The following is a 57671-nucleotide window of genomic DNA, read 5'->3' on the forward strand; positions in this document are numbered from 1 at the left end:
ACACAGGCGTGAGGACGTGGCCGGAAGCCCCTCGGACTCCCCTGGTGGCCCGAAAACGCAAGGAGAAAGGGGAGCCCCAGGGCCGCCGGGATGGCCGGTGGCCCTGGGGGAGTCGGGATGCCTATGCCTGCTTGACGACCTGCGAAAGGTCGCGGGAGGCGCCCGTGGAGGCGGAGGTGGTGAAGGCGGCGTAGACCTGGAGGGCGGCGCTGACCGGGCGGTGGCGGTCGCGGGGGCGGTAGCCGCCGAGGTCGGCGAGGAGGCGCTCGCGGCGGGCGGCCAGCTCGGCCTCGGGCACGCGGAGCTCCATGCTGCGGCCGGGGATGTCGATCTCGATGAGGTCGCCGTCCTCCACGAGGGCGATGACGCCGCCTTCGGCGGCCTCGGGGGAGGCGTGGCCGATGGACAGGCCGGAGGTGCCGCCGGAGAAGCGGCCGTCGGTGATCAGGGCGCAGGCCTTGCCGAGCCCCTTGCCCTTGAGGAAGCTGGTCGGGTAGAGCATCTCCTGCATGCCGGGCCCGCCCTTCGGGCCCTCGTAGCGCACGATCACGACGTCGCCCGCCTTGACGCGGCCGTTGAGGATGCCGTCCACGGCGTCGTCCTGCGACTCGAAGACCACCGCGGGACCGGAGAAACGCCAGATCGACTCGTCGACGCCGGCGGTCTTGACCACGGCGCCGTCGAGGGAGAGGTTGCCGTAAAGGACGGCGAGCCCCCCGTCGCGGGTGTAGGCGTGCTCAAGGTCGCGCACGCAGCCTTCCTCGCGGTCGAGGTCGAGTGTCTCCCACTGCGCGTTCTGCGAATATGCCTTCACGGTGCGCACGTTGCCGGGCGCGGCATGCCACAGGGCCATGGCCTCCTCGGTCACCTCGGGCGACTTCGGGTCCCACTTCGCGATGTAGTCCGCGAGCGTGGCGGAGTGGATGGTCGGCACGTCGCGGTGGAGCAGCCCGGCGCGGTCGAGCTCGCCGAGGATGGCGGGGATTCCGCCGGCGCGGTGCACGTCCTCGACGTGATATTTCGCGGTGGCGGGGGCGACCTTGCAGAGGCAGGGCACCCGCAGCGAGATCTCGTTGATCTCCTTGAGGCCGAAGTCGACCCGCGCCTCGCGGGCGGCCGCGAGCAGGTGGAGGATCGTGTTGGTGGAGCCGCCCATGGCCACGTCGAGGGCCATGGCGTTCTCGAACGCCTCGCGGGTGGCGATGGAAAGCGGCAACACCGAGGTGTCGTCCTGCTCGTAGTAGCGCTTGGCGATCTCGACCACGGCGTGTCCGGCCCGCTCGAAGAGCGCCTTGCGGGCCTGGTGGGTGGCGAGGGTGGTGCCGTTGCCGGGCAGGCCGAGGCCGATGGCCTCGACGAGGCAGTTCATCGAGTTGGCGGTGAACATGCCGGAGCAGGAGCCGCAGGTGGGGCAGGCGCTCTCCTCCATCTCCAGCAGCTCGGCGTCGGACACCGAGTCGTCGGCCGCGGCGATCATGGGATCGATGAGGTCGAGCTTGCCCCCGGCGGTCTTGCCGGCCTCCATGGGGCCGCCGGACACGAACACGGTGGGGATGTTGAGCCGCATCGCGGCCAGCAGCATGCCCGGTGTGATCTTGTCGCAGTTGGACACGCAGATGAGCGCGTCGGCGCAGTGTGCCTGCACCATGTATTCGACCGCGTCGGCGATCAGCTCGCGAGAGGGCAGCGAGTAGAGCATGCCGCTGTGACCCATCGCGATGCCGTCGTCGACGGCGATGGTGTTGAACTCGCGGGGGATCGCGCCCGCTTCGCGGACGGCGGCGGCCACCACGTCGCCGACCTCGCGCAGATGCACGTGGCCGGGCACGAACTGCGTGAAGCTGTTGGCCACGGCGACGATCGGCTTGCCGAAGTCGCTTCCGGCTACGCCCGTCGCCCGGAGCAGGGCCCGGGCACCGGCCATGTTCCTGCCGTGAGTGACCGTTCGAGACCTGAGGGCGGGCATGGACGTCTCCCATCCGGATGACCGAGCTTGTCCCAGCCCGCCCCGCGGCCCATCGGTAGGCCGCGGCAGCCGATGGTCGGCCTGGCCGGCGGCGAGGAGTCGGCCGGGCTGGCAATCGCTCGTGCGCGTCTGCAAATGGTACGGCTATCGCCCGCTGAATGAGACGTCCGCCCACGGATCGGGACTGGGCGTGGCGCCGGGGCCGAGCGCGTGGTTCCACCGTACCTTCCCGGACCGGCGACGCTTCCGGAGAGCGGAGAACGCGGTTGCCCGCCCGGCGGGGCAGATGCCGGGCGGGCAGGCTGCGAGATGCGGAAGGTGACCTTCCGCATGGGTTCGGCCCTGAGGGCACGATTACGGACAGCCAGCGGACCCCCTTTTGGGGCCTGGCTGTCAGGGGCCGAACTGGATCACGACACGGTTCGATAGCGGCCCGGGTTCGATCGCGGCTCACTCAAGCCGCGATCCGCGGCCGCGAAGGGACCGGTCGCGAAGGGACCGGCCGCGACCTGGGATCAGCCTTCGCCGTAGCGGGGCGGCAGCACCTGACCTGCCGTCTCGTAGATCGCGTCGATCTCGGCGTCGGTCAGCGAGCGCTCCCGCTTGGTGATCCACTTGCGCACGCGGCTGCCGTCGAAGACGTCGACCTCGCGCACGTTGAGGACCTTCCACGGGATGGCAGGACCGTAAATCGCGAGCGAGGGCACCACGACCACCTCGCGGCCGAGCGACTTGCTGATCAGCTCGCTGGCCTGCGCGGCCTCCCAGCGGGCCTCGTCGAGACGGGGCTTCTGGTTGAACGGCCCGTGGAACAGCTTGCGGTGCGACTGAACCCGCACCGGCAGGCGCTTGTCCCAGTTTTCCGAGTCGACGGCGTAGATGCCCGTGGGGCCGACCACCAGGTGGTCGATCTGGGCCTCGCTGCCGGGGATCGCGCGGGCGTGGATGGTGTGGTAGCCGCTGCGCTCCAGCTTCTTGAGCTGTGCCTCGGTTCGCCGTTCCGCCATCGACGCGCGTCTCCACGCGGGCACGGAGGAGATCGAGCGCGCTCGATAGGAGGCGTCGGCGATGGCGGCGATGACCGCGCCGGTGACGCCGAATCTCCAGTCGGCGAGCAGAATGCCCACCACGATCCCTGCGAGGACGGAGATGAGAGCACGCCGCCGCAGATGGCGATAGCGCGGCTCTTGGATCAGGGCCGCGAGAGATGCGCGTTCGACGGGTGCATACGCCGACGCTTGCGCTTCAGGTCGGTTCGCCGGCCGATCGTCGTCAGGCCGATCGCTGACCCAAATTGGTGACGTAGTGTTACCGTCGTCAGGCTCTTGACCGGAATCCACGTGACTCACCGTAGCCGACGCCCCTACGTGTGCCTAGTGTTGGATAGTTCATACTTTTGTGGCCGTGTTGACCCGCATCGTCTTGCCGTTGACTGGGTATGCATGTAGGTCCCTAGATTATGTCCCGGTCATGCTCCTACTGTGCCCCGCATGGCATCAATACATGATCTCACCGCTCTTGACCAGGCTCTTGCCGTACGCGGGGGTGATCTCCCGTTGAGATCACCCAGCACTACCTTGAGCGCATCGATCGCCTGAACGAAGACGTGGGTGCCTATGTAACCGTCGTCGCTCGATCAGGTGCGTACGGCGGAAGCCGCAATCTTGGCCGCCCGCCGGGGCAGTTCGCCACCCGCCTGGCGCTGCTCGTCGCCGACGAGTTCGACGCGGTGCCCACCCCCACCCTCACCCAGCCGCCGCGGCCGGTCGGGTGGTTCGTCGACAGTGGCGGCCCCGAGGAGACGTTCGAGCGGATGAAGCGCTTCGCCGCCTTCCCCGCCGTCTACAACGTCGGCGGCCAGCCCTCCGTCAACCTGCCACTGCACTGGACCGAGGAGGGGCTGCCCCTCGGAGTCATGCCAGCCGGGCGGTTCGGCGGCGAGGGCACGCTGATCTCGCTCTCGGCCCAGATCGAGGCAGCCGTCGGCGGCTTCTGGGGCGACCGCCGCCCGGCCATGTGATGATCGGGCGGGCGGCCGCGAGCTCTTGATCCTCGCCGGGTCGATCAGGCGGGCATCCGGAAGTTCTTCACCTTCGTCTCCGCAAGCGCCGGGGTGATCAGGCCGATCAGATGGGCGCTCACGTCGGCCAGGAGGGTCGAGGGTTCGACCCTCACCCCGGCCACGGCGGAGATCAGGCTGGGCAGCCCCGGCAGAGGAAAGCCGTCCTCGGCCGCGGCGGCGGCGCCCACGGGGTTCTTGTTGAGCGTGCTGCGGCTGCGGGTCCAGGCGTCCAGCACCTCCTCGGCGGAGGGCACGCCGAACCCGTGGCCCACCGGCGCGGCGTGGCGCAGCCGCACCAGCGGCGTGTCGGCGAAGGTGAGGGCGGTGCGGGCGCGGACGGAGAGGTCTTCGCGCTCGGCGGGAGCGATCCAATCCATGGCCGCGCACGGCTTGCGGCAGGCGGCGACACACGTGGCGAGGGCGCCGGCGACCTGGCTGTGCTGCCGGTCGAAGTAGGCCCGCCACCCCTCCGGCGGCTCGGCCGAGACGCGGAGCGTGCGGTTCGTCGCCGACTGCTCGGCCTTGGTGTGATCGCACTCACGCTCGCCGATGACCCCGAAGCGGCTGCCCTCGGCGCTCAACCCCGCAGGCCACCGCGCCGGGTCGCCCGCGTGCCCGAAGGAGGGCTCGAAGGCGAGCAGCGGCAGGTATTCGCTTGCGATGTGCACGGCGGCGATCATCGGGCTCAAGTCGCGGCGGTGCCACCTGACGGCGATGACCTCAAGCAGCAGCGAGTAGGCCGGCCGCAGCGAGGCCAGTGCGCCCCTCGGCTGCTCACGCGGCGTCTGCGGCATATGGCACGCGCGGGCTCTGCGCTTGAGCGGCACGGGCACCGACCGTGCCTCGGCGGCGAAGTCCTCGGCGTCCAGTGATAGTAACCGCTGCCCGAACTCGCACACGTCGGCAATCTGCTCCGCGTCGGGCAGCACCCGCGGTGCCAAAGCTCCAAGATCCGCAAACGCATAACGCCTGGCAAGTTCGATGAGCAATTGTGCAGCCGAGTCCATTTGACCACGATCTCACGGTGCCCTACCGGGCCGACTCCCCCAAACGGACGAACACACGCTAGACGAGGGGAGGAGAGAGCCGGGGAAACGGCCGGTCCAAGGTACGGCCAAGCCGGGGCGGCAGGCTCCGCTTAAGGGTCGGCCAAGGCCCGGCAACGCCGGCGCGTGGCATCCGGTCAGGCGGGCTGCGCCGTACCTAACCTCGTGCGATGAGACTCGCCGCACCCATCGTCCTCGCCGCCGCTCTGGGCGGCGCTCCGCTGTCCGCCGGCCCTGTGTCCGCCCTCACCGGCGACACCTCGGTGAGCGTCGAACTGCGCCCCTCCCACGACGGCTACATCCTCCAGGGCGCCCGGCGCGACCAGTCCCGCGCGCAGCACCTCAAGGTGGGGTTCAACGGCGACCGCGTGGCGAGGTCCTTCCTGACATGGGAGACCGGCGCCCTCGCCGGCAAGAGGATCCTGTCGGCCACGCTCAAGTTGTGGAGCCAGCACTCGTGGTCGTGCACGCCACGGGCCTGGGAGGTCTGGTCCGCCGAACCGATGACCGCGACCCCCGCGATCGTCACCGCCGCCGCCCGATGGCCGGGTCCCGCGCCGCTCAAGCAGGCGGCCGTCTCCACCGAGACCAGGGGGTGGTCCGACAGGTGCGCCGACGGGTGGGTCTCGGTTGATCTGCGAGATCTCGTGCAGTCGTGGGCCGACCAGCGGAAGACCAAGGGCGCCGTTGTGCTCAAGGCCACCGACGAGACCGACAGACTCGCCTGGAAGCGCTTCGCCTCCGCCGAGGCCACCACCAACCGCCCCATCCTGACCGTCATATTCACCGAGAGCCCCGGCCGTCCCGCCGTCCCCATAGGCACCGCCAGGAAGTGACCGCCGGCCGGTTAGTGCTCCAGAGGCCAGGCCCCAGCATGTCTCCCGGACCGGCCTGGAGGGCCGCGCACATCCATTGCGGTGAACACGGTGAAGGACGTGTTCCGTGCCGGTATATGCCGCATGGGGAGGCAGCGCGGCAACAATGAGAATCCGGACGACGCCCGAAATCAGCGCACGACACCCCCCGGCTGTGCAGTGCCGCTCACCAGGAGACCGTGCGGCGCAGCCATGATCGCGCGGTTCCGCCGCGGTCTATCGCACCCGCCGTTCAACGAGCGTTTCGGGCCACGGTCCCGCAAACATGGGTCGCCCGCCCCGGTGAACGGGGTGGGGCGGGCGACGTCTCTCTAGCGGGCTAGGCGCTCGCGTCGCGGGCCTGGGCGCGCAGGGCGCGGCTGATGCCGTCCGAGCCTTCGAGGAGCAGGCGGCGCAGGCCGTGGGGCGGCTGCTGGGCCACGAGGTAGCGCTCGGTGCGGTCGACGACCTCCTGCTCGATGAGCAGGCCGGGGAAGCATGCCACGGCGAAGGTCTGGGCCGTGTCGGGCGTCCACGTCTTCCAGACCCGGCCGATCTCCGCGAAGAACCTCTCCTGGTAGGGCCGGAGCAGGTCCACGTGGTGCGGGTCGGCGAAGCCGGCGACGGTCGACCGCAGCACCGCGCCGCTCAGCTCGCCACCGATGATCTTCTCCCAGGCGGCGGCCTTGGCCTCGGCGGTGGGGACGGCGGCCCGGCAGCGGGCGGCCGACCTTTCGCCGGTGGCGGTGGCGTCGCGGGCCAGCTCGGCGTCGATCTCGGCCTGGCCGTAGATGCCGCCGGTCACCAGGGCGTGCGTGAGGGTCCAGCGCAGGTCGGCGTCCACGACGAGGCCGGCGGGCACGGCGGAGCCGTCGAGAACGCCCTTGACGTAGGCCAGGTCGCCGGCGGAGACGGCGACACCGGCCAGCGCATTGACGTAGGCGAGCTGGTGGTCGGAGCCGGGCTCGGCGCCGGCGATCAGCCTGTGCAGCGCCGCGGCCAGCTCGGCCTGGCCTTCCGCCTGGTAGGAGGGGGCGGCGAACTGCTGGGCGGTCAGCTTGACCTGCCGCAGCACGGTCTGCACCACCGAGATGTCGGCGACCGAGTGGATGTTCGCGATCACCAGCTTGATGTAGTCGCGGGCGGCCATCTCGGCGTCGCGGGTCATGTCCCACGCGGCGGCCCAGCACAGGGCACGCGGCAGCGACTCGCCGAACTTCGCGATGCCGCCGTTGACGAGGGTCGCCAGGGAGCGCTCGTCCAGGCGGATCTTGGCGTAGGTCAGGTCGTCGTCGTTGATGAGCACGAGGTCCGGCTGGGCCTCGCCGACCAGGTCGGCGACAGCCGTACGCGCGCCGGAGATGTCGAGCTCGACGCGGCGGGTGCGGGTGAGCACGCCGTCCACCACGGAGTAGAGGCCGACGGCCAGGCGGTGGGTGCGAAGCGTCGGGTAGTCGGCCGGGGCCTCCTGAAGCACCTCGAACCTCGTGAACCTGCCCTCGCCGTCGAGGTCGAAGGACGGGCGGAGGGTGTTGACCCAGGAGGTCTCCAGCCACTCCTTGGACCACGAGGACAGGTCGCGGCCGGAGGTGCGCTCAAGGGCGGACAGCAGGTCGGCCAGCGTGGTGTTGCCCCACGCGTGCTCCTTGAAGTAGTCGCGCACGCCGGCGAGGAAGTTGTCGAGGCCGACATAGGCCACGAGCTGCTTGAGGACCGAGGCGCCCTTGGCGTAGGTGATGCCGTCGAAGTTGACCGCCACGGCCTCCATGTCGACCATGTCGGCGGCGATCGGGTGGGTGGAGGGGAGCTGGTCCTGGCGGTAGGCCCAGGCCTTCTCCGAGTTGGCGAACGTGGTCCACGAGCCCTGGCCCCACCGGGTGGCCTCGGCGAGCGCGAGCACCGAGGTGTAGGTCGCGAACGACTCGTTCAGCCACAGGTCGTCCCACCAGCGCATGGTCACGAGGTCGCCGAACCACATGTGCGCCATCTCGTGCAGGATCGTCTCGGCGCGGCGCTCCACCGCGGCGTCGGTGACGCGGGAGCGGAAGATGTAGTCCTCGACGAAGGTCACGCACCCGGCGTTCTCCATCGCGCCCGCGTTGAACTCGGGCACGAAGAGCTGGTCGTATTTCCCGAACGGGTAGCGGAAGTCGAACACCCGGTGGAAGAAGTCGAAGCCCTGCCGGGTGACCTCGAAGATGTTGTCCGCGTCGAGGTGCTCGGCCAGGGAGGCCCGGCAGTAGATGCCGAGCGGGATGCCGTCGTGTTCGGAGGTCACCTTGTGGTACGGCCCGGCCACGAGAGCCGTGATGTAGGTCGACATGACCTTGGTCGTGGGGAAGTGCCAGCGGCGGGCGGCCTGCAGCGTGCCGTGCCTGCCGCGGTGCTCGTCCAGCAGCTCGTTCTCGTCCGCCGCGGAGTTTGACACGACCTCCCAGTCCGCGGGGGCGAGCACGCTGAACTCGAAGGTCGCCTTGAGGTCGGGCTGGTCGAAGCAGGCGAACATCCGGTGGGCGTCGGCCGTCTCGAACTGCGTGTGGAGGTAGACCTTCTGGTCGACCGGGTCGACAAACCGGTGGAGGCCCTCACCTGTGCGCATGTAGGTGCAGTCGGCGTCGACGCGCAGCACGTTGTCCTCGGCCAGGCCGGGCACGGGGAGCCTGCCTCGCTCAAGGTCGTAGTCGTCGATGTCGAGCGCGACCCCGTTGAGGGTGGCACGCCTGACATGGGCGCCCGCGAGGTCGATGAACGTCGAAGCCCCCGCCTGGGCGCTGGTGAAACGTACGGTGGTGATGCTTTCGAACCGCTCCTCACCCTCTGTCAGGTCCAGCTCGACCACATAAGAATCGACCTTCAGCAGCCGGGCCCGCTCGCGGGCCTCGTCGCGGGTCAGATTGCCTGCCACATGTGCTCCTCATGAAACGTGCGTCCCCCGCTCCGTCGCCGAGGGGATTCTTGAATCCTGCCACGCCGCACAGGTGATGCGTGCCTTGGAATAGGCCCATCTCTCGGGATGGTTGTTTACGTCTGCAATGTTGCTGACGACGCCAGGGAGCTGGTAATGAGCGAGACTACGCAGGTCGACTTCTGGTTCGACCCCGCGTGTCCGTGGGCGTGGCAGACCTCGCGGTGGGTGCGTGAGGTGCAGAAGGTCCGGCCCATCTCGGTGCGCTGGCACCTCATGAGCCTCACTGTGCTCAATGAGGATAAGGACATTCCGGACGAGTATCGCGAGGGGATCAAGTCCACGATCCGCTCCGTCCGGGTGTTCGCCGCGGCGGCGGACAAGTACGGCGAGCAGATCCTGGACCCCCTTTACGTGGCACTGGGCACCAGACTGCATCCGCAGCAGCCGCCGGAGAAGTGGGACGAGTGGCGTGAGCGGCTCGACGACATGATCGTCGACTCCCTCGCGTCCCTGGACCTCGATCCCGACCTGGCGAAAGCACAGTGGTCGGAGGAGTTCGACCAGGCCGTCCGCGTCTCCCACAACAAGGGCATCGGTCTGGTCGGACAGGAGGTCGGCACCCCGATCATCTCGGTCGGCGGCACCGCGTTCTTCGGTCCGGTCATCTCCTCCAGCCTGAAGGGTGAGGACGCCGGACGCCTCTGGGACGGGGTGCTGCTCGTGGCGGGCACAGAAGGGTTTTACGAATTGAAGCGTTCCCGCACTATCTCACGGCCGATATTCGATTACTGATCCATCCGAATTGGCGCATGCCATAACGACTCGCTGATGAATCCGGTGGGTCGAACACTCACCGGAGTCCCTGCCCGTAGGCTCAGGCCCGAAGAGGACGTGCGGGCGACATTCGAACCTTTGCCGTCCACCGGCCGCCCCACGAGCGGCCGGTGGGATGGTGGAGAAGGGTTCGTTCAGGAATTCACCGGAGATTGAGCTACGGCATGTGATGTGCGTCTCGCCCGACACACATGACAGCTCAACGAGCAAGGATGGGAAAATGCGCCATCTTTACCTGAACGGAGTATGGGCGCCTTCTACTTCAGGTGAGGGCGTCGATGTCGTCGATCCGGCCACCGAAGAGGTCCTCGACCGCGTTCCCGCGGGCACGCCCGACGACGTGGAGGCGGCGGTCGCCGCGGCCAGGGCCGCCTTCCCCGCGTGGGCGGGCGCGGCCCCCGGCGAGCGGGCCAAGCTTCTCGCCCACGCGGCGGGGCTGCTGCGCGAGCGGGCCGAGCACGTCGCCCGGGTCATCGCCACCGATCTCGGCGCGCCGTACGACAAGGCACTCAGGGTCCACACACTCGGGCCTGCCGAGATCCTGGAGTTCTACGCCCGCCTGGCCGAAGGTCACAGCGGGGAGGCCGAGAGCATCGGCAACTCCCGTGTCTTCAGGGAGCCGGTCGGTGTGGTGGGCGCGATCACGCCGTGGAACTACCCGCTGCACCAGGTCGTCTGCAAGGTCGCGCCGGCCCTGGCGGCAGGGTGCACGGTCGTGCTCAAGCCGAGCGAGGTGGCGCCGCTCGCGGCTTACGAGCTGGCCGGGATCTTCGACGAGGTCGGGCTGCCGCCCGGGGTGTTCAACCTGCTGAGCGGCAGGGGCGAGGTGGTCGGCGAGGCCCTCTGCGCCCACCCCGACGTCGACATGATCTCCTTCACCGGCTCCACCAGGGCAGGACGGCGCATCGGGGCAGTGGCCGCCGAGACCGTCAAACGAGTCACGCTTGAATTGGGCGGCAAGTCCGCCAACATCATCCTTCCTGATGCCGATATGCCCACGGCGGTGAAGGTGGGGGTGGCTCACGCGTTCACCAACTCGGGCCAGACCTGTTCGGCCTGGTCGCGCATGATCGTGCACCGCGACAGCTACGACGAGGCGGTGCGCCTCGCCGTCGCCGCCGCCTCGCGCTACACCGTCGGCGGCCCCTTCGACGAGGGCGTCCGGCTCGGTCCGCTGATCTCCAAGACGCAGCGCGACCGCGTGGTGCACTACATCAACCGGGGCCAGGAGGAAGGCGCGCGCCTGGTGTGCGGCGGCACCGAGCGGCCGCTGCCGCGCGGCTACTTCGTCGAGCCGACGGTGTTCGCCGGGGTGGAGCCGGGCATGGTCATCGAGCAGGAGGAGATCTTCGGCCCGGTGTTGTGCGTCATCCCCTACACCAGCGAGGACGAAGCGATCAAGATCGCCAACGGCACACCCTACGGCCTGGCCGGGGCGGTCTGGGCCGCGGACCGCGACCGCGCCGCCGCCGTCGGGCGGCGGCTGCGCACCGGGCAGGTCTCGGTGAACGGCGGAGCCCACAACCCGCTGGCCCCCTTCGGCGGCTTCAAGCAGTCGGGTGTGGGCCGAGAGCTCGGGCGCTACGGCTTCGAGGAATACCTCGAGGTGCAGTCGCTCCAGTTCTAGCCCGCGCCGCCGAGAGGCCGGCCGGGAGCGCCCGCGCACGAGCAGCGCGCGGCGGCCCGCTCGGCCTCGGCGGGGTGCCGGTGCAGCAGCACGGCCACAACCATCGGGACGAACACGATCGTGTTGTAGAACAGGTGCAACTCGGCCCGCGGCACCAGCAACTGCACGAGCGTCGTGGGCACGGGCCGCTCGAGCAGATTGCTCCCGCTGATCGCCTGCCCCAGCAGCAGGACATGCTCTACGTGGTGCCAGATCTGGATGCCGAGTGACACCGTCCACCATGTGCGCGCCCGGCCGGTGAACCCCGGCCGCAGCACGGTCAGCCCGACCAGCGTGATCAGCGCGTAGGCGTAATGCATCCACTCGGACGTCACCAGCCACGGCACCGGCAGCCCGAGCACCCCGCGCGCGTCGGCGAGCGGCCAGCCCAGCGCGTAGAGCTGCACCGCCTGCGCGAGATGCTCGGCCAGATGAGCCACGACGATCACCATGAAGACGGTGAGCGCCGCCCGGTGATAGGTGGTGTTGAGGCCGTTCATGCCGGGTAATCCGGCGGAGTGGGTCGCCATCGTGTGCCCCCTCGCATCGCCGCTACCGGACCTTTGCCGGAAACGTCTGCTGGAAAAGGAGGTCACCCTGCGTAGAGAGCAATAAACGCGGCGTAAGCGAACCCTTGCCCCCGAAGTAGGCTCCAAAAGGACCTCACATGCGCAGGAAGCCGCTCTCCGCCTTCGACCTCACCACGGCCGCCGCCGGGCTGCTGCTCGTCTACCTCGGCGCACAAAGCGTCGGCCCCGCGGTCGCCGCCGCCAGAGCCGACGGCGTCTGGGGCGTCTTCACCGCCCGCCGCCTCACCTGCGTGACCCACCCCGGCCACGAACAATGCACCTGGCAGGGCGACTTCCGCCCCGCGCGCGGCGGCACACCCCGCCGGAACGTCGCGTTGTACGGCAGCGGCCGCGGCACACTCACCCCCGGGGCGGTGACCCGCGCCTTCGACACCGGGCGCGACGGCCACGTCTACGGCCCCGAGGGGTCAAGCGAATGGGTGATGTCGGCCCTGCTCCTCACCGGAGGGGGCTCCCTGCTCACCTGGCCGGTGCGGCGCTATTTCGCCTGGAGGAGGACCTTGCGCGCGGCGTCCTTGGCCAGCCGGTCGACGTAAAGCATGCCGTTGAGGTGGTCGGTCTCGTGCTGGAAGCAGCGCGCCAGCATGCCACGCGCCTTGATCCGCACCGGCCGCCCGAGCCGGTCGAACCCCGTCACCGTCACCCCGGCCGCCCGCGGCGTCGTCGCGTAAAGCGGCGTGCCGGTGTCCTTGCCGGGCACCGACAGGCACCCCTCCTCGTCGAGGACCTCCTCCGGGTCGTCGATCGTCAGCTCAGGGTTGATGACGTGCCCCTTGCGGTTGCTGGCGTCGTAGACGAACAGCCGCCGCGACACGCCGACCTGGGGCCCGGCCAGACCGACACCCCGCACGGCATACATCGCCTCGAACATGTCGTCGATCAACCGGCGCAACTCCCGGTCGAAGTCGACCACGGGATCGGCCGGGGTGCGAAGAACCGGGTCACCGATCACTCGGATGTCACGCATTGACTGCTCTCTCCAGGGGGCTCACACAGGGGCTGCTGCGGCCTTCACTCTAGCCGGGTCGGTGGTCCGCCGGTTCACTGCTTCCTGGGAGACTTGGCGTCGTGCGTGTTTACATCGGTGCCGACCATGCCGGCTATGAGCTGAAGAACCACCTGGTCACGTGGTTGAAGGACCACGGCCATGAGGTGACCGACTGCGGTCCCTTCGTCTACGACGAGCAGGACGACTATCCGGCCTTCGTGCTGCGCGCGGCCGAGGCGGTGGCCGGGGACGAGGGCAGCCTGGGCATCGTGCTGGGCGGCTCGGGCAACGGCGAGCAGATCGCCGCCAACAAGGTGCGCGGCATCCGCGCCGCCCTGGCCTGGAGCGACGACACCGCACGGCTGGCCCGTGAGCACAACGACGCCAACGTCGTCAGCCTGGGCGCCAGGATGCACCCCGAGGAGGACGCCACCCGTTTCGTGGAGATCTTCCTCTCGACCGCCTATACGGGAGCCGAGCGGCACAGCAGGCGCATCGCCCAGCTCGCGACCTACGAGACGATCGGCCAGCTTCCGCCGCTGCCCTGACCCACCGCAATCCCACCACAACCGACCGTGCCGCCGCACACCCCCTCGGGGGGCGGCGGCACCACCTTTTCCCGGCCCGCACTCGGCATGGCGCCCTTCGCCCAGGCGAAGCGGGGCGCCCGGGTACTGCGGAGCACACCGGGCCTTGAGGCGCCACGTCCTCCGGGTACGGCGAAGCCCGGAGCGTGCCCGGGGTCACGGTTGTCCATCCGGCGTCGCACCCCGCGTCCTTCGGGACGTGCCGGAATCCGGTACCGCCTTCGGGGCCCACCCCGCGTCCTTCAGTGCGCGCCGGAACCCCCGGAGGCGTGATCCGCCGGGGCAGATGCTTATGAAGGTTTCTAGCGGGTCCTGGTCCTCGCGGCCGGGGATGTCCGCGCAGGCGCCGTCGCCGGGGTGTCCAGTGCCCCGGGAGGTGCCCCCGGCCCGGCCGTGGACGGCGTGGACACCGTTTTGGACGGAGTGGTGGACGTGGCCCGCTGGGGGCGCTGGTCGCGCCGGCCGCTCTCGTCGCGGAGAGGGCGGCGGTCGGCGGCCTCGTGATGATGTCGCGTCGGGCGCGAGACGTCGCGCGCCCGCATCGCGGTGATCGCGGTGATCTGCAGATTCTGCAGTGCCATACATGGACCTTAACCCGGATCCCCGCGGAAGCCCCAGGTCGCCGGGCAAGAAGACGGCACGCCGGGCGTGTTGTCCAAGGTCGTCCAAGACCTGTGACCTCAGGGTCCGGCCGCGGCGGGCACGGCGCGGGGGTGACGTCACCCTGGCTTCGCCGTACCGCTGGAGTGGAGGTCGGCAGGACGCGCCGGGGCCCTCAATCCGGCGCTCCGGCCCCTTCGGGGAGCGGGGGCGCCGGGTGGATCGTTTCCGGCGAGGTCAGAAGATCAGACCCGCCCAGGGCTTGACGTCCCACGACATCGCCGTCGACAGGGCGCGCAGGGCGCCTTCCCGGGTCTCCGCGGCGGCTCCGGTCGCGTTCCAGGCGTGCAGGGACGTGCCGCCGAGGTAGGCCGCGCCGAGGGCGTTCACGGGCAGTGTGACGTCGGCGGGGGCGCGGGTCGGCTCGCAGGTGGCGCCGGTGGTGTCGGCCGACAGCCGCCAGGTGCCGGTGTTCCAGGGGCACACCGGGTCGTCGATGCCGATCGCGACGTCCACGGGGGCGGCGTAGGCGCGTTCCGTGAGCGCGCGGCGCACGTCCGCCAACCTGATCCACAGGTCGTCGACGGCGACCGCCCGCAGGCGGCGCGGGTCGTTGAACAGGAGCCGGATCGGGTCGTCGGCGGGACGGGTGGGGACCTTGAACGTCGCGATCAGGTCGCGGTCGAGCACGCCGCGCCACACGGCGGCATAAGCGGCGGGGTCGGTCGCGTGCAGGTCGTAGAGGTGGAGTTCGCCTTCGAAGATGTCATGTACGGAGAACCCCTCCTTGGCGCGGAACAGGGCGTAGCCCCGGGGGCCCGTGTCGTCCTCGGCCACAAGGCCCCGCAGCGGGCCCATGCCGTGCCGGGCCTGCTCGTCGTCGGCGAGGACACCGTCCCAGCGGGGCGTGCTTCTGGCGTACATGCCGGGGCGCGTGACACGCACCGCCTCGAAGACCTTCTCGAACACGTTCCTGGCCCCGTCGGGGTTCACGATGCGGAGCCGGAGCGCGGGGTCGGACGGCGCGTGGGGGGAGAAGGCGGTGTCACGCCTGTCGATGGTGAAGGCGACCCCCTCGGCTGCCAGACCGTAGCCATACCTGCCGTAGATCGAGGATTCCGAGGCGTAGAGGGCCGCGACGGCCTCTCCGCGTTCGGCCAGATCGGTCAGCTGGCGCCGCATGAGCGACGAGAGCACGCCGCGCCTGCGGTGTGAGCTGAGCACGCCGACAGCGGTGACGCCCGCCACGGCGGTGGTGCCGCCGGGTACGGCCATGTCGAACTCGAAGGTTCCCGTGCCGCCGATCAAAGTCTCGCCGTCGAAAGCGGCGAGCGTGCGTTCGAAGTCAAACAATCGCTTGAAGCGTTCGTTCCTCTCCGGAGACGAGTACGTGTTGTACGCGTCCATGAGGACCTCGAGGAAAGCCGGCCAGTCGGACGGGGTCATGGGGCGGATCGGATAGCTCATTTGCTTTACCGTATGAGGGGGCAAAGGGGTCTGGCCACCCAATATCCCTGTTTAATGATCAAGGCGTTGGTCAAGTGGGCTGCCCAGACAGGGGATAGACCGATACAGTCAGGCGCATCATGAGTTCCCGTCCGGTGCCGCTCCTCCCTCCGCGGCTCCGTGCGTTCTTGGTGCGAGTGCCGTTCTTGGTGCGCATCGTGCGTTTCTTACGGAGGGGACCGCTGGCCCGCGACCGAAACCTGCTGATCACACTCATCGCTCTCACCTTGCTGATCGGTGTCCTCGCCGCCAAGGTGTCGATGCAGTGGGCCTCGCCGTCCCTGCTGGTCCCGCTCACCCTGGTCGGCGGCTTGCAGCTGCGCCTGCGCAGCCTCAGCAAACTGCTGTGCGCCGAGTTCGCCTCGCTCGCCTACATCGCCGTCGAGCGCGGCGTCGGCGAGGTCGGGCCGGGGATGCTCGCCACCGTGCTCTTCACGTCGGTGCTCGCCGTAATGATGTCCCGCACCCGGGGCCAGCTCGGCATGCAGGGCCTGCGGGGCGACGCCATGCTGCTCGAACTACGCGATCGGCTGCGCAACCAGAGCGAGTTGCCCGCGCTCCCCAAGGAGTGGGGGCACAAGGTCGTGCTCAAGCAGGCGGGCGGTTCGTCCTTCGGCGGTGACTTCGTCGTGTCGATGCGCGAGGGCGACCAGGTCGAGGTGGCGGTGGTCGACGTGTCGGGCAAAGGGGTAGACGCCGGCACCAGAGCGCTTCTGCTGTCAGGCACCTTCGGCGGCCTGCTCGGCTCGGTCGACGACTTCCTGCCCGCCTGCAACACCTACCTGCACAGGCAGCGGGAGGGGGAGGGCTTCGTCACGGCCGTCCACCTGCGGCTGAACCTCGCGTCGGGGGAGTATGTGATCACCTCGGCCGGGCATCCGCCGGTGGTGAAGTTCGACGCGGGCAGCGGCGGGTGGCAGGTGGCGACGGCCAAGGGCGTGGTGCTCGGCGTAGTGCCCGATCTGCACTGCGAGCCGGACCGGGGCGTGCTGCACAAAGGGGACGCCCTGCTCCTCTACACCGACGGGCTGATCGAACAGCCCGGGCGGGACATCGACGCGGGCCTCGACAAGCTGCTGGGCGAGGCGGAGCGGCTGCTGCCTTCGGGGTTCGCCGGGGGAGCGAGAGCATTGGTGAACGCCATGTCCTCGGGTCACAACGACGACTGCGCACTCGTGCTCATCTGGCGGCCCTGAGGCTCCCCAGCCCCTGTTCAAGTTTTCAGAACGGCTAGGCCGGCGATCTCACACGCCTGGAACCTGACGCCGGCACTGGCGACGTGCATCGGACCGTTCGTGCCGGAGTGTGGGAGCGTGCCGGGTTGGTTGAGTCACGTTCCACATCCCCGCCTGGGGTGGCAGAACACTCCACAACGTCATTCGTGCTCTCCCAATGAGCGCCGCAATGAGGGAAAACATGTATTTTTAGTAGGTTTTATGGGATTGCTCAAGAATGGGGGACGACGCAGATCACACGTGGAATACGTGACAGATTAAATGGTTGGGGCTGGAAGCCTTTCATGTCCCATTCATGGAGAAGGTCACTGGCGATGGTGGGGGTGGCCTGACATTCTCGAATGCAGCTAGCCCGACGAATCCTGATGATTTAGGACACGAGCGGAAGGAGGCGAAATTCGGTGGATAAGCGTTACGAACTTTACTGCCTCGTCGACCCGCTCTTCTATGACTCCCCGATGGCGCGACCGGAACGGGACGCTCCCGGGGAGGGGCCGGCCAGGAGCCTGGCCTTCGGCGCCGCCGGGCGTGAGGTCCCGGACGGCTGGGCCCGCTCCGAGAAGGACGACTGGGTGGTCGTGCGCTGCCTGGACCAAGTGCTTCCCGAGCAGGGCTGGAAGGTGCACGTGTCCGCGTGTCTCGACAATGCGGACGGGGTCCTGGACTTGGTCTGGGACTACTGCACGCGAGAGAATGTCACGTTCAAGTTCTTGCGCGGCCGGCACCTCCTCCACATGCGAAATGCGAAATATGCGGATCGCGGGTCGAGTGGGAAGCTCGTCACGATTTATCCCACCGATGATGCGGCGCTGGAGAAAATCCTCGCCGACCTTTCCGAGCTTTTGCCCGACACGGCTGGGCCGTACATCTTGAGCGATCTGCGCATCGGCGCAGGACCGCTCTATGTGAGATACGGCGCGTTCAGCGAGCGCTACTGCGTCTCGCCGCAGGGAACGATCGAACCCGCCATCGCAGCCCCCGACGGCACGCTGGTGCCCGACCGCCGCGACCCGGTGTTCAAGATGCCCTCGTGGGTGACGCCGCCGGGGTTCCTGCAGCCGCACCTGGCCGCTCGCGCGGCGACGACCATGGCCGACCTCCCCTACACGATCGAGAAGGTCCTGCACTTCTCCAACGGCGGCGGCGTCTACCTGGCCGTCGACCGGCGCTCGGGGGAGAAGGTCGTGCTCAAGGAGGCCAGGCCGTACGCCGGGCTGGACTACATGGGGCAGGACGCGGTCGCCCGGCTGGAACGCGAACGTGAGGTGCTCGAACGACTAAGCGGCCTCGACGTGGTGCCGAGGCTCTTTGCGACCTTCGACGTGGGCGAGCACAGGTTCCTCGCCATGGAGTTCGTCGAGGGGCAGCCGCTCAACAGGATCTTCACCGAGCGCTACCCGCTCGGCGGGCAGCACTCCGAGCGGGAGAAGGCGGAGTACGTCCCCTGGGCGACGGGCATCTGCGCCAAGGTGGAACAGGCCGTCCGCCTCATCCACGAACGCGGCCTCGTCTTCGGCGACGTCCACCTCAGCAACATCATCGTCCGCCCCGACGGCGGCGTCACGCTCATCGACTTCGAAATGGCCACGCCGATCGGCGAAGCCGGCCGTATGGGCCTCGCCAACCCCGGCTTCGCGGCCCCCGCCGGCTTCACCGGTGTGGACATCGACAACTACGCGCTGGCCTGCTTACGCCTGGCGCTCTTCCTCCCGCTGACCGAGCTGTTCATGCTGGAGCGGGGCAAGGCCGCCGAACTGGCCGAGGCGGTCCGAACCCACTTCTCACTCCCCGCGGGCTTCCTGCGGGAGGCCGTCGAGGCCATCTCGCCTCCGGCGGAACCCCGGCGGGCGGCATGGGTCGCCGCGGAGCCGGGCCCAGCACGGTGGCCCGCAATACGCGACACGATGACCGAGGCGATCCTCGCCTCGGCTACCCCGGAACGCGACGACCGTCTCTTCCCCGGCGATATCGGGCAGTTCTCTACCGGAGGATTGAATCTGGCCTTCGGCGCCGCCGGTGTGCTCTATGCCCTGAACGCCACCGGTGCCGGGCGGTTCCCCGACCACGAGGAATGGCTCGTGCGGCGGGCGCTCAACCCCGCGGAGGGGAACCGTCTCGGCTTCTACGAGGGCCTCCACGGTGTGGCCTACGCGCTGGCCGAACTCGGCCGGCCCGACGAGGCGCTGGAACTCGTCGAGATCGTGTCGCGCGAACGCTGGGAGACCCTCGGCTCCGACCTGTTCGGCGGCCTCGCCGGCATCGGGCTCAACCTCGCCCACCTCGCCGACCGCACCGGCGAGAACGACCTGCTCACCTCCGCGCTGAAGGCGGCCGATGTGGTCGCCTCCCGGCTCGGCGGCCCCGACGACGTACCCACGATCAGCGGAGAAGGAGGACTGCACGCCGGGCTCATGAACGGCTCCAGCGGGCCGGCGCTCCTCTTCATCCGCCTCTATGAGCGCACAGGCGACACCGGCCTCCTCGACCTGGCCGACGTCGCCCTGCGGCAGGACCTGCGCAGATGCACAGTGCAGAGCGATGGATCGCTTCAGGTCAATGAGGGGTGGCGCACCATGCCATACCTCGACCGGGGCAGCGTGGGCATCGCCTGGGTCCTGCGGGAATACCTGCGTCACCGCCCCGGCGGAGATGTGGAGAAAGGGCTCGCGGCCCTTGACCGGGCCGCTCGCTCACCTTTCTATATCCAGTCCGGACTGCTCACCGGTCGTGCGGGGGTGCTGGCCTACTTGGCGGCGCACCCGGACGCGAGCGGCCCGGACGGGACAGTGCTCGACGCCCAACTGGGTGCCATGGGCTGGCACGCGATGCCGTACAAGGGCCACACGGCCTTTCCCGGCGAGCGGTTGCTGCGCCTGTCCATGGATCTGGCCACCGGTACCGCCGGCGTGCTGCTGGCGGTCGGGGCGGCGATCGGCGAAACGGCTCCCCTGCCGTTCCTCGCCGCGTCACGACCGGCAGCGCATCTCGCGGACAACGGCAAAACACACATGGAGGTCTAAGAAAATGGCTCTTCTCGACCTGCAGGGCATGGAGAACGAGACCCCGGGCGGCGGCCCCCGTAGCACCGCCAGCCGTCACTGCGGCGGCGGCGCGAGCTGGCTGAGCCTGCTCCTCTGCTAATCACGAATGTCTGAGACCGGATTCCGGGGGAGCGGCGCGGTGTCCCCCGGAGTCCGGTTCTCGTCGTATGTCCGGCAGTCGAAGGGGGAGGAAGCGTGCGCGCCGCAGACCGACTACTGGCCGGACTCATCCGCGGCACGAGCGGCTGGACAACCCTGCTGGCCGTCTCCTCCCTGATCACCGCCGGCGCCGAACTCGCTCTGCCCCTGGCCCTCGGCGCGGCACTCGACAATGCGCTCGACCCGCAGGCCGGATCAACCGGCTTCGTGCTCTGCGCGCTGCTTGTCGGCCTCGCCGTCATCGGGGAGGTGTTGTCCGACCTCGGGGCCGGTGTCACCCGCGTCAATGTGATCGCGAGCGTACGGCACCGCCTGATCGGCCACATCCTCGGCGCCGGGCCCGCCGTCCCCCGCCGTTTCGGAACCGGTGACCTGGTCGCCCGGGCCACCGGCGGCGCCGACGAGACCGGCCACGCGCCGCCCGCCGTCGTCCTAGGAGTCGCCGGGCTGATCCCCGCGCTCGGGAGCATGGTGCTGCTCTTCCTCATCGACTACCGGCTCGGCCTGACGTTCCTCATCGGGAGCGCCTGCTCGGTCCTGCTGCTGCGGGCCTTCGTCAAGGACGCCTCCGAGCTCGTCACCGCCTACCAGCGAGTCCAGGGCGGCATCGCCGCGCGCCTGCTCGAAGCACTCGCCGGCGCCCGCACCATCGCCGCCGCCCGCACCGGGAAACGGGAATGCGCCCGGGTGCTCGCTCCCCTGCCCGAGCTTCGCGCCCATGGAGACGGCATGTGGCGGGTCCAGCGCGGCATCTCCGTCAAGACCGCCGTCTCCGGGCCGCTCACCGAGATCGCCGTCATCGCCGTCGCGGGCATCTGCCTCACGTGGGGCGACGTCAGTGCCGGCGACGTGGTGGCCGCGAGCCGCTATGCCGCACTCGGCGGCGGGATCGGCGGCGTCCTCAGCTATCTCAACCGCCTCGCCCGGGCGCGAGGCGCCGCCGTACGCATCGCCGAGGTGCTAGGTGAGCCTCTCGTCGAGTACGGCTCGCGCCTCCTGCCCGAGGCCCCGGCGCGGGCCGGCACCCTGGAGTTCAAGGACGTCGCCGCGGCCGGAGTGCTGCACAAGGTGAACATGACCGTGCCCGGAGGGCTAACCGTCGCCCTCGTCGGCTCCGGCGCCGAGGTGTCGCTCGCCGCCGCCCTCGCCGGGCGGCTCGCCGACCCCGACGCCGGTGAGATCACCCTCGACGGGGTGCCGCTGCCCGCTCTCGGCCGGGAGGCCCTGCGCCGCGCGGTCGGATATGCCTTCGAACGGCCCGCCCTGCTCGGCGGCACCCTGCGCGACGCCATCGCCCTGCGCCCCGACGGCATGCCGCTCGCGGACGAGGACATGCGGGCCGCCGCCCGGGCCGCTTGCGCGGAACCCTTCATCCTGCGCCTGCCCCAGCAATATGACACCGAGGCGGCAGAGGCCCCCATGTCGGGCGGCGAGGCGCAGCGACTCGGCCTCGCCCGCGCCTTCGCCCACCCCGGACGGCTCCTCGTCTTCGACGACGCCACCTCAAGCCTGGACACCGTCACCGAACTCCAGGTGAGCCAGGCGATCGTCGGCGAACTCGGCGGGCGCACCCGCCTCATCGTCGCCCACCGGGCCGCCACCGCGGCCCGCGCCGACCTCGTCGTCTGGCTCCACGAGGGGAGGGCGCGCGCCAGTGGTCCGCACGAGCGCTTATGGCGGGATCCGGACTATCGCGCCGTCTTCGCGGCGGGCCCGTCGTCCCCTTCTCCGGACGAGGCTTCTGCGGACGAGGCTCTTCCGGACGAGGCTTTTGCGGACGGTGGGGCAGAGGCCTCGCCCCGGCGGGTTGCCCTGCACGCCGGCGTGGCGGAGACGGGTGAGGGCCGATGAGCGGCGGCGGCGGGGCCACGCGTCTCCTGCGTTTCTCCTATCGGACCGGGCGCTCGCATTACCTCGCCATCCTCTTCTGGTCGGTGGTGGAGGCCGCGCCCGTATTCGTTTCCGGGCTAGCCGTGGCCCGCGCCCTGGACCAGGGATTTCTCGTCGGGAAGCCACTGACGGGCCTCTCCTGGCTCGGCGTGTTCGCGCTGGCCGCCGGACTCGGGGCCGTGGGGCTCGGCCAGATCGTGCCGCGGCTCGGAGCCGTCGCCGAACCCCTCCGCGACGCGCTCGTGCGCAAGGTCGTCGAGGCGACCGTCCACCGGGCCTGTGAAGCCTGGGGCAGACCCGTGGACTCGGCGGTCGTGGCCCGCCTCACCCAGCAGGTGGAGCTGGTCCGCGACTCCTTCGCCGGGCTGATCATGGTGGTCAGGGACTTCGCCTTCACCACCGTCGCCGTCGTCGCCGGCCTGCTCACCCTGCTGCCGATGTCGGCCCCCCTGATCATCGGCCCCGTGGTGATCTCGGTGGCGCTGTTCGCCAGGCTCATGCTCAGCCTCGCCGAACGGCAGCGCGACCTCGTCCTCGCCGACGAGCACGTGGCCGCCGAGGTCGGCACCGTCGTCGCCGGCGTGCGCGACGTGGTCGCCGCCGGAGCCGAGGCGACCGCCGCCGCACGCGCGGGTCGGGCCGTGGACGACCAGGCACACGCGGCGCGAGGCGTCGCCGTACTCACTTCCGCCGGCACCCTCTGCATGGCGGTGGGGGGCTGGCTGCCGGTGGTGCTGCTGCTGCTCGCCTTCCGCGACCTCTTCGCCGCCGGCGCCACCACCGGCGAGGTGCTCGGCACAATGATCTTCGTGCTGTACGGCGTGCAGCCCGCACTCCGCGGCCTCGTCGTGGGCCTGGGCGGCACCGGCCTGCGGCTGGCGGTCACCGCGGCGCGCCTTCTCGACACGACGGATACGCCCGGCACACCACCACTTTCGTCCGGTGGGCGTGACCTTGATGTCTGGGATGCGGGAACCAGGGCGGAGGCGCCCCGCACGCGTCGGCGGGACGCGGATGAGGGCGCCTCGGCGGAGAACTCCGATCCGCCTCCCCCGTCCAGCGGGCGGGACCCGGACGGGAGAGGCACGGCGGTGGACTCCGACACGTCCCCCTCGCGCGGTGGGCAGGACCTGGTTGAGGGAGCCGGCGTGGTGGTCAGCGGGGTGACCTTCGCCTACGGAGCGGAGGCCGAACCCGTGCTCGACGGTCTCGACCTCCACATTCCAGGCGGCGACCACCTCGCCGTCGTCGGACCCAGCGGGATCGGCAAATCCACCCTGGCCGCGCTCATCGCGGGTGTGCTCACCCCCGGCGCCGGGCGGATCACCGTGGCCGGGCGGCCGATCGCCGGACACGACCCCGCCGCCTTCACGGAGTGGCGCGTGCTGATCCCCCAGGAGGCATACGTCTTCACCGGGACCCTCGCCGACAACCTCCGCTACCTGCGTCCGGCGGCGACCCCGGAGATGATGGAGAGGTCGGCCCATGCCGTGGGGCTCGACCTGCCCCACGGCCTGTCCGAGCCGCTCGTCCCCGGCGATCTGAGCGCCGGGCGGCGGCAACTGGTCGCCCTCGCCCGGGCCCATCTCTCGGCGGCGCGTCTCGTGATCCTGGACGAGGCCACCTGCCACCTCGACGCGGCCGCCGAGGCACGGGCCGAGGAGGCCATGGCGGCGCGCCCCGGCACGCTGATCGTCATCGCCCACCGGATGAGCTCGGCGCTGCGGGCCGGGCGTGTGCTCGTCCTGGACGGCACGTCGGCCGCGGTCGGCTCCCACACCGACCTGCTCGCCTCCTCCCCGCTCTATCGCGACCTGGCGGGCCGCTGGCGGGGATAGGCGGCTGCGACGCGGGCCCGAGCCCCGGCACGGGGGCCGGTGGGGCCCCCGGCACGCGTGCCGGCGGATCCCGCTGGGGGCAGGGCCTTGAGCCCTGACTCGGCATGCGTGCGGGCGGATCCTCCTGGTGCGGTCAGGGCCCTGAGCCCTGCCCCGGCACGCGTGCCGGCGGATGCTGCCGATGCGGTCAAGGCCCTGAGCCCTGCCCCGGCACGCGTGCCGGCGGATGCTGTCGATGCGGTCAAGGCCCTGAGCCCTGCCCCGGCATGCGTGCGGGCGGATCCCGCCGACGCGGTCAGGGCCCGCCCGCGTCGTCAGATCCAGCCCGCGTCCGAGGCGATGCGGAGCGCGTCGACGCGGTTGCGCGCGCCTGTCTTGCACATGATGCGGGACAGGTGGTTGCGCACCGTGCCGACCGACAGGAACAGCTCCTCGGCGATCTCTCCCGAGCTGGCCCCTTGGGCGGCGATGCGCAGGACGTCGACCTCACGCCGGGTCAGCGGGTTGTCCGCCGACTCAAGGGCCGCGACGGCCAGATCGGTGTCGACGGCCCGGCGACCGGCGGCCACCCTGCGCACGCCCTCGGCGAGCTGCTCAGGGGCGATCTCGAGGCTCATGAACCCGAGTGCGGGTGTGGTGAAGGCGCGGCGGACCTGCCCCGGGTTGGGCTGGGCGGACAGGATGAGCACACGGCAGGTCGGGACCTTGTCGTGAAGGAGCACCGCCGCGCTGAGCCCGTCGACGCCGGGGAGGTCGAGGTCGATCACCGCGGCGTCGGGCTCGTGCGTCAGCGCCGCCGGCACGATGTCCTCCGCGCTGCCGACCACCGCCACCACCGCTATGTCGGGCTCACTCTCCAGGGAGGAGACCAGTCCCCGCTGAACTAGCGGTAGATGCTCGGCAACCAGGATGCGGATCAATCTCTCCCCCTCTTGCGATCTTACGTCGCAGGGTGATCGGGCGACTGCACACTGTTAACGAAGTGTCTCTGTTCAGCAAAGCGGAAGCAAGCCGGATGGCTACTGATGGCCACACACGTGATCTGCCCACGACTTGGAAGGGTTAGCCTGGATGCGGGCATTCGCCTCCCGGACACGTCTCGCTATGGCGGGGGTATGCATACATGAGCTGGCTCTTTGTGGCAGGAATAGCCATCTTCCTCATCGGACTGATGCTTTCCATTGCGCTGCACGAGATCGGCCACCTGGTCCCGGCCAAGCTATTCGGTGTAAAAGTGACGCAGTTCATGGTGGGCTTCGGTCCCACGATGTGGTCACGCCGAAAAGGGGAGACCGAATTCGGCATTAAGTGGATCCCCTTTGGGGGCTACGTCCGCATGATCGGCATGCTTCCGCCCAGGTCAAGCGACGATCCCGCCAAACTGCGCAAGGTTTCCACCGGGCCGTGGCAGAGTATGATCGACACAGCCCGAGAAGTCGCCCTGGAAGACGTAAAACCGGGCGACGAGGACCGTGTCTTCTACCGCAAAGCATGGTGGCAGAAGGTCATCATCATGTCCGGTGGGCCGGCAATGAACTTCGTGCTGGCTTTTGTGCTTTTCGCCATCGTTTTGATGGGTTACGGGGTCCAAGTGACCCAGCCCGTGATCAACGAGGTTTCCCGCTGCGTCATCCCCGCCAGCGCCCAGGCACGCGAATGCACCGCCACCGACCCCCTCACCCCGGCCGCCTCCGCGGGCCTGCGCCCCGGTGACCGCATCGTCACCTTCGAGGGCCGGAAGATCGACTCCTGGGACGGTGTCGCCCGCGCCATCCGCGCCCACGGAGCCGGGCCAGCAGTGGTCGGCATCCAGCGCGACGGCCGCGCCATGGACGTCAACGTCAACCTGATCGCCCAGGAGCGCCGCTCCCTGGACGACCCCGACAAGCTCGAGGTCGTCGGCTTCCTCGGCTTCACCCCCGTGACGTCGCTCGAGCAGCAGAGCGTCGGCGCCGTCGCCACCCACATGTGGGACCTCACCGCCCGCACCGCCCAGTCGATCGTGCGCCTGCCCGAAAAGATGGTCGGCGTCTGGGAGGCCGCCTTCTCCGGTGAGGAGCGCGACAAGAACGGCCCCATCGGCATCATCGGCGCGGGCCGCATCGGCGGCGAGATCGCCTCCGCCCCCGTGCCCCTTGAGGCCAGAGTCGTGTCGTTGGTCACACTGCTGGCCGGGTTCAACCTGGCGGTCGGCCTGTTCAACCTGATCCCGCTCCTGCCGCTGGACGGCGGCCACGTCGCGGGCGCCCTCTGGGAAGGCCTCAAGCGTGCCTTCGCCCGCGTCACGCGCCGCCCCAGCCCCGGCCACGTGGACATCGCCAAGGCGCTCCCGCTGACCTACGCGATGGCCTTCCTCATGATCATCATGGCCGGGCTGCTGATGTACGCCGACCTGGTCAACCCCGTCAGACTGTTCGACTGACCGTACGCTGGGCACCGTGGCGACTACCGCAGGTGCGACGATCGACGTCGCGCTGTTCCGACTGCGCCGGATCTGGGCACGCCCACTCCGCACCCGCAAACTCGGCGACTCCGCGCGCCCCGTGCAGTTGTCCAACGTCATGGTGGTGCGTGCCGTGCGCGAGCTTGGGGCGGAAATCCCCGAGGTCACGGTCGGCGCCGTGGCCGAGCACCTGGACGTCGACCCGTCGACCGCCAGCCGCCTCGTCAACGACGCCGTCTGCGCGGGATTCGTCGAGCGGCGGGAGTCCCCGACCGACGCCCGCCGGGCTTGGCTCGCACCGAGCGACATGGGCCTTCGTGTGCTTTCCGCGGTGACCCGTCACCGGCGCGCCCACCTGGACACTCTGCTGGCGGATTGGCCGGTGTCCGACCGGGAGCAGTTCGCACGGTTGCTGACCCGCTTCGCGGAGGCCCAGGCGGCCCGGCCGGTGGACCTCGGCCGTTTGGACGAGGTGATCGCGGAGGCCATGGCGGAGGGGGAGTAAGGGGTTCGGTCTGACCGGTGCCACCTCCCGGTGCCCTCGCGCCCGGCTGCCATGAGGTCGACGCGGGCGACGGCTCTGCCGTACTCGCGGTGACCGGAAGGTCTCTTCCGCGAGCACTCGACTGGGCCGGCCACTCCCAATGGCCGCCGTCGTCGAGCGTCCGGAACATCTGCGACGGCTCTGCCGTACTCGCGGTGACCGGAAGGTCTCTTCCGCGATCACCTGATTGGGCCGTCGCCACGCGCTGGGGACACCAGACCGGGCCGGCAACTCCCAACGGTCACGGTTGCCGCGCGCCGGGAACGTCTGGCTGGGCCGGCAACTCCCAACGGTCGCCGTCACCGCACGCCGGGAACACCTGGCGACGGCTCCGCCCGCCGTGCGCCCACAAGCCAGGGCGGCGAGGCTGCCCGCGCCCGTGTGGCTTTCTTTCCACCCGGCGAGACCCACACGAGGACCTGAGACGCCGCAGTGGGGCGCAGGACGGGCCTGGCGGTGCGGTGCCGCCCCCCCCGGCGTCACCGTCGCGCTGGACGCGGTACGGCGGAGCCTGCGCACTCCCCATCCCGGCGCTGGACACGGGCCGCCTCAACGCCGGACGTAGTACGGCAGAGCCCGGCCCACGCCGTCCTGATCGCCGCAGCCGCAGGCGGAATGGGACGGGACCGCTTCTCCGGCCGGAATGGCGCCGGTGGGTTTCCCCGGTCGAGCCGACTTGCCCGGCAGACCGGTCCGGTCGATCGTCTCGACCCCTGCCCGCCCAACTGAAGTGGTCCTACGTGGTATGCGCGGCTTGGCCTGTTGAGCTGCTCCTGCATCCCATGTGCCTTTGGGGTGAATTGGTCAATATGAGGCCCTAGCCCGAGAGGTGGTGGGGGATGTCCATATTCGCGGGAAATTGCCCACATCATTCGGAGACGCCTTGCCATAGGCCGGACAAACAGGGGGAAGCGCCGTGAGCCAGCCACCGAACCTCTCTCAACCCATCCCGCACCCCCTCGGCCAGCCGTCCGAAGATCCCTCGGCGGCCGGGGAGGATGGAAGAGGTTCGCTGCAAGACGAGCTCTTCACCCGCCTGGGCGAGTCCGGACTCCACCAGATCGCCCTGCTCCTCGACACCGGCCCCAGCACGGCCCGAGGAGCCCTCGCTGCCTCCCTCGGCGCCCTCGTCGGCGGCATGGCGCGCAACTGCGCAACCCCCGAGGGCTCCAGCGCCCTCCACCGGGCCCTGAACGACCACCTTGGGCGAAACCCGTTCAGCGGGCCCGTGGCCTCCCTTACCGAGGACCCCGAGGCCGCACACATGCTTGGACACATACTCGGCGGCCAGGGCACCGTCCGCGCCGCCCAGGGCATCGCCCGGTTCACGGCGGTGAACTCCGCCCGCATCCTCAAACTGCTCATGGCCCTGGCGCCGATGACGATGTCGATGCTGGCCCACAGGTCTTCCACCCGGAACATGGACGCCGGGACCCTGGCCCGAGACCTCGACCGCGAACTGCGCATCCCCGAGGCGGACGGCCTGGACAACGTCCTGAGCGCCCTGCTCGACGACGCTTTCCCGTCTGAGGAAGCCATTCCGATCCCTCGATGCGCCTGCCCTCAAGGCACGGCGGAAGCCCCCGCCCCCGACCGGTGAGCCGACGGCCGGGCGTCTCACCGGAGAGGTTCCCCGCCGGTGAGACGGCTGGCCGCCGCCGGGTGTGATCTCCAGGCCGGCGGGAGCATCTCCTGCCGCCCCCGTGCGGCAGGCGTAGGGCGGGTTACCACGGTCGGGCGCCGAGGGACGCGGTCACCGACTGGGAGAGTCGCCGGTGACCACTGCCCGTTAGGCTGAGGCGTGCCCGAGATTATCCTTGCTTCAGCCTCTCCCGCCCGCCTGGTCCTGCTACGACAAGCGGGACTCGATCCCAAGGTGGTCGTCAGCGGCGTGGACGAGGACGCCTTCACCGCCCCCACCCCTGCCGACCTCAGCCTGGTCCTCGCCCGCGCCAAGGCCCACGCCGTAGCCGCCGACCTGACCGAATCCCTGGTGATCGGCTGCGACTCGATCCTCGAACTCGACGGCCTGCCGTACGGCAAGCCCGCGACAGCCGAGGAGGCCATCCGGCGCTGGCACGACATGCGCGGCAGAACCGGCAACCTGCTCACGGGGCATTGCCTGATCGACACGTCCACCGGCCGCGAGGCCACCACGGTCTGCTCCACCGAGGTACGGTTCGGCCACCCGAGTGACGCGGAAATCGCCGCGTATGTGGCAACCGGCGAACCCCTCCGCGTGGCCGGCGGATTCACCCTCAACGGCCACGGCGGCTGGTTCGTCGACGGCATTGTGGGCGATCAGGGGAATGTACTGGGGATCTCGCTTCCGGCGTTGCGCCGGTTGTTCAGCGAACTGGGCGTGGAGGTGACCCGGCTCTGGTCCCCGGGGGGCGGCCTCTGAGCGGAACTTGGGGATCCGGGGTGTGGTCTCTGGCCGGCATCCGGTTTCGCCTGCTTGTGATCAAGGGAATGTGCTGGCGATCTCGGTTCCGGCGTTGCGCCGGTTGTTCAGCAAGCTGGGGGTGGAGGTGACCCGGCTCTGGTCCCCGGGGGGCGGCCTCTGACCGGCACTTGGGGATCCGGGGTGTGGTCTCCGACCGGCATCCGGTTCGCCTGCTTGTGATCGACGAGGCAATGTGCTGGGGATCACGCTTTCTCGCGGCACTCCTAGGGTGAAACGGTTCGTCCTGGCGAGTTGCGTGTCGCACCGGTTGTTCGGTGACCTTGGGAGTTTAGGTGACCCCGATCATCGGGGTCTCCAATCGGTAGGCGGCTCCGCCTGAGCTTCGGTCAAGCTGCCGAGGCCCTTGAGAAGGGTGATCGGACGCGCCGGTCAGCACTTTCCGCCAGATGTTGTCACTCGGCACGCTGCTATCCACGGCTGAGCAGGTCGCCGTTGTGAAGCCATGGGAAGTACGGTGGCCGCGCCGAATTTGGCCGCCTTCTTCGGCGGTGAGGCCGGCAACGTGATCAGGAGCACGGTCGGATGCGAGGCCGTAGGCGCGGAAGTGTGGTCGGAGGCGCCGGTCAGCACCTCCTGCCTGCCGTCGTCGCGCGGTACGCATATCCACCGTTGAGCAGGTCGCCGCTGCGAACTTCTGGGGGAGCACGGTGGCCGCGCCGGACTCGGTCGCTCGCTTCGACGGTGAGGCATGCAACGTGATCGGGAGCACAGTGGGATGTCAGGCCGGAAGCGCGGGCGGGAGCACAGTCGGATGCGAGGCCGCAAGCGCAGTCGGACGTGTGATCAGAGGCGTGGCATGGCAGGTGACGTTTCCGGTCGAATTTGCGAGGTGACCGGCACGTGGTTGGGTGGCGAGACAGGCTAGCCTTCCGGGCATGGGTCATGTGCGCTCGTTCTTTGGCGGCATCGGATATTTTCTGCAGGGTTTTGCCTGGATAGCCCGTCATCCCCGGTGGTGGCTGTTCGGCTTGCTCCCCGCTCTTGTCACCTCCGTGCTCTATGTGTTTGCGCTCATCTTTCTGGTCACGCGGTCCGATGACATCGCTCTCTTCCTGACGCCTTTCGCCGAGGGATGGAGTGAGGCGGTCCGCACGGGGGCGCGTGCGCTGCTGGCGGTTGTGATCGTGGTCGGGGGGCTTGGTCTCGCTGCGGTGACGTTCGCGGCGGTGACCCTGCTGATCGGCGAGCCTTTCTACGAGAAGCTCTCGGAGAAGGTGGACGAGTCCTTCGGGGAGGTGCCCGTCACAGACGATGACCCCTGGTGGCGCGAGATCCCCCGCTCGATCGCCGACAGCCTGGTCACGCTCGGCTATGTGCTGATGTTCTCCATACCGCTGTTCTTCTTGGGTTTTGTACCTGTGCTGGGGCAGACCGTGATCCCGGTCATCGCCGCACTTGTGAGTGGTTACTTCCTCACGGTCGAGCTTGCCACCGTCTCGATGGAACGCCGGGGTATGCGGCGTAAGGAGCGGTTCCGCGCGTTGAAGGTCAGCCGGGGATCCGCGCTCGGGTTTGGCATCGTGGCCTTCGTCGCCTTCATCATCCCCCTCGTCGCGGTGGTGGCCATGCCTGCGGCTGTGGCCGGAGCAGCGATTATGGTGAGGAGTCGTATTCTTCCCGCCCACCAGGCGTCTCCGCAGTTTTCCACAAGGCCCGGCGCCGGTCGCCCTCTGTCCACAGATCATCGCTAGGCGTGACGGAGGCGGCGGGGGAGCGGGCATGCTTAGCGCCCATGACGACCTCTGCCACGACCTCCCGGCTGCTCCTCTCCTCGCCCGTCGACATCCTCGTCGCGGTGCCATATCTCGTGGGATTCCACCCCGCACGTAGCCTCGTCGTGATCGGCCTTACCGGCGAGGCACCTCACGGGCAGCTCTGCCTCACCACACGGTGGGATCTGCCGCTCCCCGAAGACGGGCTCGACCCCCTGCTGCCGCTTCTCCGGCGGGAGGGGGTGACGCAGGTGATCGTGGTCGGCTACGGCCCCGGGGCACTCGCTACCCCCGCCGTCGACGCCGTGCGTGACCTCGCGCGCGAAGCCGGCCTCCATGTGCGAGACGCCCTGCGCACGGAGGCACGGCGATTCTGGTCCTACCTGTGCGAGACAGCCGAGTGCTGCCCGGCCGAAGGCACCCCCTTCGACCCGACGGTGAGTTCCGTCGCCGTCCACGCCACCGTCAACGGGCTGGTCGCGCTGCCCGACCGCGCGGCCCTCGAGGAGTCCGTCACCGGACTCCTCGACCCGGTGGCACGCACCGCCATGCATGAGGCGACCGCCACTGTCGCGGCCGACGTGCGCGCCCGGCTCGCGATGCATCCCTCGCCGGACGGCTTCGCCGCCGAGTTCGTGGCCGAGGGCATCGCCCGTGTGCATTCGTCACTGGCAGCAGCGGCTGAGGGAGTGTGCCTCGACGACCTGGAAGCGGCGAGACTCGGCCTGGATCTCGCCGTGGTCAGGATCAGAGACGAGGCGTGGACCCTGATATGCGAGGAGGAGGAGCAGGCACACCTCCTCCTCTGGAAAGACCTCACCCGCCGCCTTGAGCCCCGCTTCGTGCCCCCAGCCGCCTCACTCCTCGCGATGACCTCCTGGCGCCGAGGCGACTGCGCCACCGCCGGCATCGCTCTCGAACGCGCCCTGGAAATCGACCCCACCTATTCGATGGCCAACCTACTGATGCACGCACTCTGTCAGCTGATGTCCCCCAAGATCTTGCAGGACCGCATGCCGAACTCGGAGGAGCTGGACCGGGAGATGGGCAGCCCGAGACTGGCCTGGCTGACCACAATGATCGGTCTGACCGATCCAAGAGAGTGCCTGCCCGTAAGCGTCGGCGAGACCTGACAACCCCTGGGCATTGGCATCCCCCCAAACCCAGCCAGAACATGTCGACCGTCGAGTAAGCACCGCTCAACCGCCGCCAGACGCCGTCACCGCAGAACCACAAACCGGACAACCAGCAGGCGCCACACATCAACCGAACCCACCCAGTGCACACAACCAAACGAACAAACCCGACCTGGCTAAGTGAGGATGATCTCAACGTCTACGCCACGCAGTTCGAGCGGACCGGCTTGACCGGGGCCCTCAACCGCTACCGGAACATGGACCGGGGCTGGGAGGGATCTCGCCGACTGCGGCGCTTCCCCCATTGCTCAGCCGTCAAATCAGGCGGCTAAGCCGATCGCGCAGCACGCTCTGTCATCAGGGGCCGGCTGACCTGGCTCCCCGACTCTCATCGGGCACGATCAAAAAGTAACGGATGGCCCCTATTGGGAGGCTCGCGTGAACAGCCCGGGAGCGAACTCCCCGAACGCCCGCAGGTCAGCCATCACATGATCCATTGCAGCCGAAGCTGCACAGTTGTCAGAGATGATTGGTCTGACCGATCTGCGCCTCACTGCGGAGATGGGGGAGCACTGACTCGTCCACGGCAGTGAGTGATTAGAGAGGGAACCATTGAGATGAAGATTGAAGCGAAGGTCCCGTTCGAGGTCGTGTTGAAGCGCTTCCATGAAACTCACCTTCAGGACCTAGAACATGAGGCCAACACCAACGTGGAGGCCGAGGAGCATGTGCGAAACTCCGACGCCATGCTCGGCACATGGAGCCGGGTGTCGCTCAGCCGGCAGGACATCCTCGGTGTGATCCTGCCTTGGCACACAGGGGAGGAAGGAGGAGAGTTTGAGTTGATCTCGAAGGCAGGTCTGACAGTCGCCGACACCATCGCCCTCCTACACGCCAAGAGTGACAGCTACCCGGTGACCAATCCCGGCTGCTGGACCAAACTTCGCTGGCTGGCAGCAGCCCCCTTCACCCCCTTGTTCTTGAGCACCAAGGCAGTCACCGGGGTGGACTACGAGGAACTCACGGTCACCGAGGGCCTAATCCACCTAGACGGACTGCACCGGATGCTCGCTTGGGAGTTGTGGGGCCGACTACCGGAGGAGGAGACAATCGAGGCCTATCTGTCAGGCATTCCCACACCATCCCTGGCGGCGGGGCCCTCCGAGACGGGTCGCGTCCACCAGAGTGGTGTATGAGTTTCCGCTGGTGAGGGCGTGTCCTCGTGACGTGGAACGACCACCGCGTGATTCTTCGAATCGACCAAGATCTCGAAGGAAGGACACGTGGTGGCCGCGAACAACAGTGTGACCCCCGCCGCCTGGCTCGCGCAGCAGATCCAGACCGGCGACCCCGACATGTTGCGATCAATGGTGAAGACCATGGCCGACGCGTTGATGTCGGCCGAGGCCGACAGCCTCTGCGGCGCCTCCTACGGCGAACGCAGCGACGAGCGCGTCAACTCCCGCAATGGATACCGGCAGCGGGAGTGGGACACCAGAGCGGGAACCGTGGAGCTGTCCGTGCCCAAGCTTCGGACCGGCTCCTACTACCCCGACTGGCTGCTGGAGCGCCGCCGCCGGGCCGAGCAGGCCCTCATCAGCGTGGTCGCGACCTCCTACCTGCTGGGCGTGAGCACCCGCCGGGTCGACAAGCTCGTGGAGCAGCTCGGAGTCAAGGGGATCTCCAAAAGCCAGGTGTCGGTCATGGCCAAGGCCCTGGACGAGCAGGTCGAGGCGTTCCGCACCCGCCCCCTGGACGCCGGCCCCCACACCTTCGTCTGGCTGGACGCCCTCACCCAGAAGGTGCGCGAGGGCGGCCGGACGGTGAACGTGCACTGCCTGGTCGCCACCGCGGTGAACGCCAACGGGCAGCGGGAGGTGCTCGGGCTGGAGGTGGGCTCGGCCGAGGACGGCGCCGGATGGCTCGCCTTCCTGCGGGGGCTGGTCGCCCGCGGGCTGTCCGGTGTCCAGCTGGTGGTCTCCGACGCCCACGCGGGGCTGGTCGATGCGGTCGGGGCGACTCTGCCGGGCGCCTCCTGGCAGCGCTGCCGGACTCACTACCTGCGGAGCCTTCTTTCCTCCTGCGTGCCGAAGTCCGCTCAGCCGTGGGTGGCCACGCTGGTGAGGACGATCTTCGACCAGGACAGCGCCGAGGGCGTGCGGGCCCAGTACCGGTGGGTGATCGAGGCGCTGGAGGCCAGGCACCCGGCGGCCTGCGAGCATCTGGACGCGGCCCGGGAGGAGCTGCTCGCCTTCTCCGCCTTTCCGCGTGAGGCCTGGCGGCAGGTGTGGAGCAACAATCCCCAGGAGCGGCTGAACAAGGAGATACGCCGCCGCACCGACGTGGTGGGCATCTTCCCGGACCGGGCCGCGGTCGTGCGCCTGGTGGGCGCGGTGCTTGCGGAGCAGACCGACGAGTGGACCGAGGGGCGCCGCTACATGGGGCTGGACATCCTGGCCAAGTCCCGCGTCCGGGTGATCGCGGGCGACACACCGGACCAGTATCCGCTTCCGCAGACACTTACCGCCTAATCTACAGAACAGGATCACGCGGAGATCGTTTCGTACACCACTCCGCTGGACGTGACCCCGAGACGCCGGTGCCCGCTTAGGAAGTTCGACAGGGCAGGTGCCGGATGAGAGAAGGCCTTGATGGGCTGGGCGGATTGATCGTTTAGGTGTAGAGGAGTCGGCTGTTGGGTGAGTAGGTGGTTGACCGCACGCTCGAGGTGTTGCGCGCTTGCGGTGCACAGCCTTGTGCTTTGGGCAGCTGGAAGCCGTGCTGGCTCGCAAGCCCCGGATGCCGTCCGACCTGGAGGCCAGGTTGTTGCAGGGGTCGGCGTTGCCGATCGACTTCCTCCTGCACGACGGGGTGCGGCATGCGCGGCGACGAGGCTTCCGGGACGCGTTCGAGCGCGCTCGGCGATAGGCTTCCCGGGATTTTGTACGGCAGAAGCCTGGTGGACATGTCGTGACATGATGGGCCTGGTTTGCAGCGAACCCCCCGGGGCTCGTGCACTACCGGAGGTTTGCTGCAAAACGGGCCACCCAAGCGGCCGGGTTTCGCGGGCTGACGTGGGGCTTTACCTTGGGGTCCTCATCCGTCCCTACGAGGGGTCGCAACCCAGACGTGCGAGATCTCCGGCGATGTCATCGCTTGCGTCCTCATCCGTCCCTACGAGGGGTCGCAACCAGACGCACACGCGGAGCTCGACCGCGGCTGGCAGGTCCTCATCCGTCCCTACGAGGGGTCGCAACTCGACCCACCGCCGGTAGTCGTCCCGGGCCTGCTCCTGTCCTCATCCGTCCCTACGAGGGGTCGCAACCCCATATCGAGCGGGACGAGTAGGTGGTCGGCGAGTCCTCATCCATCCCCATGAGGGGTCGCAACCAGAGATGGGTTGGTTGGCCTTTTAGCCGGTATGTGGGCCCGGCTTGTTCGGCTGACGTGGGTTGCCGCCGTACTCGCTCGGTGGGCTTGCCTGGTGTGTTGGGGTGGCGTGTGACTGTTGGCCTGTGTGTTCAAGCGGTCGGCGGGGGCGATTGTTTGACTGGTGGGTCTGATGGGTCCATGCCGGGGAGGATGTCCACGCCTGCACATGGTTGGCGAGGAAAGAAGTATCCCCGCCATTCCCAAGTCAGGTGGGCAGAGAGGCGAGCCAGCCGGTCAGGAGTTCGTTGACCTCGTCGCGCCGTTCCTGTTGGATCCAGTGGCCGCAGCCGTCGAGTATGTGCGAGGAGACCAGGCCCGGCAGAGTGGCGGGGTATGCCTTGATGGCGTCGGCCATCCAGGTGGTCGATGCGTCCAGCGCGCCTCCGATGAACAGCGACGGCTGCTTGATGGGGGAACCATCGAAGTCGGCGAGGTCCTCCCAGTCCCGGTCCATGTTCCGGTAGCGGTTGAGGGCCCCGGTCAAGCCGGTCCGCTCGAACTCCGCGGCGTAAACGTCGAGGTCGTCCTCACCTAGCCAAGCGGGCAGGCGACCGGCGGGGAACCGGTCACGCAGCCTTCCGCCTTGGGACGCGAAGTATGGGGCCGGGGCGTCGGCAGGCGGCATCGTGTCGGCGGAGAAAGCGGCGTAGAAGCCGGCGAGCCAGCCACGGACGTCCGGTTCGATCTCGGCCTCGGCCCGGCCGGGTGCCTGGAAGTAGCTGACGTAGAACTCCTGGTCTCCGCCCATTTGCGCGAAGATCTCGCTGGGGCGCGGTCCGCCGCGCGGCGCGTAGGGCACGCTCAACAGCCCAACCGCACGGAAGACATCGGGTCGTATTAGGGCGGAGTTGGCGGCGATGGTCGCACCCCAGTCGTGACCTACGATCACCGCGGTCTCCTCGCCCAGGGCGCGCACCACGGCGACGTTGTCCTCGACCAGGTCAAGCATCCGGTATGCGGCGATGTCATCAGGCTTGGACGAGCGGCCGTAACCGCGAACATCGACGGCGACGGCTCGATAACCGGCCGCAGCCAGTGCCGGCAACTGGTGGCGCCAGGAGTACCACGACTCAGGGAATCCGTGCACCAGCAGCACCAGCGGTCCGGAACCCTGCTCGACCAGGTGGATTCGACCAGCAGGAGATGAGACAAGACGATGTGTGACCGCCGCGGCAGAAGCGGACTTCGACATCAATCCTCCAAAGCTCTTTTATCCTCGTGCCCCCGAGCGCTAATCCGGTCAGGGCCGGCGCACCAGCTGTTGGCTCTTGCATCGAGCATCTGCTGTACGGCAATGGCGTCACGAATCGTGTTGCCACTTCAGCAAAACCCACTGTCGAACGGCCCATCGCCAACGACATCACGAAGTACTTCAAGGTCACCCCGGCGATGTTCGCTGCGGTCTAACCCGGCCTCGACACGCTCCCATCCAACGCGACCTATGGCGCGAGAGCGGGCGATGGAGACGGCGCCATACCTTCCTGGCCGTGGGCCGTTGCTCGAACTCGGTAACAAGAGCGGGTGGGGCGAGCGGTCGCCGCCGAGCAGGCCGAGCAGGCCAAGCAGGCCGAGCAGGCCAAGAAGGTGGCGGTGAGTGTCGCCTTGGAGGGCACCCTGAACTGCGGCACCGAGCGGGCAGCACGAAGGAGGCGCCGCCCCCGGCGGCATCACGTCACGGGTGCCGCCAACTCTGATGCGTGTCCACGTAAGTCGGGCGCGTGCTTCTCAGCCCGTGGTGGGGCTCAGCAGGAGCGGATGGGTGGCCCCGGGGCGTCATGTGTCGACCAGGTACTTCGTTGCCCCGTAGGAGACCGGTAGGGGGAATGTTTGGTGAGGGAGTTGGCGCGGCGGCGTCGGATTTCGATCAGGTACTTGGTTGCCCCGTGGTGGGGTTGTCAGGAGTGGGAGTTGGCGCGGCGGCGTCGCATATCGACCAGGTGCTTCGCTTCCCCCGTGACGGGGACCATCAGGACCGCGTGAGTCGGCGCAAGGCCACCGGGTGCTTCGTTTCCCTGGACTGAAAACCGCAGTTCACCGGACGTGATCCGAAGAATGTGGGAAGCCTGTCTGAGACGTTCGCTCGTGCCCGCCGGCGGGGTGTCTATGGAGTGAGACATGGCATACCCGGAGGTCAGCATGCTGGAATTCGGCATCAGTGACAGCAGCCCCGGCCCTCAGACTGTGTCTGGGGGCGGGGGTGGTGGTGTGTGCCCCGAGGTGGTCAGGGGGTGATGTCAGGGCTCCGGGGCTTCGCGTTTGCGGCGTTCGTTATAGGCGCGCATGCGCGGGGGATAGCCGGTGAGTTGGACGTCGTAGACGGGCAGGGCAAGGTCGCGGGCGACCTTGTGGATCACGGAGGGGGCTCCGACGCGTCGCCGGGTCCACTCTCCGTCGTCGGCGACGGCCACAGCCGTCGTGTTGGTGGCGAAGGTCTCGGGTTCCACGTAGAACTCGACGCCACGGCGGGATTTGGCGAAGGCGATGAGTGCCTCGATGTCTTCGTCTGTCGTCGGACGGTCGAACTTGGCAACTCTCGGCCGCCCACGCAGGCGCCGGATTCCATAGCGGTCGCGCCATCTCATGCCCCTTGTATACCTCCTGAGAGACCTCTAAGCGTGGACTCCGGGACAACTCAGGGTTTGTCCCGATGGACCGGGCTAGAGTCTTTAATGATTATGAAGAGGGCGATATAAGGCGAATGAAAGGTCGTGGGGGACTATGGCAGGGTCTGCGGGGCCGCACGAGAACCCTCAGTGGCTCGGGCGCAACACCCCTCCCCACCGGGGACGCCCCGCGCCGCGTCCGGATCCGCGGATGGCGCACCTCCACCTGCGTGTCAGTGACAAGGACCGCGAGCAGGTGGTCGAACATGTGACCGTGGCGTTCACCGAGGGCCGCCTCACCAAGGATGAATTCGACGAGAGATTGCACCGTGCCATGACGGCCCGGGTCCATGGAGACCTGGTGCCGATCATGACGGATATCTACGGCACGCGCCCGCCGGTCCGGCGGGGGCCGCCGAGGTTCAGGCCGGGCCCGCCGCCGAGGGAGGGGGTCAGGGCCAGGGACGGCGGTGACCGTGTCGGTGCCGCCGCCGCTCACCTGCTTCCGTTCCTTGGCATCTTTATTCTCGGTCCGCTGATCATGATGCTGACCGGTGGCAAGACGTCGCCGTACATCCGCAAGCATGCGGTGGAGGCGCTCAACTTCCAGCTCACGGTGTTCCTCGCCAGCATCGTGCTGGCGGTGACCTTCGTCGGCATGGTGTTGGTCCCGTTTGTGTGGGTTGGGGGGTTCATCGCCTCGCTGATCGGCGGCATCATCGCCATGACCGACGGCGACTTCCGCTACCCCCTCAACATCCGCATGGTCAAGTAGGCCAATCAGCCGTACGACCAGGACATTTACCCCCTGGTGCAGACCCGCCCACATTTGTGGGCGGGTCGTTGCGTTGAGGACCCAAGGCTTGAGGGCTGGGGTCGTGCTGCTCAGTTCACCGGGGCTTGTGGCCGACCGGCGCATCTATCGGAGGGGCGAGAGGGCGGTGCGCCGGCTGCCAGTGCATCGGGACCCGGACAGTGGATACGGCGTGTCGGCTGCCAGTGCATCGGGACCTGGACAGTGGATACGGCGCGTCGGCTGCCAGTGCGTCAAGGCCCGGGCAGCGGATCCGGTGTGGCGAACGCTAGAGCATCAGAGCCCTGACCGTGGGTACGGTGTCCGCCTCTTCAGCGCGTTTGTCCGGCCGGTAACGCAGAACACGGGCGAAGCGCAGGGCCATGCCCGCAGGGTAGCGGGGTGAGCGCTGGACACCGTCGAAGGCGATCTCCACCACCAGTTCGGGGCGTACGGTGACCACCCACGAGTCGGTCGGCCCGGTGGCCAGTTCCAGGAGCCGGGTGGTCTGCCAGGCGAGAAGTTCGTCGGTGAGCCCCTTGAAGGTCTTGCCCAGCATGACGAACTCCCCGGTCTCGGGGTCACGGGCGCCGAGGTGCAGGTTGGAGAGTTTGCCCTGGCGGCGGCCATGTCCCCATTCGACGGCCAATACGACGAGGTCGAGTGTGTGGCGAGGCTTGACCTTGACCCAGCCGGCCCCGCGCCGCCCCGCCGCGTAGGGGGCGGCCAGGGATTTGGCGACCACGCCTTCGTGCCCGTGCCGTACGGCATCGCCGAAGAAAGCCTCGGCTTCGGCGGTGTCGCCGGTGACGAGGCGGGGGGTGAGGAGCGACGGGGGCACCACGTCGCCGAGAGCGGCGAAGCGTTCCGCGCCGGGGAGGTCGAGGAGGTCGCGGCCGTGGATATGCAGGGCGTCGAAGAAGAACACGGTCAGGGGACGGGTTTTCCGCGCGGTGGCGACGTCGGTGCGGCTCGCCACGCGTGAGGCGGTGATCTGGAAAGGTTCGGGTCTGCCGTCGGGGCGGAGGGCGAGGACTTCGCCGTCGAGGACGATGTCGCCGGCGGGGAGGGCGAGTGCGGCTTCGACGACTTCCGGCACCTGGGCGGTGATGTCGTCGAGGGTTCTGGTGAAGACGGCGGCGGTGTCGCCGGAGCGGTGAACCTGGACGCGGATGCCGTCGAGTTTCCATTCCAGCGCGGCTGGAACGCCGATCTTGGTGAGGGCCGCCGCGACGTTGGGGGCGCTCTGGGCCAGCATGGGGGAGACGGGCCGGCCGACCTCAAGGGTGAAGGCGCGCAGGGCGTCCACGCCGCCTGCGAGGGCCGCGGCGCCGACGGCGGGGAGCCAGCCTCGCAGGGTTAGGGCGCGCCGCACCTCTGCCGTGGTCACTCCGGCGGCCTTGGCGACCGCCTCGATCATGACGCCTTCGAGGGCTCCTTGGCGGAGTTCGCCCTGCAGGAGACGCAGCAGGAAGACCTGCTCCTGGCGGGTGGCGCCGCGCAGCAGCCCGTTCACCAGGGTCTTTCGCGCGGTCTGGGAGCCGGCGCCCGACTGGGCCTTGATCGTGGAGAGGGCCTCGTCGACCTGCGTGAGGGTCGCGGTGGCGATCTGCCGGGGCTCCGGCACATCCTGCAAAGTGCGCCAGCCGACGCCGATCTGGCGCTGGGGTAGCTCCCCCGAGAGGTAGGCGATGGCGATCTCCGCCTCCGCGGGGGTGACCCGGCTCAGGATTTCGGCGAGATGGCCGACCTTGCCGAGGCGCGCGGGGGTGCGGGAGACGAGTTCCGACACTCGGGCCACATCGATCAGCAACACACAGCCATCGTGCCTCACGGTCCGCATGCCGCAAGTCAGCGGGTGGGGAGGACGCCGAGGTCCGCGCAAGTTTCCGGGGAATGGGGGCGGAGAGGTCCGCGCAGGTTTCCGGGGAATGGGGGGCGGTGAGGCCCGCGCAGGTTTCCAGGGAGGGAAGGCACCGTTCGCGCCGAGTTCCCGGCGGAGGTGCGGTTTCCGGAGAAGGGCGGCGGGGTTCGCGCGGGTTTCCGGGAAAGGCGGCGGCCTTCCGGAAGAGGTTCCCGGCCAGTACGGCGAAGCCTGCGCAAGCGCCATGCCAACGACGCCAGGCCTCCCAGGTCTCCGTGTGCGGGTGGCGGCAGGGATGCCGCCACCCGCGGTAGGGCCTCAGTTCACGCCGATGAGGTCCACCACGAAGATCAGGGTCTCGCCCGGCTTGATGGCCGCTCCCGCGCCGCGGTTGCCGTAGCCGAGGTGCGGAGGGATGGTGAGGCGGCGACGCCCGCCGACCTTCATGCCCGCCACGCCCTGGTCCCAGCCGGCGATGACGCGCCCGGCGCCGAGGGGGAACTGGAAGGTCTCCCCGCGGTTCCAGGACGCGTCGAACTCCTCGCCCGTCGAGAAAGAGACCCCGACATAGTGCACGGTGACGTTGTGACCCGGCTTGGCCTCAGGTCCGTCACCCACGACGATGTCGGTGATCTGCAGCTCGCTGGGCGGGGCGCCCTCGGGGAAATCGATCTCGGGCTTATCCAAAGCCACGTGGTTCTCCTTGGTCGTCTGGTGTGACCGGACGACTCTACGCCCCTTCAGCGCTGGAGTGCTGTCCGGCGGCGCGGATCACCAGCTCTGGTGGAGCGGCATGCCCTCGCTATACCCGGATGAGCTTTGAACCCCCACGATGGCGCGTTCGTGGAACTCCTCCAGGTTGCCGGCCCCCGCATAAGTGCACGCCGACCGCAGTCCGGCCACGATGGCGTCGATCTGGTCTTCGACGCTGGGCCTTACCGGGTCGAGGTACATCCGGGAGGTCGAGATCCCCTCCTCGAACAGGGCTTTGCGGGCGCGTTCGAACGGGCTGTCGTCGGCGGTGCGCAGGCGTACGGCACGAGCCGACGCCATGCCGAAGTTCTCCTTGTACTGCCTGCCGTTGGCGTCGGTGCGGGCGTCGCCGGGGGACTCGTATGTGCCGGCGAACCACGAGCCGATCATCACGTTGGCGGCTCCGGCGGCGAGGGCGAGGGCGACGTCGCGCGGGTGGCGCACGCCGCCGTCGGCCCACACGTGCCCGCCCAGGCGGCGGGCCTCGGCGGAACACTCGAGCACCGCGGAGAACTGCGGCCGGCCGACGCCCGTCATCATGCGCGTCGTGCACATGGCGCCGGGGCCCACGCCGACTTTGACGATGTCGGCTCCGGCCTTGATGAGGTCGTGGGTGCCGTCCGCCGTCACGACGTTGCCCGCGGCGATGGGGATGCCGGGGGTGAGGGCCTTGACGGCCTTCAGGGCGGCGATCATCTTCTCCTGGTGGCCGTGCGCGGTGTCGACCACCAGCACGTCGATGCCGGATTCGATGAGTTCCTTGGCCCTGGCCGCGACGTCGCCGTTGACGCCGACCGCGGCCGCGACGCGCAGGCGTCCGGCGCGGTCCACGGCGGGCTGGTAGAGGGTGGCTCTGAGTGCTCCTGTTCGCGTGAGGATGCCGACGAGCCGCCCGTTGTCGTCGACCACGGGGGCGAGCCGGTGGCGGCCCTCGTGCAGGTGGTCGAAGGCCGCTCGCGGGTCGAGCCCGGCGGGCAGCGTGAGCACTGAGGCCGACATCACCTCGGACAGCTGGGTGAACATATCGACGCCGCTGCAGTCTGCCTCGGTGACGACGCCGATGGGGCGGTTGTCCCAGTCGACGATGATGACGGCGCCGTGGGCCCGTTTGGGGAGGAGATTGAGTGCGTCTCCCACGGTGTCGTGGGAGGTGAGTGTGATCGGGGTGTCGTGTAGAAGATCACGCTTTTTCACCCATTCGACGACGTCGGCCACGACGTCGATGGGAATATCTTGGGGAATCACCGTGATGCCGCCCCGCCGGGCGACGGTTTCGGCCATTCGCCGCCCCGCTACCGCCGTCATGTTGGCGACCACGATCGGGAGTGTGGTGCCGGAGCCATCGTGGGTGGACAGGTCGACGGAGAGGCGGGAGCCGATCGCCGACCGTGACGGCACCATGAACACGTCGCTGTAGGTCAGATCATGCGCAGGCGCGAGCCCATTGAGAAATCTCACGTTTCTCCACCTTATGCGCTGGATGGTCAAGAGGAGGAGTTCCCAATCTTGGGCCATGGCAAGACGGCCGCAGCCGTATGATCCGGTTCGTCCCGCGTATGTGCGCGGAGAGCGAGCCCCCTTCATCCCGATGGCCGACCGCGGTCCGGCCATGCCCCGCAGGTGCTTAACCTGAACACGAACGGCCTGATCAGGGCCCGGTTCGCCGACCGGATGAACGGGTTGCTCCTCGGTCAGGTGGCGAGGGAGACGAGAAACGCTGATGAGCGAAGTGAATATCGTCGAGCGCAGAGAGACGCTCGTGGTGGGCTATGCCGTACGCACGTCCAATGCCGAGGAGATGGACCCATCGCGGGCGAAACTCCCTGGATTGTGGCGGCGGGCGCTCGAACCCGGCGCATTCGCGCATGTGCCCGGCCGGATAGCCGACAACCTCTATGCCGTCCTGTCCGACTACCACAGCGATCACCACGGGCCCTACACCCAGATCGTCGGAGTCGCGGTGCGCAGTGCCGCCGCGCTCCCCGAGGGCATGGTCGCGGCGCGGGTGCCGGCCGCGCGGTCGATCCTGGTGGAGGCGCGGGGGCCGATGCCGCAGGCGCTCGTCGAGGCGTGGCAGCGGGTCTGGAAGCACACCGAGTCGGGCGGCACCCCGCCACGCGCCTTCACCACCGATCTGGAGATCCACCACGGCCACGGCGCCGATCTCTACATCGCCGTCCTCCCGGCCTGGGGATAGCCGCCGGGCGAACGAGCTGCGGGCGAGAAGTGAGCGCGCCCGGCTGATCCGGCCCGCGCCGTACGGCGGAGCCGCCGGATATCGGCCTCCGCCGAGAAATAGGCCGGGTCGGCATAAGCCTCGATCTCAGCCCAGCACCCCCGAGGCCCGCAGCCGGTCGGCCTCGTCGGCCGGCAACCCCCACGAGGCCAGGTCGGTCAGCCGGGTGGCGGGGGAGAGGTCCTGGTCCGGCACGCCGAGCAGGCGCGGCGCGGGCACGGGCTGGACGATCCCGTCGACGTCGACGAAGGAGCCCCTGGCCCGGTTGTGGGGGTGCGCGGGCGCCTCGTCCATCTCCAGCACGGGGAAGACGCAGGCGTCGGAGCCGGCGAACACCTCCTCCCACTCGGCCCGGGTGCGTGTCGCGAACGCGGCGGTGAGCCGTGCGCGCAACGCGGGCCAGGCGGCCTTGTCGTCGCGGTCGGGCAGGCCGGTGAGGCCCATGCGCCCGACGAGTTCGGCATAGAACTTCGGTTCGAGCGCGGCGACGGCGACGTGGCGGCCGTCCTTGGTGGTGTAGGTGTCGTACATCGGGGCCCCGGTGTCGAGCAGGTTGGTGCCGCGGGCGCCCCAGCCGGCGCTCGCGGGGCCCTGGTAGAACATCGCGAACAGCAGCGCCGAGCCCTCGGTCATGGCGGCGTCCACGACCCGGCCGCGACCGGTGCGGGTGCGCTCGAAGAGGGCGAGCACGATGCCGTGGGCGAGCATGAGCCCGCCGCCGGCGAAGTCGCCGAGGATGTTGAGGGGCGCGGTCGGTTTCTCACCTTCGCGGCCGAGCATGGACAACACGCCGGAAATCGCAATGTAGTTGAGGTCGTGTCCGGCTGTGGGGGCGAGCGGGCCGTCCTGTCCCCATCCGGTCATCCTGCCGTAGACGAGCCCGGGATTGATCTCGTGGAGGTCGCCGGGGCCGATGCCGAGCCGCTCGGCGACGCCGGGCCGGTAGACCTCGATGACCGCGTCCGCGTGCGCGGCGAGCCGCTTGAACGCGGTCACGCCCTCGGGCGATTTCAGGTCGAGACCGATGGTGTGTTTCCCGCGGTCCATCACGTCGCGGCGCGGGGTGTCCCCGGCGGCGGCGACCCGGTCGATCCGCAGGACCTCCGCGCCGTGGTCGGCCAGCATCATCCCGGCGAAGGGGCCGGGAGCCAGTCCGGCCAGTTCCAGCACCCGCACGCCGGACAGCGGTCCGGTGCGGGCGGAGGTGCTCGGTCGGCTCATGGGCGCTCCTTCGCGGGGTGTCGGATCTTCGCTCAGTAGAACCATCGCCGCCCGCGGGCCGCAAGGCACTGTGCCGCGCGGACGGCGATGAAGCACTTTCCCGGCGCCGGGGCGACGTGGCGACGCGTGAGGTGGGGGCGCGGGAATCGGTGGAGACCGGCGGGGGAGGTTTGCCGTGCGAGGGCCCGGTTTCGAGGAAAGCAGGCGCGGCTGAAACACGATTCCTCCGGGGAGCACGGGCGAGCGGCGCACGCGGCGGTCGCCAATATGGGAAACTTGCGCACGATTAAGTAGGGATCAGTAGGGAGCGTCCTGCGGCAACCGAGGGGCTGAACATGGCGTCACCGGACGGGCAGCAGCTGATCGCCCGGCGCTACCGGCTAATACGCAAACTCGGCCAGGGCGGCATGGGTGCGGTCTGGGAGGGGCACGACGCGCTCCTCGACCGGCCGGTCGCCGTCAAGGAAGTGCTGCTGCCCTCGGGCCTGTCCGGCGTCGAGCGCGAGCGCCAGCTCCAGCGCACCAGCCGCGAGGCGCGCACCGCCGCCAAGATCAGCCACCCGGGCATCGTCGCGATCTACGACGTGGCCGAGCAGGACGGCCGCCCCTGGATCGTCATGGAGCTCGTCAAGGCCCCCTCCCTGGACCGCGTCGTCGCCGAGAGCGGCTCGGTGCCCACGCGGCAGGTCGCCGACATCGGCCGCCAGATCCTCAGCGCCCTGATGGCGGCACACGCGGCCGGCATTCTGCACCGCGACGTCAAACCGGCCAACATCCTGGTGACGCCCGAAGGCCGTGCCGTACTCACCGATTTCGGCATCGCGACCGCCACGGGCGACAGCTCCCTGACCCAGACCGGCATGGTGACCGGCTCGCCCGCCTTCCTCGCCCCCGAGCGGGCGCGTGGCAAGGACGTCGGACCCGCCTCCGACCTGTGGTCGCTCGGCGCGACGCTCTACGCCGCCGTGATCGGCCGGTCGCCTTTCGAGCGCGGCGAGACCATGGCCACGTTGAGCGCGCTGCTGACCGAGGAGCCCGACTTCACCAGGGTTCCCCCGGCTCTGCACCCCGCGCTCAAGTGCCTGCTCGAACGCGATCCCGCGCTCCGCATCGGCGCCGCGGAGGCCGATCGGCTGCTGGCCGAGGTCGCCGTCCCCGAGAAGGGCCGGCGGCGGCGCGGCAAGGACACCCCCGCCCCCGCCCCCGCCCGGAGTGCGCCGGGCCGCGGCAGGAGGGGTACGGCACGGCGCGGTGGAGGCCGGACGGCACTAGTGGCCGCCGCCCTGGTGGTCGTGCTCGGCGGCGGCACCGCGGCCTACCTGACGCTCTCCTCAGGCGACGGCGCGGGGCCGGCGGACGCCACCGCCACCGGCGCCCCGACGGTGGCGGGCGAGCCCCAGGCCACCCCGGTGGCGGCGGAGAAGGCGCCCTCGGCCACACCTTCCGCCAGGCCGACAAGGACGCTTTCGCCGTACAGGCCGTATCGTTCGCGGGCGGGGTGGAAGGTCGACGCGCCGCGGCTGTGGCGCGGCAGCGTGCACGAGAGTTACACGCAATGGGTGCGAAGGGACGGCAAAGCTCACCTCGCGATCGAGGAGATCACGTCCTACACCGGGGCGATGGAGATCCTCACCGACATGGAGACCACGCTGAAGCCCCAGGTCAAGGGTTATGAGAGGGGATATATGCGCACGATCCCCTCGGAACATGGCAAGGCCGTCGAGTGGGGCTTCGTGTTCACCGCCACAGGGAACGAGGGGCAGTCCTGGTTGCGGCCGGGGACGACATATCGCGAGGTCAGGCGTGTGATCGTGGGTGAGGAGGGCTCGATCGTGCTGAAGTGGACGACCGAGCAGGAGGTCTGGGCCCCGCATCAGACGGCGATGAGATGGGTTTTCCGGAGCTTCACACCCGCGGAGTAGCCTCCGAGGTTTTGTCGGGCCAGCCCGGTACGCTGGCCTGATTCTTGGTTTTCGCACAAGGGGGTGCGGCCGTGATCGGGCAGATTCCCGGGTTGTAGAGTCGTATTCGCCTTCGCCGACCGCGAGCATGCGGGGACTCCGCAGATCCGGGCGATCGTGGGTGTTCTGCGTTCACGGGGTCTCGCGCGGTAAACCCGTTGCTCTCCTGGTCTGCTCTGACTTAGGGATATAACGTGCTAATCGACGATCTCCTGCACAACAATCTCCCACACTGCCCGGGGGGTGCCGCCCGGTGACGCGCATGTCGGCACACCGGCGAGCCGTAGAACAGATCCGGGAGTCCTACGCTTCGATTCCCGGCGACGCGGCGCCGCGCCTGGCCAAAGCCACGACCAACCTCTTCAGGTTCAGAGACGACCGGCGGGCCGCCGCCCGCCTCTCGGCGCGCCACCTCGACCAGGTGATCGAAGTCGACCCCGGCTCCATGACCGCCGAGGTCCAGGGAATGACGACCTACGAGCGGCTGGTCGACGCGACGCTGCCGCACGGGCTCATGCCATATGTCGTGCCGCAGCTCAAGACCATCACGCTCGGGGGAGCGGTCACAGGGCTCGGCATCGAGTCGACGAGTTTCCGCGACGGGTTGCCCCACGAGTCTGTCGAGGAGATGGAGATCCTCACCGGCGACGGCCGCATCGTGGTGGCCGACGACACCGGTGAGCATCGCGACCTGTTCAGGGCTTTCCCCAACTCTTACGGCACGCTTGGATATGCGCTCCGACTGCGCATCAAACTCAAGCGGGTCAAACCTTTTGTCCGGTTGACGCATCTGCCCTTCGGCGACGCCGACAAGTGCATGCTCGCCATGCAGGAGATCTGCGAGCGCGGGGAGCACGACGGCGAGCCGGTCGACTTCGTCGACGGGGTGTTCTTCGGGCCCGGTGAGCTTTTCATCACGCTCGGGCGCTTCGCCGACCATGCCCCCTATGTCTCTGACTACACGGGCATGCGCATCTACTACCAGTCCATTCGCAACCGCACGCGCGACTGGCTGACCGTTCGCGACTACCTCTGGCGGTGGGACACCGACTGGTTCTGGTGCTCACGGGCGTTCGGCGTGCAAAAGCCGCTGGTGCGCTCCCTCATGCCGCGCCGCTGGATGCGTTCGGATGTCTACCGGCGCTTCGTCGGCCTTGACCGCAAATATGGAGTGACGGCGCGCATCGACCGGTGGCGCAACAACCCGGTGCACGAGTCGGTCATCCAGGACGTCGAGGTGCCTATCGGGCGGGGCGCCGAGTTCCTGCGCTTCTTCCACGAGAAGGTCGGCATGACGCCGGTCTGGATGTGCCCGCTGAAGTCCAACGGCGAGTGGCCGCTCTATCCGCTCGACCAGGGCAAGCTCTATCTCAACTTCGGCTTCTGGGGCACCGTGCCGCTGCCGAGGGGGCAGTTCGACGGTTACTACAACCGTCTGATCGAGCGTGCCGTGCACGATCTCGACGGTCACAAGTCTCTCTACTCGACGTCGTTCTATCCCCGTGAGGAGTTCTGGGGGCTCTACAACGGGGACGCCTACTGGCCGGTGAAGCGGGCATACGATCCGGGTGGCCGATTGCTCGACCTCTATGAGAAGTGTGTGCGGGGGCGTTAGGAGGTTGATCCTGTGAGTTTGGCGCAGATCTTTGAGAAGGTTGTCGGCGGCACGGCGGATATCGAGTTCGTCGCCTACGACGGAAGCAAGGCGGGGCGCGGCGGCGCCGATGTGCGGATCGAGGTGAAGTCACCGGTCGCGGTGGCCTACCTCGCGCAGGCACCCGGCGAGCTCGGGCTGGCCCGCGCCTACATATCCGGCCATCTCGACGTGCAGGGCGACATGTATACCCTGCTCGACCGCATGTGGGCGCTGACCTTGGAGGACCTGTCGCTCGGCGAGAAGCTCGCCGCGGTCCGGTCACTCGGCGTCAAACCCCTGCTGATGCGGGTGAACCCGCCTCCGCAAGAGGTCCGGCGCAGCACGATGGCCAAGCTGGGCAGCCGTCACGCCAAACAGCGTGACGCCGAGGCCATCCACCACCACTACGACGTGTCCAACAGGTTCTACGAGTGGGTGCTCGGCCCGTCTATGGCCTACACCTGCGCGGTCTTCCCTTCGCACGACTCCACGTTGGAGGAGGCGCAGTTCGCCAAGTTCGACCTGGTCGCGAAGAAGCTCGCGCTGAAGCCCGGCATGCGGCTGCTCGACGTCGGCTGCGGCTGGGGCGGCATGGTGATGCACGCCGCCCGCGAATACGGGGTGAAGGCCCTCGGTGTCACACTGTCCCGGCAGCAGGCCGAGTGGGCGCAGAAGGCGATCGCCGATGCGGGGCTCAGTGACCTGGCCGAAGTGCGCTTCATGGACTATCGCGACGTGGCCGAGACCGATTTCGACGCGGTCAGCTCCATCGGCCTCACCGAGCACATCGGCAAGGACCAACTGCCGGGTTACTTCTCGTTCCTCTACGGCAAGCTCCGGCCGGGCGGCCGCCTGCTCAACCACTGCATCACCCGGCCGACCGGCACGGAGCGCACCATCAACAAGGGCGGCTTCATCAACCGCTACGTCTTCCCCGACGGGGAGCTTGAGTCGGTCGGCTATCTGATCCGTCAGATGGAGGACCTCGGCTTCGAGGTGCGCCACGAGGAGAACCTCCGCGAGCACTACGCCAAGACCCTCGAAAAGTGGTGCGCCAACCTTGACGCCCACTGGGACGAGGCTGTCGCGGAGGTCGGCCAGGGCACTGCCAGGGTGTGGCGGCTCTACATGGCCGGCTGCATCGTCGGCTTCGAGCGCAACAAGGTGCAGCTCCACCAGGTGCTCGGGGTCAAACTGGGTGAAGGCGGCGAGGCCGACGTGCCGTTGCGCCCGTCGCTCGACTGGCCCTGATCCGGCTCACGCCGTACTCCGCGGGCGACCCCCGGCCCAGCGCCGGGCCGGGGGCGCCGCGGGCGTCAGCGCAACTCGCGCTTGAGGATCTTGCCGGTCGCGGTCATCGGGAGGGTCTCCCTGAACTCGACCTCGCGCGGATATTTGTAGGCGGCCATGTTGTCCTTGGCCCAGGCGATCAGCTCGTCCGCGCCGACGGTGGTGCCGGGTGCCGGGATCACATACGCCTTGATCTCCTCGCCGTGGCGCTCGTGCGGCACGCCCACCACGGCCACGAGCGACACCGACGGGTGGGTGAGCAGCACCTCCTCGACCTCGCGCGGATAGACGTTGAAACCACCCCTGATGATCATGTCCTTGGCGCGGTCGACGATGTAGTAGTAGCCGTCCTCGTCGCGCTGGGCGATGTCACCGGTGCGGAACCACCCGTCCCGCAGCACCTCCGCGCTCTCCTCGGGCCGGTTGTAGTAGCCCTTCATGATGTTGTGTCCCCGGATGGCGATCTCGCCGGGACCGGTGCCTTCGAGCGTGTTCCATTCGGCGTCGATCAGCTTCATCTCCACGCCCCACACCGGCGTGCCGATGGAGCCCGGCTTGTTGGGTCTGCCGAGCTGGTTGAAGCTCGCCACGGGCGAGGTCTCCGACAGGCCGTAGCCCTCCAGCACGCCGAAGCCGAAGGTCGTGTGGAAGTCCTTCAGCACCTCGACGGGCAGTGCCGCGCCGCCGGAGACCGCCACCTTCAGCGACATCGGCACCTCCTCCCCGTCGGCGTGGATCTTCGACAGCAACGCCCAATACATCGTGGGCACGCCGGCGAACTTCGTCACCTGCTCGCGGCGCATCAGCTCCAGGGCCTCGCCGGGCTCGAAGCGCGGCATGAGGACCAAGGTGGCGCGGCGCCGGAATCCCATGTTCATGAGCACGGTCTGCCCGAAGGAGTGGAAAAGCGGCAGCGCGGTGAGGAAGACGTTCCGCTCCTGCCGCAGGAACATCTCATCGGAGACGATCGCGTTCATGAGCATGTTCTGGTGGCTCAGCTCGGCGCCCTTGGGGCGGCCGGTGGTGCCACTCGTGTAGAGGATGACCGCCGTGTCGTCGGGCGCGGTCCCCGCCGTCTCGTACACCGGGGACATGCCGTCCAAGGCCGACCAGATCGTCTCCGCCCCCTCCACCGACGACGTGGTGGCGAACGCGGCGGCGGGCAGGATGAAGAAGTGCTCGGCGCCCGGCGTTTCGGCGAAGCCCTCATATGCGCGCTGCCCCATCGGGAGCTCGGGGGTGCCCTCGAAGCTGAAGAACGCCTTGGCCTCGCAGTCGGCGAGGTGGTAGGCCACCTCGCGCGGCGTGAGCAGGACATTGAGCGGGACAACGGTCGCGCCGGTCTTCAGGATGCCGTAGTAGACAAAGGGGAAATAGGGGAGGTTCGGGCAAGTCAGCGCAACTTTGTCCCCCTTGCCGATCCCTCGGGAGGTCAGCAGGTTGGCGACCTGGTTCGCGACGGTGTTCACCATCGAGTACGGCAGGCGCAGATCTCCGAAGACCATGGCAATGTCGTCGGGCGCCTCGCGCGCACTGTCCTCCAAGACGATCGACAGATTGAGCATGGAGCTTCCTCTCAGGTTGTGCCTGGTGACATCCTTGCAGTGGGTTACTACTGATTGGTAGGTCGTGATAGCCAAATCATGTGCGACTCCCGTTGTATGGATCTATGTGCGGCTATGTCGGTAGACGGCGCATATCTGGGCAAAGGGGATGTGGGTGGCCACGGAATACGACTACGTGATCGTCGGTGCCGGTGCGGCTGGATGTGTGCTCGCCGGACGGCTCTCCGAGGACCCCGGCACACGTGTCGCCCTCATCGAGGCCGGCGGGCGCGACGACCGGCTGGAGATCAGGATCCCGGCCGCCTTCGGCAAGCTCTTCAAGACCGCCTACGACTGGAACTACACCACCGCACCCCAGCCCGGTCTCGCCGGCCGCTCGCTCTACTGGCCGCGCGGACGCACGCTCGGAGGTTCCTCCTCCATCAACGCGCAGATGTGGGTGCGGGGCCACCCCCGTGACTATGACCAATGGGACATCCCCGGCTGGTCATATGAGGATGTCCTCCCCTACTTCCAGCGCGCCGAGCACCGCGTGGGCACGAACCGGGGCGAGGTGTACGGCACAGCCGGACCCTTGCACATCTCCGAACTTCGCAGCCCCAACGAGACCACCCGCGCCTTCCTCGCCGCCTGTGCGGAACTCGGTCTGGCCCGGCTCCCCGAACTCAACGGCGCCGAGGTCAACGGCGCCGCAGACCGTTTCGGTGAAGGGTGTGCCCCGACACCGGTGACACAGCGGCGCGGACGCCGGTGGAGCCCGGCCGACGCCTACCTGCGCCCCGCGCTCAAGCGGCCCAACCTGACGCTGATCCACGATTCTCCGGCCGACCGTGTGCTGTTCTCCGGCAAACGGGCCGTCGGAGTACGGCTGGCGCACGGAGCCGAGGTCCGGGCGGCCAAGGAGGTGCTGCTCGCCGGCGGCGCGATCGGCTCGCCCCACCTGCTCATGCTCTCCGGCGTCGGCGACCCCGACGTGCTGCGCGTCGGCGGCGTCGACGTGCACCACGATCTGCCCGGAGTCGGGCGCGGGCTTGTCGACCACCTTGTCACCGCCGTGTATATGCACTGCCCGAGACCCGTGACGCTGGCCACGGCTCCCCGGTTGCCCAACCTCGTGAGATTCCTCTTCCACAGGTCGGGGCCGCTCACCTCCAATGTGGGGGAGGCCGTCGCCTTTATCCGGACATCTCCGGAGGAGCCAGCGCCCGACATCGAACTCATCTTCGCCCCCGTGCCTTTCATCGATCACGGGTTGACGCCGCCCCCCGGCCACGGCATCACCATCGGCGCGATGCTGCTGCAACCGGAGAGTCAGGGCCGAATCACCCTCGACGAGGACAGAGATGTCGTCATCGACCCGGCTTACTTCTCGGCGGAGGCGGACATTCGGCGGCTCGCCCTCGGGTTGCGCATGGCGCAGCGCCTGGCCGCGACCGAGGCATTGCGGGATTACGTCGACGGGCCCATGGTCCCTTATACGGCTCCTGTCACCGACGAGGAAGTCATCGCATTTTTGCGTGAGCGTTCGGAAACGCTTTATCACCCCGCAGGTACGTGTCGAATGGGACTTTCCGGGGACGCGGTCGTCGACGCGGAGTTGCGTGTGCACGGTCTTGAGGGATTGCGGGTTGTCGACGCGTCGGTCATGCCGACCCTCAACCGGGGCCACACTCTCGCGCCTGTCGTGATGATCGCGGAGAGGGCGGCGGACCTCATTCTGCGAGAAGACTTCTAGTTTTCGGGCATAAGTCAATTTCGGTCGCATTTCTCTGAGAGTCTTTTGCTGAGCTCTCGTAGGCGTACGCTGTACGTACGGACCGTCGTGATGAGGATGTGGCGCATGAGCGTGATTCCGCAACACCATCGGCAAATCACCTCGATCAGCGATTTCGACCTATCGGACTATGAGTTCTGGGCGCGACCCATGGCCGACAGAGAGCGGGCGTTCGCCCTGCTCCGGGCGAAAGAGCAGCCCGTGTTCTACGCGGAGCCCCCGGTGTCCTACGCCGCCCCCGGGCCGGGCTACCACGCGATCGTCAAGCACCTCGACCTGCTGGAGATCAGCAGGAACCCCGAGATCTTCAGCTCGGGGGGCGGGTCCACCAACATCGAGGACATGCCCGACGACCTCGCCGAATACTTCGGCTCCATGATCAACATGGATGACCCGCGTCACGCCCGCCTCCGCCGGATCGTCTCCCGCGCCTTCACGCCGAAGATGATCAAGCAGTTCGAGGCGTCCGTCGAGGCCACCGCGGTCCAGATCGTCGACGATCTCCTGGCGGCCGGACCGGGCGGCGACTTCGTCCCGCAGGTCGCGGCCCGGTTACCGCTTAAGATCATCTGCGACATGATGGGCATCCCCGCCTCCGACTACAACTACGTCTACGACAGGTCCAACATCGTGCTCGGCGGCCTCGACCCCGAATACGGAGACACCGACGAGCAGGCCATGCTCGAAAGACTGCTCATGGCCGGTCACGAGCTCCAGCAGCTCGTGCAGGAGCTCGCCGCCCATCGCGTCGAGCGCCCCACAGACGACCTCATCTCCGCCCTGGTCAGCGCCAACTTCGACGGTGAGCGGCTCACCCTCCAGGAGCTCGGGTCCTTCTTCATCCTGCTCGTCGTCGCCGGCAACGAGACCACGCGCAACGCGATTTCGTATGGCTTGCGCATGCTCACCCTCAACCCCGACCAGCGTGCCCTGTGGCTGAAGGACATCCCCGGCCGCACCGCGGGCGCGGTCGAGGAGATCGTGCGCCTGGCCTCACCCGTCAACTACATGCGGCGCAAGGTCACCCGCGACCACTTGTTGAACGGCACGACATACCGCGCGGGGGAGAAGGTTTTGCTCTTCTACTGGTCGGCCAATCGCGACGAATCCGTCTTCGACGCTCCGCAGCGTTTCGACATCACCCGGCGCCCCAACCCCCACGTCGGATTCGGGGGGCCCGGCCCCCATTTCTGTCTCGGCGCGCATCTGGCGCGCCGGGAGATCAGCGCCATGTTCGGCGAGCTGCTCAGGCGGGTGCCGCACATCGAGGGCGGAGAGCCGGAGAATCTGCTTTCCAACTTCGTCAACGGCATCAAGCACATGGACTGCACGTTCTGAGTGCCCCAGTTAAGGACGGCGGATGCCCGGCCGGTGGGAGACGCATGGTCGGGCGGCGGCGTGCGATAGGTGCCGCCGCCGGGCACCCCACGCCAACCTGACGGCTCTGCCGTACCGGGCGCCTCGTGGCGCCCTCCGCCGTGCACCTCGCGCGGGGCATCGTCTGCCTGACGGCTCTGCCGTACGTCTCGTGCGGGCACATCTACTTGGCGGCTCTGCCGTACCGGGCGCCTTGTGGCATCGGGCGTGGCGTCGGCCGCCGCGGGCTGTGTGGCCTCGTGAACCGTGTGGCGTTATGAACCGGTCAGACGGATCCGCTGAAAGACAGTGTTGATGTCGGGCAACAGCTGTTTCTTGTTGTCCGGCACGGACATGTAGACGATCGCCGGCAGATCATCCCCGGTGCTGATCGCGGCCACCACCATGGTCGTCGTGCTCTGTCCCGTGGTGACCTGCCACGCGGCTAGTTGTCCTGGCATGCCCTGGATGCTGAGCGACTGCTGGGACGTCTTGCGCACCGCGTTGCCGGACGGGAAGAGCTTCTGCCGCGCCTGGACCGCGACGGCGTTGACCACCGGCAGGAGGTTCTCCGGCGAGCTGTACTTCGACTTGAGCCGAGCCTGCAGCGGTCCCGTCATCACCTGGGCGAACTGCGGCTTCCCTACCGTGTCCTGGCCTGCGGCGACATATTGGCGCGTGGCGTAGCCGTACGTCTTCATGACCGAGGGACGCGTGTCGAGCCGCCACACACCGCCGAGGCGGGGGACCGTGATGGCGACCCGGCTGTCGGTGAGCGTTCCCGACACCGCGGAGGCGCGGCCGGGAAAACGCGGCAGCTTGGTGATCGACTGCGACCGGGTCGTCCCCTGCGGCGAGGTGGTGGGGGCGGCCTTGCCGGACACGCCGTCGCTCGGCTCCTCATCCGATCCGGCGAGCGGACCGGCGAGGAACGCCCAGAGCAGCACGGCGAGCAGCGCCACTACGACGGATCCGATCAGCGCGAAGATCCAGAAGGGCCTGCGCTCCTCGGGTTCGTCGTCGTCGCTGAAGACGGTGTCCCAGATCTCCTGCTGCCGGGCGGGCGGCGGAGTCTTGGGGCCGCTGATCTGACCCGCGGTGACGAACGGCTTGTACGGATCAGCCGGGTCTCGGCCGAGAGCGGCTCCCGGCGTCTCACCCCGTGGCCCGGAACCGTGTGCCGCCGGGTGGGACTGACCGGGGCCGGCGCCTTGCCGGCCAGGAGGGCCTTGGGGCTGGTCGAACGACGGACCCTGTGCCTGCCGGGGGCGGGGACCCTCGGCGGGGGAGCCGGGGCCCGGCCCTCCTGAGGCGCCGGTGGGACCGGGGGGCTGGAGGCGCGGGTCGGTGCCGCGTCCCGGTCGGCCGGAAGTGGCGGGGCCGGGCGACTGGAGACGGGGGTCGGTGCCCTGGCCGGGCCGGTCCGGCGGCTGGAGGCGCGGGTCGGTGCCCTGCCCCTGCTCGCCGCCGCGGCGGAACGACTGGGCGGGCGGCTGCTCGCCCGGCCAGGAAGCCCCGCCGGCCTGGGAGCCGCGCGGCTGCGACTCAGGTCCCGGAGCGCCGGGACGAGAAGGGGAGGTCATCGACGGGTGCGGCCCCGTGCCGGGGCCTGGCCGTTGTGGGGAGGCGCGGCGAGACTCGTTACCGGGCATCTCTGGCCAAGCCGGAGGAGGGTGCGCTGGAGTCGGATGCTCCGGGGCCATTTCTGCCGTACCTCCCGCTGTCGTGCCCGGTTTATGGGTGGTCGGCATGATCTCATGTGACACGGGGGGGTCCGCAGGGAAACCAGAGAAGCCCCCGCGGAACTGCAGGCCGGTGGGGTCTGTGGGGGGATCTTGCATCGGAAGCCCCTGCTCCGATGGATCGGGCCCCTGACCCGGTTTTGCTGAGTTCGCCACGGCGCAAAGATTAGACTGAAGGGACAACAGAGGTCACAACGGATGTATCACCATCAGATCTCACCCACCATGGAGAAAGCCGGGCGGTGGCCGGGCTAATGCATGGCTTCGCCGTACGAAACCGGCTGTTTACCCTCTGTGAGGACATTCCTGTTAGAGATGGCAGGTTTGGCGACCGTCACCCTAGCGGGTTGCGACCTGCGCTAGTCTTGACGTATGCGTTCCGCGACTCTGCTTAGCGGGCCGCGTCGGCAGGGCTGAGTTCCGCCCATCGACGCGGCGACCCCTCGTTTGTGCAAGCGGGGGGTTTTCTTATGGGCGACGACCAACCGAGAGAAGTCACCAGTGAGCGAGCATTACGACCCCCAGACCCTGCAGGCCAAGTGGCAGCAGCGGTGGGAGGAGCTTGACCCCTTCCGGGCCGGTGAGGGGGCAACCGACGACCGTCCGTATAAATACATGCTCGACATGTTCCCCTACCCCTCGGGTGACCTCCACATGGGCCACGGCGAGGTTTTCGCCATCGGGGATGTCATCGCGCGATACTGGTTCCAGCGCGGCTACAACGTGCTGCATCCCATCGGATGGGACTCTTTCGGCCTGCCCGCCGAGAACGCCGCGATCAAGCGCAACGCTCACCCCGCCGAGTGGACCTACGCCAACATCGAGACGCAGGCCACGTCCTTCCGGCGTTACGGCATTTCCTTTGATTGGTCGCGCCGGCTGCACACCAGCGACCCCGACTACTACAAGTGGAACCAGTGGCTGTTCAACCGGTTCTTTGAGCGCGGTCTGGCCTACCGCAAGGGCGGCCTGGTCAACTGGTGTCCCAGCGACCAGACGGTGCTCGCCAACGAGCAGGTCGTCGCCGGCCGGTGCGAGCGCTGCGGCGCCGAGGTGGTCCGCCGCGAGCTGACGCAGTGGTATTTCAAGATCACTGACTACGCCGACCGGCTGCTGGACGACATGGCGCAGGTCGAGGCCGGCTGGCCCGACCGTGTGCTCGCCATGCAGCGCAACTGGATCGGCCGCTCCACGGGCGCCGACGTGGCCTTCGCGATCGAGGGCCGCGACGAGCCCGTCACCGTCTACACGACCAGGCCCGACACGCTTTACGGCGCCACCTTCTTCGTGGTCGCCCCCGACGCGGCCCTGGCTAGCGAGATCTGCACCCCCGACCGGCGTGAGGCGTTCGACGCTTATCGCGCCGAGGTCGC

At 68.6% G+C, this 57671-nt stretch carries 44 protein-coding genes, 1 pseudogene and 1 CRISPR repeat array (1 of these 46 running past the window's edge); of the genes and pseudogenes, 28 read left to right on the forward strand and 17 right to left on the reverse strand.

All coding sequences use genetic code 11. The annotated features are described in order from the left end of the window. Positions 1 to 121: 121 nt before the first annotated feature. Positions 122 to 1966 carry a dihydroxy-acid dehydratase gene (gene ilvD / locus Ssi02_RS09330; RefSeq protein ID WP_204023642.1) on the reverse strand — a complete coding sequence of 615 codons (1845 nt, stop codon included), beginning with the start codon at positions 1964 to 1966 and terminating at the stop codon, positions 122 to 124. 515 nt (positions 1967 to 2481) lie between these two features. Beyond that, positions 2482 to 3093: a nuclease-related domain-containing protein gene (locus tag Ssi02_RS09335; RefSeq protein ID WP_239128745.1), complete on the reverse strand. Its 612-nt coding sequence runs from the start codon at positions 3091 to 3093 to the stop codon at positions 2482 to 2484. A 479-nt stretch (positions 3094 to 3572) separates the two neighbouring features. Between Ssi02_RS09335 and Ssi02_RS09340 the strand changes: the two genes are divergently transcribed. Then, complete coding sequence (locus Ssi02_RS09340) at positions 3573 to 3986, forward strand: amidase family protein (RefSeq protein WP_307825618.1); 414 nt, start codon at positions 3573 to 3575, stop codon at positions 3984 to 3986. Positions 3987 to 4030: 44 nt separating this feature from the next. Here Ssi02_RS09340 and Ssi02_RS09345 read toward each other — a convergent pair whose 3' ends face one another. Beyond that, positions 4031 to 5035, reverse strand: a complete 1005-nt coding sequence (locus tag Ssi02_RS09345) for a hypothetical protein (protein ID WP_204023646.1) — start codon at positions 5033 to 5035, stop codon at positions 4031 to 4033. Positions 5036 to 5244: 209 nt separating this feature from the next. Between Ssi02_RS09345 and Ssi02_RS09350 the strand changes: the two genes are divergently transcribed. Continuing rightward, complete coding sequence (locus Ssi02_RS09350; RefSeq protein ID WP_204023654.1) at positions 5245 to 5910, forward strand: DNRLRE domain-containing protein; 666 nt, start codon at positions 5245 to 5247, stop codon at positions 5908 to 5910. Positions 5911 to 6268: 358 nt separating this feature from the next. Here Ssi02_RS09350 and pepN read toward each other — a convergent pair whose 3' ends face one another. Then, positions 6269 to 8833 carry an aminopeptidase N gene (gene pepN / locus Ssi02_RS09355; RefSeq protein WP_204023662.1) on the reverse strand — a complete coding sequence of 855 codons (2565 nt, stop codon included), beginning with the start codon at positions 8831 to 8833 and terminating at the stop codon, positions 6269 to 6271. Between the two features lie 156 nt (positions 8834 to 8989). Between pepN and Ssi02_RS09360 the strand changes: the two genes are divergently transcribed. After that, positions 8990 to 9628: a mycothiol-dependent nitroreductase Rv2466c family protein gene (locus tag Ssi02_RS09360; protein WP_204023665.1), complete on the forward strand. Its 639-nt coding sequence runs from the start codon at positions 8990 to 8992 to the stop codon at positions 9626 to 9628. 262 nt (positions 9629 to 9890) lie between these two features. Further along, positions 9891 to 11297, forward strand: coding sequence for an aldehyde dehydrogenase family protein (locus Ssi02_RS09365; RefSeq protein ID WP_204023668.1), 1407 nt, complete (start codon positions 9891 to 9893; stop codon positions 11295 to 11297). Here the strand turns inward: Ssi02_RS09365 and Ssi02_RS09370 are convergent. After that, positions 11294 to 11866, reverse strand: coding sequence for a hypothetical protein (locus Ssi02_RS09370; protein ID WP_204023671.1), 573 nt, complete (start codon positions 11864 to 11866; stop codon positions 11294 to 11296). The two genes, Ssi02_RS09365 and Ssi02_RS09370, sit on opposite strands and share 4 nt — an antisense overlap. 137 nt (positions 11867 to 12003) lie before the next feature. On the opposite strand from Ssi02_RS09370, the gene Ssi02_RS09375 reads away from it, so the two are divergent. Further along, the gene (locus Ssi02_RS09375; RefSeq protein WP_204023674.1) at positions 12004 to 12462 is read left to right on the forward strand and encodes a hypothetical protein; all 459 of its coding nucleotides are present in this window, start codon (positions 12004 to 12006) and stop codon (positions 12460 to 12462) included. Here the strand turns inward: Ssi02_RS09375 and def are convergent. Then, positions 12405 to 12893 (reverse strand): peptide deformylase, encoded by a 489-nt coding sequence (gene def / locus Ssi02_RS09380; protein WP_204023681.1) that lies wholly within the window; start codon positions 12891 to 12893, stop codon positions 12405 to 12407. The two genes, Ssi02_RS09375 and def, sit on opposite strands and share 58 nt — an antisense overlap. Before the next feature lie 101 nt (positions 12894 to 12994). On the opposite strand from def, the gene Ssi02_RS09385 reads away from it, so the two are divergent. Next, positions 12995 to 13462 carry a ribose-5-phosphate isomerase gene (locus Ssi02_RS09385; protein ID WP_204023691.1) on the forward strand — a complete coding sequence of 156 codons (468 nt, stop codon included), beginning with the start codon at positions 12995 to 12997 and terminating at the stop codon, positions 13460 to 13462. 341 nt (positions 13463 to 13803) lie between these two features. Here Ssi02_RS09385 and Ssi02_RS09390 read toward each other — a convergent pair whose 3' ends face one another. Continuing rightward, positions 13804 to 14082 carry a hypothetical protein gene (locus tag Ssi02_RS09390; protein WP_204023694.1) on the reverse strand — a complete coding sequence of 93 codons (279 nt, stop codon included), beginning with the start codon at positions 14080 to 14082 and terminating at the stop codon, positions 13804 to 13806. 256 nt (positions 14083 to 14338) lie between these two features. Continuing rightward, positions 14339 to 15568 (reverse strand): GNAT family N-acetyltransferase, encoded by a 1230-nt coding sequence (locus tag Ssi02_RS09395; protein WP_204023697.1) that lies wholly within the window; start codon positions 15566 to 15568, stop codon positions 14339 to 14341. Positions 15569 to 15687: 119 nt separating this feature from the next. On the opposite strand from Ssi02_RS09395, the gene Ssi02_RS09400 reads away from it, so the two are divergent. From Ssi02_RS09400 to Ssi02_RS09420, 5 genes are all read left to right on the forward strand, one after another. After that, positions 15688 to 16803 (forward strand): PP2C family protein-serine/threonine phosphatase, encoded by a 1116-nt coding sequence (locus tag Ssi02_RS09400; RefSeq protein WP_204023700.1) that lies wholly within the window; start codon positions 15688 to 15690, stop codon positions 16801 to 16803. 440 nt (positions 16804 to 17243) lie between these two features. Beyond that, positions 17244 to 19862, forward strand: a complete 2619-nt coding sequence (lanKC, locus tag Ssi02_RS09405; protein WP_204023706.1) for a class III lanthionine synthetase LanKC — start codon at positions 17244 to 17246, stop codon at positions 19860 to 19862. 4 nt (positions 19863 to 19866) lie between these two features. Then, positions 19867 to 19983, forward strand: coding sequence for a SapB/AmfS family lanthipeptide (locus Ssi02_RS09410; protein ID WP_204023710.1), 117 nt, complete (start codon positions 19867 to 19869; stop codon positions 19981 to 19983). Between the two features lie 95 nt (positions 19984 to 20078). Beyond that, on the forward strand, positions 20079 to 21893 hold the full coding sequence (locus Ssi02_RS09415) for an ATP-binding cassette domain-containing protein (protein WP_204023712.1): 1815 nt from the start codon (positions 20079 to 20081) through the stop codon (positions 21891 to 21893). Continuing rightward, positions 21890 to 23770 (forward strand): ATP-binding cassette domain-containing protein, encoded by a 1881-nt coding sequence (locus tag Ssi02_RS09420; RefSeq protein ID WP_239128746.1) that lies wholly within the window; start codon positions 21890 to 21892, stop codon positions 23768 to 23770. Before Ssi02_RS09415 ends, Ssi02_RS09420 begins: the two co-directional genes overlap by 4 nt. A gap of 314 nt (positions 23771 to 24084) precedes the next feature. Here Ssi02_RS09420 and Ssi02_RS09425 read toward each other — a convergent pair whose 3' ends face one another. After that, positions 24085 to 24690: a response regulator transcription factor gene (locus tag Ssi02_RS09425; RefSeq protein WP_204023714.1), complete on the reverse strand. Its 606-nt coding sequence runs from the start codon at positions 24688 to 24690 to the stop codon at positions 24085 to 24087. A gap of 203 nt (positions 24691 to 24893) precedes the next feature. Here Ssi02_RS09425 and Ssi02_RS09430 point away from each other — a divergent pair, with 203 nt between their 5' ends. The 9 genes and pseudogenes from Ssi02_RS09430 to Ssi02_RS09470 form a co-directional block, all read left to right on the forward strand. Further along, entirely contained in the window at positions 24894 to 26192 is a 1299-nt protein-coding gene (locus Ssi02_RS09430; RefSeq protein WP_204023717.1) for a M50 family metallopeptidase, read from the forward strand. 16 nt (positions 26193 to 26208) lie between these two features. After that, positions 26209 to 26718 (forward strand): MarR family winged helix-turn-helix transcriptional regulator, encoded by a 510-nt coding sequence (locus Ssi02_RS09435; protein ID WP_239128747.1) that lies wholly within the window; start codon positions 26209 to 26211, stop codon positions 26716 to 26718. A gap of 955 nt (positions 26719 to 27673) precedes the next feature. Next, on the forward strand, positions 27674 to 28357 hold the full coding sequence (locus tag Ssi02_RS09440; protein WP_204023720.1) for a DUF937 domain-containing protein: 684 nt from the start codon (positions 27674 to 27676) through the stop codon (positions 28355 to 28357). A gap of 201 nt (positions 28358 to 28558) precedes the next feature. Further along, positions 28559 to 29161: a Maf family protein gene (locus Ssi02_RS09445; protein ID WP_204023722.1), complete on the forward strand. Its 603-nt coding sequence runs from the start codon at positions 28559 to 28561 to the stop codon at positions 29159 to 29161. A gap of 938 nt (positions 29162 to 30099) precedes the next feature. Then, positions 30100 to 30915, forward strand: a complete 816-nt coding sequence (locus tag Ssi02_RS09450) for an EI24 domain-containing protein (protein ID WP_204023724.1) — start codon at positions 30100 to 30102, stop codon at positions 30913 to 30915. 41 nt (positions 30916 to 30956) lie between these two features. Next, positions 30957 to 32069: a DUF4192 domain-containing protein gene (locus Ssi02_RS09455; RefSeq protein WP_204023726.1), complete on the forward strand. Its 1113-nt coding sequence runs from the start codon at positions 30957 to 30959 to the stop codon at positions 32067 to 32069. A 620-nt stretch (positions 32070 to 32689) separates the two neighbouring features. After that, positions 32690 to 33268, forward strand: a complete 579-nt coding sequence (locus tag Ssi02_RS09460; protein WP_204023727.1) for a DUF6309 family protein — start codon at positions 32690 to 32692, stop codon at positions 33266 to 33268. Positions 33269 to 33358: 90 nt separating this feature from the next. Next, a complete protein-coding gene (locus Ssi02_RS09465; RefSeq protein WP_373870107.1) occupies positions 33359 to 34603 on the forward strand; it encodes an IS256 family transposase in 1245 nt (414 codons plus the stop codon). Positions 34604 to 34841: 238 nt separating this feature from the next. Then, positions 34842 to 35000: pseudogene (locus tag Ssi02_RS09470) on the forward strand (NYN domain-containing protein); the annotation flags it as partial. A 164-nt stretch (positions 35001 to 35164) separates the two neighbouring features. Further along, positions 35165 to 35462: direct repeats of the CRISPR family, unit length 31 nt; unit sequence GTCCTCATCCGTCCCTACGAGGGGTCGCAAC. Between the two features lie 247 nt (positions 35463 to 35709). On the opposite strand, the gene Ssi02_RS09475 reads toward Ssi02_RS09470, so the two are convergent. Both Ssi02_RS09475 and Ssi02_RS09480 read right to left on the reverse strand, forming a co-directional pair. After that, on the reverse strand, positions 35710 to 36696 hold the full coding sequence (locus Ssi02_RS09475) for an alpha/beta fold hydrolase (RefSeq protein WP_204023728.1): 987 nt from the start codon (positions 36694 to 36696) through the stop codon (positions 35710 to 35712). Positions 36697 to 37738: 1042 nt separating this feature from the next. After that, a complete protein-coding gene (locus Ssi02_RS09480) occupies positions 37739 to 38086 on the reverse strand; it encodes a hypothetical protein (RefSeq protein ID WP_204023729.1) in 348 nt (115 codons plus the stop codon). 232 nt (positions 38087 to 38318) lie between these two features. Between Ssi02_RS09480 and Ssi02_RS09485 the strand changes: the two genes are divergently transcribed. Next, complete coding sequence (locus tag Ssi02_RS09485; RefSeq protein ID WP_204023731.1) at positions 38319 to 38882, forward strand: DUF1707 and DUF4870 domain-containing protein; 564 nt, start codon at positions 38319 to 38321, stop codon at positions 38880 to 38882. A 307-nt stretch (positions 38883 to 39189) separates the two neighbouring features. On the opposite strand, the gene Ssi02_RS09490 is transcribed toward Ssi02_RS09485, so the two are convergent. From Ssi02_RS09490 to Ssi02_RS09500, 3 genes are all read right to left on the reverse strand, one after another. Next, positions 39190 to 40716 (reverse strand): ATP-dependent DNA ligase, encoded by a 1527-nt coding sequence (locus Ssi02_RS09490; protein ID WP_204023732.1) that lies wholly within the window; start codon positions 40714 to 40716, stop codon positions 39190 to 39192. A gap of 366 nt (positions 40717 to 41082) precedes the next feature. After that, the gene (locus Ssi02_RS09495) at positions 41083 to 41457 is read right to left on the reverse strand and encodes an FKBP-type peptidyl-prolyl cis-trans isomerase (RefSeq protein WP_275410640.1); all 375 of its coding nucleotides are present in this window, start codon (positions 41455 to 41457) and stop codon (positions 41083 to 41085) included. 78 nt (positions 41458 to 41535) lie between these two features. Further along, a complete protein-coding gene (locus tag Ssi02_RS09500; RefSeq protein ID WP_204023733.1) occupies positions 41536 to 42975 on the reverse strand; it encodes a GuaB1 family IMP dehydrogenase-related protein in 1440 nt (479 codons plus the stop codon). Positions 42976 to 43237: 262 nt separating this feature from the next. On the opposite strand from Ssi02_RS09500, the gene Ssi02_RS09505 reads away from it, so the two are divergent. After that, positions 43238 to 43714, forward strand: coding sequence for a GyrI-like domain-containing protein (locus Ssi02_RS09505; RefSeq protein WP_239128748.1), 477 nt, complete (start codon positions 43238 to 43240; stop codon positions 43712 to 43714). Between the two features lie 126 nt (positions 43715 to 43840). On the opposite strand, the gene Ssi02_RS09510 is transcribed toward Ssi02_RS09505, so the two are convergent. Then, positions 43841 to 44974 carry a CaiB/BaiF CoA transferase family protein gene (locus Ssi02_RS09510; RefSeq protein WP_204023735.1) on the reverse strand — a complete coding sequence of 378 codons (1134 nt, stop codon included), beginning with the start codon at positions 44972 to 44974 and terminating at the stop codon, positions 43841 to 43843. A 335-nt stretch (positions 44975 to 45309) separates the two neighbouring features. Between Ssi02_RS09510 and Ssi02_RS09515 the strand changes: the two genes are divergently transcribed. The 3 genes from Ssi02_RS09515 (at position 45310) to Ssi02_RS09525 (ending at position 49822) form a co-directional block, all read left to right on the forward strand. Beyond that, positions 45310 to 46896, forward strand: coding sequence for a serine/threonine-protein kinase (locus tag Ssi02_RS09515; protein ID WP_204023737.1), 1587 nt, complete (start codon positions 45310 to 45312; stop codon positions 46894 to 46896). 301 nt (positions 46897 to 47197) lie between these two features. Then, on the forward strand, positions 47198 to 48550 hold the full coding sequence (locus Ssi02_RS09520) for an FAD-binding oxidoreductase (RefSeq protein ID WP_204023884.1): 1353 nt from the start codon (positions 47198 to 47200) through the stop codon (positions 48548 to 48550). A 12-nt stretch (positions 48551 to 48562) separates the two neighbouring features. Next, positions 48563 to 49822 (forward strand): SAM-dependent methyltransferase, encoded by a 1260-nt coding sequence (locus tag Ssi02_RS09525; RefSeq protein WP_204023740.1) that lies wholly within the window; start codon positions 48563 to 48565, stop codon positions 49820 to 49822. 65 nt (positions 49823 to 49887) lie between these two features. On the opposite strand, the gene Ssi02_RS09530 is transcribed toward Ssi02_RS09525, so the two are convergent. Further along, a complete protein-coding gene (locus tag Ssi02_RS09530) occupies positions 49888 to 51426 on the reverse strand; it encodes a long-chain-fatty-acid--CoA ligase (protein WP_204023741.1) in 1539 nt (512 codons plus the stop codon). 154 nt (positions 51427 to 51580) lie between these two features. On the opposite strand from Ssi02_RS09530, the gene Ssi02_RS09535 reads away from it, so the two are divergent. Further along, positions 51581 to 53161 (forward strand): GMC family oxidoreductase, encoded by a 1581-nt coding sequence (locus Ssi02_RS09535; RefSeq protein ID WP_239128749.1) that lies wholly within the window; start codon positions 51581 to 51583, stop codon positions 53159 to 53161. A gap of 105 nt (positions 53162 to 53266) precedes the next feature. Continuing rightward, a complete protein-coding gene (locus Ssi02_RS09540) occupies positions 53267 to 54538 on the forward strand; it encodes a cytochrome P450 (protein WP_204023745.1) in 1272 nt (423 codons plus the stop codon). A gap of 293 nt (positions 54539 to 54831) precedes the next feature. Here the strand turns inward: Ssi02_RS09540 and Ssi02_RS09545 are convergent, their stop codons facing one another. Next, complete coding sequence (locus Ssi02_RS09545) at positions 54832 to 56139, reverse strand: hypothetical protein (protein ID WP_204023747.1); 1308 nt, start codon at positions 56137 to 56139, stop codon at positions 54832 to 54834. A 660-nt stretch (positions 56140 to 56799) separates the two neighbouring features. On the opposite strand from Ssi02_RS09545, the gene leuS reads away from it, so the two are divergent. Then, a protein-coding gene (gene leuS / locus Ssi02_RS09550; RefSeq protein ID WP_204023750.1) for a leucine--tRNA ligase crosses the window boundary here: on the forward strand, positions 56800 to 57671 show its beginning. 1588 nt of this gene lie beyond the right edge of the window; only the first 872 of its 2460 coding nucleotides appear in the window; it begins with the start codon at positions 56800 to 56802; its stop codon lies off the right edge, out of view.

It is taken from the genome of Sinosporangium siamense (genome assembly GCF_016863435.1).
Taxonomy (GTDB): Bacteria; Actinomycetota; Actinomycetes; order Streptosporangiales; family Streptosporangiaceae; genus Sinosporangium; species Sinosporangium siamense.

Bases quoted from the DNA above. Each gene is read 5' to 3' on its own strand.
- Ssi02_RS09460 (WP_204023727.1), top strand. From the start codon at position 32,690: ATGAAGATTGAAGCGAAGGTCCCGTTCGAGGTCGTGTTGAAGCGCTTC.
- Ssi02_RS09430 (WP_204023717.1), top strand. From the start codon at position 24,894: ATGAGCTGGCTCTTTGTGGCAGGAATAGCCATCTTCCTCATCGGACTG.
- Ssi02_RS09400 (WP_204023700.1), top strand. From the start codon at position 15,688: ATGAGTTCCCGTCCGGTGCCGCTCCTCCCTCCGCGGCTCCGTGCGTTC.
- Ssi02_RS09515 (WP_204023737.1), top strand. From the start codon at position 45,310: ATGGCGTCACCGGACGGGCAGCAGCTGATCGCCCGGCGCTACCGGCTA.
- Ssi02_RS09505 (WP_239128748.1), top strand. From the start codon at position 43,238: ATGAGCGAAGTGAATATCGTCGAGCGCAGAGAGACGCTCGTGGTGGGC.
- Ssi02_RS09370 (WP_204023671.1), bottom strand. From the start codon at position 11,866: ATGGCGACCCACTCCGCCGGATTACCCGGCATGAACGGCCTCAACACC.
- Ssi02_RS09420 (WP_239128746.1), top strand. From the start codon at position 21,890: ATGAGCGGCGGCGGCGGGGCCACGCGTCTCCTGCGTTTCTCCTATCGG.
- Ssi02_RS09375 (WP_204023674.1), top strand. From the start codon at position 12,004: ATGCGCAGGAAGCCGCTCTCCGCCTTCGACCTCACCACGGCCGCCGCC.
- Ssi02_RS09480 (WP_204023729.1), bottom strand. From the start codon at position 38,086: ATGAGATGGCGCGACCGCTATGGAATCCGGCGCCTGCGTGGGCGGCCG.
- def (WP_204023681.1), bottom strand. From the start codon at position 12,893: ATGCGTGACATCCGAGTGATCGGTGACCCGGTTCTTCGCACCCCGGCC.
- Ssi02_RS09395 (WP_204023697.1), bottom strand. From the start codon at position 15,568: ATGAGCTATCCGATCCGCCCCATGACCCCGTCCGACTGGCCGGCTTTC.
- Ssi02_RS09390 (WP_204023694.1), bottom strand. From the start codon at position 14,082: ATGGCACTGCAGAATCTGCAGATCACCGCGATCACCGCGATGCGGGCG.
- Ssi02_RS09540 (WP_204023745.1), top strand. From the start codon at position 53,267: ATGAGCGTGATTCCGCAACACCATCGGCAAATCACCTCGATCAGCGAT.
- Ssi02_RS09485 (WP_204023731.1), top strand. From the start codon at position 38,319: ATGGCGCACCTCCACCTGCGTGTCAGTGACAAGGACCGCGAGCAGGTG.
- Ssi02_RS09455 (WP_204023726.1), top strand. From the start codon at position 30,957: ATGACGACCTCTGCCACGACCTCCCGGCTGCTCCTCTCCTCGCCCGTC.
- Ssi02_RS09530 (WP_204023741.1), bottom strand. From the start codon at position 51,426: ATGCTCAATCTGTCGATCGTCTTGGAGGACAGTGCGCGCGAGGCGCCC.
- Ssi02_RS09510 (WP_204023735.1), bottom strand. From the start codon at position 44,974: ATGAGCCGACCGAGCACCTCCGCCCGCACCGGACCGCTGTCCGGCGTG.
- Ssi02_RS09365 (WP_204023668.1), top strand. From the start codon at position 9,891: ATGCGCCATCTTTACCTGAACGGAGTATGGGCGCCTTCTACTTCAGGT.
- Ssi02_RS09350 (WP_204023654.1), top strand. From the start codon at position 5,245: ATGAGACTCGCCGCACCCATCGTCCTCGCCGCCGCTCTGGGCGGCGCT.
- Ssi02_RS09410 (WP_204023710.1), top strand. From the start codon at position 19,867: ATGGCTCTTCTCGACCTGCAGGGCATGGAGAACGAGACCCCGGGCGGC.
- Ssi02_RS09520 (WP_204023884.1), top strand. From the start codon at position 47,198: ATGTCGGCACACCGGCGAGCCGTAGAACAGATCCGGGAGTCCTACGCT.
- ilvD (WP_204023642.1), bottom strand. From the start codon at position 1,966: ATGCCCGCCCTCAGGTCTCGAACGGTCACTCACGGCAGGAACATGGCC.
- Ssi02_RS09360 (WP_204023665.1), top strand. From the start codon at position 8,990: ATGAGCGAGACTACGCAGGTCGACTTCTGGTTCGACCCCGCGTGTCCG.
- Ssi02_RS09545 (WP_204023747.1), bottom strand. From the start codon at position 56,139: ATGACCTCCCCTTCTCGTCCCGGCGCTCCGGGACCTGAGTCGCAGCCG.
- Ssi02_RS09475 (WP_204023728.1), bottom strand. From the start codon at position 36,696: ATGTCGAAGTCCGCTTCTGCCGCGGCGGTCACACATCGTCTTGTCTCA.
- Ssi02_RS09450 (WP_204023724.1), top strand. From the start codon at position 30,100: ATGGGTCATGTGCGCTCGTTCTTTGGCGGCATCGGATATTTTCTGCAG.
- Ssi02_RS09345 (WP_204023646.1), bottom strand. From the start codon at position 5,035: ATGGACTCGGCTGCACAATTGCTCATCGAACTTGCCAGGCGTTATGCG.